Below are 56,269 nucleotides of genomic sequence, written 5' to 3' on the forward strand. Positions count from 1 at the left end.
AGAGTGCGGAGGGAAAAAAACTTGCCGCAGCGAAGTCACATCGATGTCGGGCACGGAAGTCTCCAACGTCAACCGCGTAAGGCGGGGAAATTCGCCGAGCCACTCCCAAGAGCAACGCAGATCCGCTGCGATGCACAGCTGAAGTTCTCGACTGCTTGAAACTACGAAATAGAGGTCGTCCTCCCGTAAATGGGCAATGACTTCTCCAGGCCGGACAGTCGGCAACACCCAACGAGAATCATCAGGGAGGAGCCCCACTCAAGGGGCAGTACCTCTCGATATCCGTTAGCTCTGAGCAGGCCGGCACCCTACGCTCGGCCTATGAACAGGCCTCTCATCGCCATCCTCAGCGGCGCAGGTATCTCCACCGATTCCGGGATCCCTGATTATCGCGGCCCCAACGGACTGTGGCGCAAGGATCCCGAAGCCGAGAAGCTCGTGACGTACGAGTACTACATGGGCGATCCCGAGATCCGGCGGCGCTCGTGGCAGATGCGGCGGAAGAACCGGACGCTGAAGGCCGAGCCGAACGCGGCGCACCTCGCCGTCGCCGAGCTGGAGCGGTCCGGCGTGCCGGTGCGGGTGATCACGCAGAACGTGGACGGGCTGCACCAGCTCGCCGGGATGCCCGCCCGTAAGGTGCTCGAACTGCACGGCACCGCACGGCAGGTGGTGTGCACGAAGTGCCATGCGCGCGGGCCGATGGAGGACGCCCTCGCCCGGGTCGGGGCCGGTGAGGAGGATCCGCCGTGTCTGGAGTGCGGCGGGATCCTGAAGTCGGCGACGGTGATGTTCGGCGAGCGGCTCGACCCGGTGGTCCTCGGTGAGGCAGTCGCGATCACCAAGGCGTGCCAGGTCTTCATCGCAGTCGGCACCAGCCTCCAGGTGCAGCCCGCCGCAGGGCTCGCCGGAGTGGCCGCCGATCGCGGAGCACGGCTGATCATCGTCAACGCCGAGCCGACACCGTACGACGAACTCGCCGACGAGGTGGTGCGGGAGCCCATCGGCACCGCGCTGCCGAAGCTGCTGCGGGAGCTCGCCGGCTAGGCAGAGCTAGGGGCGAATCCCGTCGCAGGCGATGTGCAGGTGCCTCGGGCCACGCAGCACGGCGTTCTCCCGGTACGGGGGCGGGTCCTCGAGGAGACGTGGGTTCTCCAGTCTCCGGGCCAGCTCCGACAGGGCGAACTGGGTCTCCAGGCGGGCGAGCGGTGCGCCGAAGCAGCTGTGGATGCCGCTGCCGAGGCCGAGGTGCTGGATGTCGGGGCGGTCGGGGTCGAAGCGGTCGGGGTCCTCGAAGCGCTGGGGATCTCGGTTGCCCGCCGCGAGGACCAGCCAGAGGGAGGCGCCCTTGGGGATGGTGACTCCGCGGACCTCGATGTCGGCGAGGGGGGTGCGCTGCGGCACCAGCTGGACCGGCGGCTCGAAGCGCAGCAGCTCCTCGACGATGGGCACGGCCAGCCGGGGATCGTCGCGCAGCCGCTGGAGGACGTCGGGATGGCGCAGCAGGGTCAGCATTCCGTTGGTGATGAGGTTGACCGTGGTCTCGTGGCCCGCGATCAGCAGCAACGCGGCGGTGCTGAGCAGTTCCATCGTGGTCATCGGCCCGTCCCCGCCCTTGGCCGTCGCCAGCTGGGAGAGCATGTCCTCCCCGGGGTTCTTGCGGCGCTCCTCGATCAGGCCCGCCAGGTACATGCCCAGTTGCATGCGGGCGTCGTGCGCACCCTTGCCCCGCTCGGTGGGATCCGCGTCCGGGTCGGGGTCCAGGCTCGCGGCGAGGGTGTCCGCCCAGGTGTGGAAGCGCGCCTCGTCCTCGCGCGGCACGCCGAGCAGCCGGCAGATCACGGTCACCGGGAAGGGGTACGAGAACTGTTCGACCAGGTCGATCCGGCCCGGGTCTGCGATGCCGTCGATGAGGCCGGAGACGATGCCGTGAAGCTCCCCGCGCATCCCGTCGACCCGGTGGGGCGAGTGCGGTGGGCCGAAGGGCCGGTTCGTCATGCGGCGCATCCGGTCGTGTTCGGGAGGGTCGAGCCGCAGGAAGCCGGGCGGCAGAGCACTCTCCTCCGGGGCCGGCTCGGCGAGCGGGTCGTGTGCGGTCGAGGCCAGGTTGCGGGCGTCGGAGCTGATGCGGGGATCGTGCAGGAGGCTGCGGATCTCGTAGTAGGTGCTGACGACGTACGGCCCGTCGGCCTCGTGGTGGACCGGCGTCTTGCGCAGCTCTTCGTAGAGCGGGTAGGGATTGGCTCGGTTGGCGTGGTCCAGGATCTGGTGCAGCAGGGATTGCGTCATGGCGAGTCCTAGGGTCCTCGTGGCCGTGCGGGTCAGTGCGCCGGGGTGAAGGTCATCCGGCGTTCGGCCGGCGAGTATCCGCTGACGGTGACGGTGGGGCCGTGGGTGGGGACCGACGGGTCGGGGAAGTCCGCGTCGAGCGGCCGCTGTCCATCGGGGCGCCGGTCGACCGTGGCGAACGGTGGCGGGAACGGCGCGGTGGCCTCGATCAGCTCCTGGTAGAACGGCAGCCACCGGCCCTGGTCGAAGGCGACGGCACCGATGACGCGCCCCTGGTATCCGTAGACGCCGACGAACCGGTGCTCCTTGAGCGAGCCCTGCGCGACGAGGATCTCCGTGCCGAGCGACGGCACCCCGACCGACTTGATGTTGACGCCGAACTGCGAGGACCAGAAGGCCGGCACCTCCATGTGGGGAACGCGGTCGGTGCTCTCGCTGAGCATGTTGTGCGCGGCGATCCGGGCCTGGGTGACGGCGTTGCCCCAGTGCTCCAGGGACAGGAACTGGTAGCCGAACAGGGGGTGCGGGCAGCGGGCGACATCGCCGGCCGCGTAGATGTCGTCGGTGACGATGCCGCGGATGTCGAAAGCACGGCAGCCCGCGTCGCAGGCGATGCCGCGGGGGCCGGCCCCAAGTCCGGAACCCGCGAGCCATTCGGTGTTGCGGGTGGCGCCGAGCGAGACGATCACCACGTCGGTCTCCACGGTGGAGCCGTCGGACAGCTGCGCGGCGCGCACCCGCCCGGCGGCGTCGCCCTCCAGAGCGGTCACCATGACCCCGCACCGCAGGTCCACCCCGTGCTCGCGCTGTATCTCGGCGGCGACCGCGCCGACCACTCCGCCGAGTGCGCCGACCAAGGGTGCCGCGCCGCGTTCGGCGACGGTGACGGGGATGCCGCGTTCGCGGCAGGCGGAGGCGATCTCCGAGCCGGTGAACCCGGCACCGATGACGAGGACCCGCCTGGGGCCGGCGTCGAGCCGACGTGCGAGCGCGGCACTGTCGTCGCGGCCCCGCAGCACGAAGACGCCGTCGAGTTCCGCCTCGGCCTCGTGCGGCCACGGGCGCGCCCGCACGCCGGTGGTGATCAGCAGCCGGTCGTACGGCACCTCGTCGCCGTCGGCCAGCCGCACCCGTCTGGCGGCCATGTCCAGGCCGGTGGCCGCGACGCCGAGACGCCACGTCGCGTCGACGGCGCGGAGCCTGGGCAGCGCGGTGTGCTCGGCCCTGGCCCTGCCCAGCAGCACCTGCTTGGACAGCGGGGGCCGGTCGTACGGCGCGTGCGGCTCGTCGCCGATCACCGTCAGGTCGCCCGCGAAGCCCTTCTCCCGCAGGGTTTCCGCGGCTCGCAGACCCGCCAGCGAGGCGCCGACGACGACGAGGCGGCCATCGCGCCTGAGCCGTTCCAGGGATCCGTCACCGAGCATCGGAGACCGCCTCGGCCGGTACGTCCACGGCATCGACCAGGATGGCCTGGACGGGGCACGCCGCGGCGGCCCGGGCCAGCTGCTCACGCTGTGCCTCGTCGACGTCCGGGTCGTACAGCAGCGCCTCCTCACCGTGCATGGCGAAGACCTCGGGGGCGAGGAACGCGCACTGCATGTACCCCTGACAGCGGTTCAGATCCACGGCAATCCTTACCACGGGATCGGTCCTCTCCAATGGCCCGGTGAACCCCCTTCGACCACTCTGGGTGGCCGGACGGGAAGCGACGACGAGGAGAAGACCGTTCGGGTGAGTGGTGCGGCCCGATCAGGTCCGAGCGGCGGGCCGTGCCGCGGCGGGACGTCGGCCCCGCAGGATGTTCAGGCTGAGGATCAGCGCCCAGGCCGGGAAGACCAGTTCGGACCAGGCCACGTTCGATCCCACCACGAGCAGTGTCAGGCCCGCCAGGTAGCCGAGGACGACGAGCGGGCGCGGGAGGACGCCGAGCCGACGGCCGAGGGTCGAGGTCGTGAGGACGAAGACCGCGGCCATCCGCATGGCGTACGTGGTGAGCAGGGCGTACGCGAAGTCGCGGCCGAAGGGAGAGCCTTGCTGCCCGCTCTCGTCGAGCACGGTCCCGGCCGCCGCGGCGGCGCCGAACAGGGTGGCGACGAAGACCAGGCCGCTGCCCAGGAACACGGTGGACACGAACCGGTCCTCGCCCTCTCCGGCCTGCTCCCGCAGGGCGCCCATGAACCACAGGAACGCGATCCCGGCGAACGGGAGCAGCTCCAGGGCCGTCCGCACGGCACCGCGCCGTCCGGCGTCGACGCTCACGTCGTCCCCGCCGTCGGGCAGAGCGATGCGCACCAGGACGATCGCCGTGGCCATCAGGACCGCGAAGACCACGCCGGCCACCCCGGCGGCCCAGGGGGTCGCGAGGCGCTTGTCCTTCGGTTCCATGGTTTCTCGCTTTCTGCCTGCTGCTCCTTCGTACAGACACCGGCGATCGCGGACCTCGCGCCACCGGGGTCACTCGGGAGGGAGACCGCAGTGCGCCATACAGATGCTTGATCAGGCAGGACGCGGCCGCGGGCCGAAAAGCCACTGCGCGGGCCCGGTGAACGGATCAGAATCCGTGGCATGACTTCTGCCATCCGCCACACGACCATCGACTCCGCCGACGCCTACCGCCTCGCCGGCTTCTGGTCGCAGGTCCTGGGTCTGCCCGTGCACGAGGACGACAGGCCGGGCGACGAGGACGTGCTGATCGAGGGTGCGGGGCTGCTGTTCGTGACCGTCCCCGAGCCGAAGACCGTCAAGAACCGGGTGCACCTGGATCTCCAGCCGCAGGACCGCACCCGGGACGAAGAGGTCGAGCGACTCCTCGCCCTCGGCGCCACCCTGGTCGACGACCGCAGGGCCCCGGACGGCAGGGGCTGGGCGGTCCTGGCCGACCCGGAGGGCAACGAGTTCTGCATGGAGCGGGGTGCGGCGGAGCGGGCGGCCGGCTGAGGCGCCGACGCGCTCGGCACCCGGCGCACTGTTTCGGACCAGGTTCAGAACAGCGCCGTACCGCCCTCGAGGTCCAGCAGGCGCTGCTTGCGGTCCAGGCCGCCGCCGTATCCGGTGAGGCCGCCGTTCGCGCCGACGACGCGGTGGCAGGGGACGATGATGCCGATCGGGTTCCTGCCGTTGGCGAGGCCCACGGCTCGGGAGGCGCCGGAGTTGCCGAGGGCGTCGGCGAGTTGGCCGTAGGAGCGGGTCTCGCCGTAGGGGATCCGGCGGAGCTGGTCCCACACGCGGCGTTGGAACTCGGTGCCGCTCAGGTGCAGTTCGAGGGTGAATTCCTTCAACTCGCCCGCGAAATAAGCGTGCAGTTGGTCGATCACCGCGCCGAAGGGTGTCTCGTCGCGCTCCCCGAAGGTGTCCTCGGGCGGGCGGTGGCGTTGGCCGGTCATGTAGAGGCCGCACAGGACGCCGTCCTCGGCGACGAGGGTGAGCGGGCCGTACGGGCTGTCGATGACGGTGTGCTGTCTCACTGGCTTTTCCTTATACGGGAAGGAAGTTGATCGGGTGGCTGTCCGTCGCCCACAGGTACTGGACGGCGTACGCCCGCCAGGGGCGCCAGGCGGCCGCCCGGGCCGTGAGGGCCGCCGGTGTCGAGGGGAGGCCCAGCTCCTGGGCGGCGCGGCGGATTCCGAGGTCGGTGGGGAGGAAGGCGTCGGGGTCGCCGAGGGCGCGCATCGCGATGACGTCGACCGTCCAGGGGCCGAAGCCGGGGAGGGTCAGGAGCCGGGCACGGGTCTGCGGCCAGTCGCTGTCCGGACCCAGGCGCACTTCGCCGTCGGCGAGTTGGCCGACCAGCGTGGTGAAGGTCGTCCGGCGGGTGCGGGGCATCGCCAGTGACTCCGGGTCCACGGAGGCCAGCGCCTCGGGCGCCGGGAAGAGGTGGGTGAGGCCGCCCTCGGGGTCGTCGATCCGTTCGCCGTGGGCGGTGACCAGGCGGGCGGCGTGCGTGCGGGCCGCCGCTGTGGAGACCTGCTGGCCGAGGACCGCCCGTACGGCGAACTCGGCCTCGTCGACCGTGCGCGGGACCCGGCGGCCGGGTGCCTTGTCGACCAGGGGTGCGAGGAGGGGATCCGTGCGCAGCTGGTCGTCGATCGCGACCGGGTCGGCGTCCAGGTCGAGCATCCGGCGGCACCGGCTGATCGCGACGGTCAGATCGCGCAGGTCGCTGAGGGTGAGGCGGCAGGCGATGTGGTCGGAGCGCGGGGTGAGGGCCACGATGCCGTGGCCGTACGGCAGCCGGAGCGTGCGCCGGTAGGCGCCGTCCCGCCACTCCTCGACCCCGGGGACGGCGGTCGCCGCGAGGTGGCCGAAGAGGTTGTCGGGGTTGAGGGGGGCGCGGAACGGCAGGCGCAGGGTCAGGGCGCCGGCGGTGTTCGCCGAGGTGCCCGGGCGGGGTGCTCGGGCGCGCAGGTCGGTGGGCGACAAGGCGAAGACTTCGCGGACCGTGTCGTTGAAGGCACGGATGGAGGCGAAACCGGCCGCGAAGGCGATGTCCGCCATCGGCAGGGGTGTCGTCTCGATGAGGAGGCGGGCCGCCTGGGCGCGCTGGGCGCGGGCCAGGGCGAGCGGGCCCGCGCCGAGTTCGGCGAGGAGCTGGCGTTCGACCTGCCGGGTGCTGTAGCCGAGCCGGGCGGCGAGGCCCGGCACACCCTCGCGATCCACGACGCCGTCGGCGATCAGCCGCATGGCGCGGGCCACGAGGTCGGCGCGCTGGTTCCACTGCGGGGAGCCGGGGCTGGTGTCCGGGCGGCAGCGCTTGCAGGCCCGGAACCCGGCCTGCTGGCAGGCGGCGGCGCTCGGATAGAACCGCATGTTCCGCGGCTTGGGCGCGACCACCGGACAGCTGGGCCGGCAGTAGATCCCGGTCGTGACGACCGCCGTGAAGAACCAGCCGTCGAAGCGGGCGTCCTTGGACTGGACGGCGCGCACGCAGCGCTCGGTGTCGGTGTGCATCCCCTTCTGCATGCGTCCAGCTTCGACCACGTGCGGGGCGAGGGCTGGCGAGAATCCGACATCAACCTCGGCTGTCCTGGGATCGGGCGGATCACGATCACCGGAAGGTGCCGCACCCCTGCGGGACGCGCAGGCCGCGTATACATGAAGAACCATTCATGTGTTCATGCGCGACGGGTAGGTGACGGCTCATGGGTCATGGAGCCGTCACCGCCGCGCAGGACGCCACCGAGCGCGTACGCCTGGACACGGCCAATGTCGCCAAGGTGGCCACCACCCTCCAGGCCCTCTCCACCCCGTCCCGGCTGCTGATCCTGGCGCGCCTGCGCGAGGGGTCACTGCCGGCCACCGAGTTGGCGGCGGAGGTGGGCATGGAGCAGTCCGCGTGCTCGCACCAGCTGCGGCTGCTGCGCAACCTCGGCCTGGTGGTGGGTGAGCGGCGCGGCCGGTCGGTCGTGTACGCGCTGCACGACCACCATGTCGCCGAGCTGCTCGACCAGGCCGTGTACCACGTCGAGCATCTGCGCCTGGGGGTCAGCGACGCGGCCGAGTGACCGTCCCCGTCAGGACGTTCCCTTCAACTCCTGGACGGTTCCGCCCAGTCGGGGACGGAGTTGCTCCAGCAGCTCGGGTTTCGCGCTGACCACCCAGCGGGTGCCGACGAGGTACTTGCCGCCGTACACGGCCGCCGCGTCCAACCAGGTCAGCTTGTACTTCTCCTGCGGGAACGTGGTGATGAGCCAGTCGCCCTTCTCCGAGTGACAGACGCCCTCGCGCAGTTCGTCCGCCTCGGTCCGGATCTTGACCTTGCAGCCCGCCAGGTCGGCGATGACCTCGACCTTCGCCGGAGCCACGACACCGGCCCGGGTGGCGGACACATGCGTCGGACCGCTCTTCGCGGCGGATCCCTTGTCCTCACCCCCGCCGCACGCCGTGACCAGGAGCAGGAGAACCAGACTGCCTGCCGTCGCGGTGCTTGCCGCGATTCCTCGGTGTGACTGCACGAAGAGTGGTACGGATCGACATCAGCGCCCGTTCACCGGACCGTCGTCGGCAGCCAGCGATCCACGTAGGCCCGCAGCCCCGCCGGCTCGGCACCGCGCGCGACGTAACCGAGGTGGCCGTCGGGGCGTACGAGTCCCTGGGCGACGCCCGGCCAGGGACCACGGTCGTCGAGGCGGTGGACGGTGATCAGTTCGGCCCGTCCCTCCAGGACGGGGGCGAGCCGCTGGTCCGGCCAGAGGTGGGGCGGGCCGGTCAGGAGCAGATGCCAGCCGGGGGCGGCGATCCGCTCCTGGAGCCCGCGCGGCCGGTCGGGCAGCCGGTCACCGGCCCGGGGGCCGCGCCGGGGCGGCCGGGTGCCCGTCGCCGAGACGGGACTGCGGCGGTAGTGGATGCCGAGTTCGGAGACGGCGCGGAAGACCCACCCGCGGGGTGCCGTGGCACGTACCGCCAACGGGGCCAGACGCGGAACGAGTCGGGCGCGGGCGAACCGCAGGACAGGGTTCGGGCTGGTGCCGATGACGAACGCGCGGTCGGTGAACCGCCGTACGTGCCGGCCGACCGGGGCGCGTTCGATGCCGTACGTGTCCAGCAGGTCCTCCGGTGCGGCGCCCCGGCACACCAGGGCCAGCTTCCAGCCCAGGTTGAGGGCGTCCTGGATGCCGGTGTTCATGCCCTGCGCCCCGGCCGGACTGTGGATGTGGGCCGCGTCGCCCGCGAGGAAGAAGGGCCCGGACCGGTATCGGGCGGCACCGCGGTTGTGGAGCCGGAAGTCGGTCATCCAGACGGGATCACGCAGGAGCAGCCCCTTGGCACCGTACCGATCGGCGATCCGCTGCAGCAGCGGCAGGGTCACCTCGCCGTCGGGGGCGTCGGAGGGCCGCATGGCGAGCATCCGCCAAGGCGCCGGCGAACCCAGCGGGAAGAAGAACAGCATGCCGGCACCGGTCATGTACGAGTGCACGGCGCCCGGCTCCAGCCCTTCCACCTCCAGGTCGGCGAGCAGGTACGTCTGCGGGTAGGCATAGCCCTCGAAGCCGATGCCCGCCCGGGCGCGCACCGTGCTGTGGGCGCCGTCGCAGCCGACGACGTAGCGCGCCGCCACCGATTCCTCCGCGCCGTCGCGGCCCCGCAGCCGGCAGACGACGTGCGGCCCCTGCCGCTCCAGCCCGACCAGCTCGATGCCGCGTTCGACCGACACGTCCCGCGCGGTCAGGTGCTCGCCCAGGATGCTCTCCGTCTCGGCCTGCGCGAGGAACAGCAGGAAGGGGTACGGGGTGTCGGGCAGCCCGATGTCGAAGAGCGGTAGCGACACCGTGCGCCGGGCCAGGTGCAGGCGCAGCTGCATCGCGGGATTGCCGCGGGCCACGAGCCGGTCGGTCACGCCGAGGCCCGCCAGCGCCTCCAGAGTGCGGGGCTGGATGCCCAGCGCCCGGGACTCGCGCACGCGGTCGAGGGAACGGTCGACGATGCGGAACTCGCTGCCGTGGGCGCGCAGTTGCGCGGCCAGGGCGAGCCCCGTGGGCCCCGCGCCGACCACCAGCACATCCAGGGGTGCGGTCATGTGTCCACGGTAACCAGCTGCCCGTCCGCTACCGGAGTCGCGCGGCGAACGCCTCGTACGCCCGCTCGTCGAAGAGCACGAACCGCACCTCCTCGACGGCCGTGTCCGCCGCCCGCACCGTCTCCACCGCGATCCGGGCGCCGTCGTCCATGGGCCAGCCGTAGATTCCGGTGGAGATCGCCGGGAAGGCGACCGTCTTCGCGCCCAGCTCGTCGGCCACCCGCAGCGACTCCCGGTAGCAGGAGGCCAGCAGCTCCGAGCGGTCCTCGGTGGCCGACCAGACCGGGCCCACCGTGTGGATCACCCACCGCGCGTCCAGCTTCCCCGCCGTGGTGGCGACCGCCTGGCCGGTGGGCAGGCCCTTGCCGTACCGGGAGGCGCGCAGGGTGCGGCACTCGTCGAGGATCGCGGGGCCGCCGCGGCGGTGGATGGCGCCGTCGACTCCTCCCCCGCCGAGGAGGGAGGAGTTCGCCGCGTTCACGATCGCGTCCGCGCTCTCGCGTGTGATGTCGCCCTGAACGAGTCTGATGGTGGTCATGTCTGCCTCTATAACAGGCATGACCACCGACGACAGCCTCATTCCCAGGCGACGGGCAGTGACCGCACCCCGTGGACCGTGCTCGTCGAGAGGGCGAGCGAGTCGGGCTCGGCCGTCAGGCGCAGGGTGGGGAGCCTGCGGAAGAGGGTGGACAGGCCGAGGCGGAGTTCGGTGCGGGCCAGCGACTGGCCGAGGCACTGATGCAGACCGTGCCCGAAGGCGACGTGGCCGCTCGCGTCGCGGCCGACGTCGAGGGCGTCGGGGTGGGGGTACGCGGCGGGGTCGCGGTTGGCGGCCTGGAGTGCCACGATCACGCCCTCGCCCGCGCGGATGCGGACCCCCGACAGCTCCACGTCCTCCGTGGCGATCCGTCGTATCCCGGAGTGGATGACGGTCAGATGGCGCAGGAGTTCCTCCACGGCATCCGGCCACCGCGACTCGTCGGCGCGCAGGGCGTCGAGCTGGGCGGGGTTCTCCAGCAGGGCCACCACGGCCAGCGGGAACATGTTCGCCGTCGTCTCGTGGCCCGCGATGAGCAGGAGCGAGACCATGCCGGTGGCCTCGTCGAGGGTGGCCTCGCCGGTCGCCACGCGCTCCGTCGCCAGCCGGGAGACGAGGTCGTCGGCGGGCTCGTGCGCCCGCCGCTCGATGAGCGCGCGCAGATAGCCGTAGAGCGCCATGCGGGCGGCCATCGCCTGGGCCGGGTCGCCGGCGACGCTGGTGAGGGCGTTGGACTTGTCACGGAAGAAGCCGTGGTCCTCGTAGGGAACGCCGAGCAGCTCGCAGACGGCGAGCGTGGGCAGGGGCAGTGCGTACGACGCGACCAGGTCCGCCTGTGTCGCTCCGCCGTCCGTCATCGCGTCCAGCAGGTCGTCGCAGATCCGCTGGATCGTGCCCTCCAGCTGCTCGATGCGGCGGAAGGTGAAGTCGGGGATCAGCATGCGGCGCAGCCGGGTGTGGTCCGGCGGGTCCATCTGGTGGAACAGGCCGGGCGCCTGCGGCGGTGCTCCGGGGCGGGTGTGGGGGAAGCCGGGGTGGTTCGCGTCGGCGCTGAACCGCTGGTCGGCGAGAACGGCGCAGGCGTCGGCGTGGCGGGTGATCAGCCACGGGGTGCGGTCGCCCCAGATCGCCACCCGCCTGATCGGCTGCTCGGCCTGCCACTTGGCGTACTCGGGGGCGGGGTCGAGGAGGGGGCGGACCGTGGGGAGGGGCGGGTGGGTCGTCATGGCGCAGTTCCTTCGGTGGACAGGCCCGCTAGGCCGAGCAGCAGGGACTTGACCTCGGTGGCGGCGTAGGCCTCGCGCGCCCGGTCCGGCTCCGAGCACAGCAGTACGGGGCCGTGGTCGGGGTCGGTGGGCAGGCGGCCGTGGCTGCCGCGGACGCCGGACGGGTCGAGGGGGACGGTCTTGAGGCGGTAGCGGAAGCCGAGCTTCTTGCGGGCGACCTGGCCGACGGCGCGCAGCTTCACCGCCGGGACGGTCTCGTCGTAGAGGAGCTCGGCGGGGTCGTAGCCGGGCTTGCGGTGGATCTCCACCTGGCGGGCGAAGTCGGGGGCGCGGTCGTCGTCCAGCCAGTAGTAGTAGGTGAACCAGGCGTCGGGGTCGGCGAGGGCGACGAGTTCGCCGGAGCGCTCGTGGTCCAGGCCGTGGGCCGCCTTGCCTTCGGCGTCCAGCACCTGCTGCACGCCATCGAGTTCACCGATGATCTTCGCGACCGTCGCCGTGTCGGCCGGGTCGCGGACGTAGACGTGGGCGATCTGGTGGTCGGCGACCGCGAAGGCGCGTGAGGTCCACGGGTCGAGGTACTCCATGCCGTCCTGGGTGTACACCTCCAGCAGTCCGGCCCGGCGCAGGGCCCGGTTGATGTCGACGGGGCGGGAGGCGGGCGTGATGCCGTACTCGCTGAGCGCGACGACGGTGGCGCCCTCGCGCAGGAAGTGGTCGATCAACGGGCGCAGCGCGTCGTCCAGCCGGCGGGCGGCGCGGAGGGTCTCCGGTGAGTCGGGGCCGGAGCGCTGGGGCTCGTAGTCCATCTGCGGGATGTAGACGAGCGTGAGGTCGGGGCGGTGCTCGTCGAAGACCTGGCGGGCGGCGGCAAGGATCCACCGGGTGGAGGGCATGCCCGCGTTCGGGCCCCAGTAGGTGAACAGGGGGAACGGGCCGATACGGTCGGTGAGTTCGTCGTGCAGGGACGGCGGCCAGGTGTAGCAGTCGGGTTCCTTGCGGCCGTCGGAGTAGTAGACGGGGCGCGGGGTGACCGTCCAGTCGACGTCGGCGCCCATCGCGTACCACCAGCAGATGTTGGCGACCTTGTAGTCGGGGTGGGTCCTGCGGGCCGTCTCCCAGATCTTCTCGCCGCCGACGAGCGCGTTGTGCTGGCGCCAGAGCAGCACCTCGCCGAGGTCGCGGAAGTACCAGCCGTTCGCCACCGCGCCGTGCGTGGAGGGGGGTTCGCCGGTGAGGAGGGTGGACTGGACGGTGCAGGTGACGGCGGGGAGCACGGTGTCGAGCCGGGCCTGGAAGCCGCGTTCGCCGAGGGCGGCGACGGCGGGCATGTGCTTGAGGAGCTTCGGGGTCAGGCCGACGATGTCGAGTACGACCACGCGGCCGGCTGGAGCGGTCATGAGGGGTCCTCCTTGAGGCCGAGGCCGGTCAACCGGCCGCGGGCCCAGGCGAGTTCGGCGGCGATGCCGCCGGGCAGGTCGGCGGGCGGTTCGGGGAGGACGGACCAGGTGTAGGTCTCGACCTCGATGTGGCCGCAGGCGGCCGAGGTCCCGCCCAGCAGTCCGGCCAGGACCTGGTCGAGCTGTCCGGCGGTCGTACGCAGCGGGGGTTCGGGCGCGGTGTGCAGCGGGGCGTGGAAGTGGACGCGCCAGGGGCCGCCGTCGGCGGGAAGGCCGCCGTCGAGGGCGTCGGGGAGGTCGTCGACGCCGAGGACGTCGCCGTCGGCCGTCGTACGGGTCTGGTGCAGGAACCGGGGTTCGGCGAGCCGGTGCAGCGCCGCGCGGGCGGCGGGGTCGGCCGGGTGCTCGGCCTCCACGGCGCAGGACGCCTGGAGTTTGACGACCGGCAGCCCGGCCTCCGCGAGCCGCCGCAGCGCCTCGGCCGGCCGCTCGAACTGGACGGCGAGATGGCAGGCGTCGAGGCAGATGCCGAGCCGGTCGGGGTCCAGTCCGCCCAGTTCCCGTACCGCCTGGGTGGTGGTCTCGACGACGCACCCCGGTTCCGGTTCGAAGCCGACGCGGATACGGCGGCCCGTCCACGCCTCCAGCGCGGCGAGCCCGGTGGTCAGCCGCTCCAGGGCGTGCCGGGCCTCTTCGGCACAGGCGGGCGTCCACGGGGTGCGCCACGCGAGCGGCAGGGTGGAGACACTGCCGTGGTCGACGTCGTCCGGGAGGAGCGCGGCGAGGACGCGGGCGCAGTCCAGGGTGTACTTCAGCCGGGCCTCGTCGGCCCAGTCGGGTACGTACACGTCCTTCTTGACGATCTCGCGGTGGAACCCGGCGTACGGGAAGGCGTTGAGGGTGACGGTCTCCAGCCCGCGTGCCCGCAGCTCGCTCTTCAGCCGCCCCAACGCGCCTTCGTCCTCGGCGAGTTCGGTGACGACGCCCCGGGCCAGCCACAACCCGATGCCGAGCCGGCCGGCCCCGAGCCGCTCGCGCACGGGCTCGGCGTACTCGGCGAGCTGGGCGATGACACCCTCCAGGTCCTCCGCCTGGTGAACGTTGCTGCAGTAGCCGAGGTGGACGGTCGTTCCGTCCGGATGCAGGAACCGCACGGGACGCTCACGCTCCCCCGCGACGTATGGAGTTGCCCTGGAAGGTGGCTTCCTCGTCCGGCTTGGGTTCCTCCAGGTCCAGCCGCCCGCTCTGGCCGTAGAAGGCGACCGGGTTGCGCCACAGCACCTCGTCGACGGCGTCGTCGCCGAACCCGGCGGCGAGCATCGCGTCAGCCGTCTTCCGGGTCTTGAGCGGGTCCGAACGCCCCCAGTCGGCGGCGGAGTTGACGAGCATCCGGGCCGTCCCGTGCTCCTTGAGGATCTCGACCATCCGGTCCTCGCTCATCTTGGTCTTCGGGTAGACCGAGAACCCGGCCCAGCAGCCGCTGTCGAGCACCATGCCGACGGTGAGCTCGTTGAGGTGGTCGAGGACGACGAGCTCGGGGGCGATGCCGGACTCCCGTACGACGTCCAGGGTGCGCCGGGTGCCGGCCGCCTTGTCGCGGTGCGGGGTGTGCACCAGGGCGGGCAGCTCGTGCTCGACGGCGAGCTGGAGCTGGCGGGCGAGCGCCTCGTCCTCCTGAGGGGTCATCGAGTCGTAGCCGATCTCGCCGACGGCGACGACCCGGTCCTTGGCGAGGTAGCGGTCCAGTTCGTCCAGGACCGGGACGCAGCGCGGGTCGTTCGCCTCCTTCGGGTTGAGCGCGATGGTGCAGAAGTGCTGGATGCCGAACTGGGCGGCGCGGTGCGGCTCCCAGCCCAGCAGCCCGTCGAAGTAGTCGTAGAAGCTCTCCGGCGAGGTGCGGGGCTGGCCCAGCCAGAAGGCGGGCTCGACGACGGCGCGCACTCCGGCGGCGTACATCGCCTCGTAGTCGTCGGTCGTGCGGGAGGTCATGTGGATGTGGGGGTCGAAGATGCGCACGGTCAGCCCTCTTCCTTGAGTACGTCCGTGAGTCGGTCCGTGAGTGCGTGCTGGAGTTCCGGGCCGATGACGTCCGGGAAGGCGCGGACGACCGGCAGGATGTCGTGGGGTACGTCCCGTCCCGCGGCGATCCGCTCGTGGGCGAAGTCGGCGAGCATACGGGCCAGTTCGTGGTCGGCGCGGGTGTCGAGGCCGGTGACGCGGTCGAGCGGGATCTCGCAGAAGACGCACTTCAGTACGGCCTGGCGGTACTCGGCGTCCGGGAGGTGCGCGGCGGCGTACGGACCGAGGGCGGCCTCGATCAGGGTGGTGTCGTTGCCGCGCAGGGTTTCCCGTACGAGGGGCAGCGCGAGGTCGCCCAGGTCAAGCAGCGGCAGGGTGCGCAGGACGGCGCGCTGTTCCGCCGGGTCGCCGTGGCGGTGGAGGCGGACGACCTCGTCGGCGAGGGACGGGCCACGCAGGGGCAGCGCGGTGAGCAGGACGGCGCGGGCCGCCTCGTCGACGGTCCAGTACGCGTCGAGGCGGGCGTGCCCGCAGCGCCTGCGGGCGGCGGGGAAGAGCCGTCGTACGGCGACGGGTTCGGCCGCCACCTCGGCGGCGCTCTCGTCCAGCCAGGTGCGGGCCGTGTCGTCCAGGGCGGCGATCAGGGCGGGGTACGGGTGGAGGGGATCTGCCGGGGCCGTGGGGGACGCGATCATGGCAGCCATGAGGACAACCTCTTGGATGGTGGGCGGAGTTGAGCAGTTGGGGGGACGCGGGCCGGGCCTATGCCGCCGCGGCAGCGCGCAGGAACTCGATCGAGCGGCGGGCGACATCAGGCGCGTCGAGCGAGCCGCCCTGGATCTCCACGGAGACCAGGCCGCGGTGTCCGAGCCCGCGCAGGGCGGCGAGCACGGGCGGGAAGTCGATCTCGCCGGCCCCGAATTCGAGGTGCTGGTGGATGCCGCGCCGCATGTCCTCGATCTGCACGTTGCGCAGCAGCGGGGCGGCTCGACCCACGCAGTCGAGCAGCGGACGTTCCTCCACGCAGTGCGCGTGGCCGACGTCCAGGGTGATCCCGAACAGGGGATGTCCGTCGACCAGTTCGGCGAGGCGCAGGCAGCGCTCCACCGTGTCGACGAACATGTACGGCTCCGGCTCGAAGGCCAGCGCCACCCCGTACTCCTGCGCCGTCTCCAGCGCGGCCTCGACTCCGGCCCCGAGCCGCTTCCACGCGTCCTGCTCCGGCAGCCCGTCCGGCGCGGGGCCGCTGCACAGGTGGACGGTGGGCGAGCCGAGGTCGGCCGCGATCCGCAGCGCGCGGCGCAGCAGGTCGATCCTGACCTCGGAGCCGTCCGACATCAGCGTCGGCAGGTGCTTGCCCCAGGGATCGAGGAGGTAGGGCGCGCCCGTCTCCACCGTGACGTCCAGGCCGTGCCGCGCGAGCTGCCGGGCGAGGGCGCCGACGCGCCGTGGCAGGTCGTCGGCGTACGGGTCGAGGTGGTTGTGGTCGAGGGTGAGGGCGACGCCGTCGTACCCGAGGTCGGCGAGGACGGCGAGGACGTCCGTCAGCCGGTGGTTCGTGAAGCCGTTGGTGCCGTAGCCGAACTTGAGGGGGGTGGGGGGAGGTCTCATGGTGCCAGTTCCTCACACGGAGGTGGGTAGGTCTCAGGTGGGCGATATGCGCCGGGCCAGCCGCCGCGCGAGGGGATGGACGACACCGAGCGCCGCGGCAACGACGGGCGCCCCACCGCGCGCGGTCAACGCCGCCTGAAGGGGCATCAGCCCGAGAATTCCGGCGCCGACGGCACGTCGTACGTTCTCCCCCGAGGGCTCGCGGAGGGCACGGACCTGGGCGGTGCCGTAGGTGCCGAGGTAGGCGACAGCACCGGCGACGGTGACGGCGGTACGGAACTTTCCGGAGGGGGTGATGCGGAGCATTGCGGAGGGAGCGGTGCGGAGCATTGCGGAGGGAGCGGTGCGGAGCATTGCGGAGGGGATGGTGCGGAGCATTGCGGAGGGGATGGTGCGGAGCATTGCGGAGGGGATGGTGCGGAGCATTGCGGAGGGGGTGGTGCCGAGGTTTCCGGAGGGCGTGATGCGGGGCTTCCTGAGGGGGGCGGCGCCGGCAACGCCCCTAAGGGGCGCGGGGAACTGCGCGACCAGCCACGACGGCGCAGCGGCCGCCCGACGAGGCGGCGCGGCACTTCCTGAGGCGTCTCGGGCAACCGGAACGGCGGCCGTCGCAATCGCCGTCGCCGTAGACACGGCCAAAGTCGCCGCAGGCACCCGCACCGGCGCCCCACCGACCTCGTGCCGACTGAGAGCCATCAACGTCCCGGTATGCACACCGACCAGCGCAGCAGGCACAACGGCACGCCGCACCGCACCGCCGACCGACCCGGCGCCCCCGCCGGAGGCCACCGCTCCGGCCAGAACGTCCAGCGTGCGAGCCCCCGCCATCGCGACCGCACCCGCAGGCGTGTCCTTGAGCTTGAGGTCGTACGCCCAGATCAGTCCCGCCAGCGGAACCGCTCCGAGAAGACTCCGGCGCCCACCCGCAGCCGCGGCCAGACCGAGCCCCGCCGCAGTGAGCCCCCCGGCCACGGCGAGCGCGGTACGCCGGGGAACGCGCCCCGACGGCACAGGTCGTTCCGGCCGCTCGACGGAGTCCACCGCGGCGTCGGCGTAGTCGTTGAGGGCCATACCGGCCCAGTAGAGGCACACGGAGGAACCGATCACTCCGATGGTGCGGGCGCCCAGCGGGCGTCCGGCGGCGGCCGCTCCCGCGATCACGTCACCGGGAACACTCAGCGCGGCCGGTGCCCTGACGAGCAGGGCGAGGTCGGTGAGGCGCACGGCAGACCGGGATCCGAAGCGGGCAACCGCTTTCCGATCTTTCATGGCCGCACCTTACTCGCGGCCGTTAAACGTTCAGGTACCTACCCCCCGGTAAGAGAAGTGACAAAGAAGACACGGCTTTCCCTTACCGTGAGCCACCAACTACCGGTAAACGTGGGTCATTTGAGCAAACTCACGGCGCCTGCCGGAGCCTCCGCCACACCGCCTTGGCCGCGTTGTGCCCCGACATGCCGTGCACGCCCGGTCCGGGCGGAGTCGCCGACGAGCAGATGAAGACCGCCGGGTGCGGGGTGCGGTAGGGGAAGAGCGACAGCCTTGGCCGCAGCAGGAGTTGGAGGCCGGAGGCCGCGCCGGAGGCGATGTCCCCGCCGACGTAGTTGGCGTTGCGGGCGGCGAGTTCGGCGGGGCCGGCCGTGGCGCGGGCGAGGACGCGGTCGCGGAACCCCGGGGCGAAGCGCTCCAGTTGGCGCTCGATGGCGTCCGTGAGGTCTCCGGTCCAGCCGTTCGGCACATGACCGTACGCCCAGAAGACCTGCTTGCCCTCGGGGGCCCGGGTGGGGTCGACGACGCTCGGCTGCACCGTGATCATGAACGGTTTGTCGGGCGCCCGGCCCTCTCGGGACGCGGCCCGCAGTGCCGTGCCGATCTCCGCGCTGTCCGCGCCGATCTGCACGGTGCCGGCCCGCCGGGCCTGAGGAGCGGTCCACGGCACCGGGCCGTCCAGTGCGTAGTCGATCTTGAACGCGGCGGGGCCGTAACGGTAACCCTCGTAGTACCGGCCGAAGCCCGCGATGCGGGCCAGGGCGGTGGGTGAGGTGTCGAAGACGTACGCGCGCGCGGGCGGCAGGTCGTCGAGCCGCTTGACCTCGTAGTCGGTGTGGACGGTGCCGCCGAGGTCTTCCAGATACGCGGTGAGCGCGTCGGAGATCGACTGGGAGCCGCCCCGGGCCACGGGCCAGCCGCGCGCGTGGGCGGAGAGCGCGAAGACCAGGCCGATGGCGCCGGTGGCGAAGCCGCCGAGCGGCGCCATCACGTGCGCGACGAGGCCGGAGAACAAAGTCCTCGCCCGCTCGTCCCGGAAGAGGCGCATCAGCCAGGTCGACGGGGGCAGCCCGACGAGCCCGAAGCGGGCGAGGGTGACCGGGTCGCGCGGGAGCGCGGTGAGGGGCAGGGACATGAAGTCACGGGCCAGCGTGTCCCATTTCGCCAGGAACGGCTCGACCAGTCGGCGGTACGTCCCCGCGTCGCGCGGGCCGAAGGAGGCGGCGGTCTCGGCGACGGACCGGGACAGCACGGCGGCCGTGCCGTCGGTGAAGGGGTGCGCCATGGGCAGGTCCGCGTGCAGCCACTGAAGGCCGTAGCGGTCGAGCGGCATGGTCCGGAACACGGGCGAGTTGATGCCGAGCGGGTGCGCGGCGGAGCACGGGTCGTGCCGGAAGCCCGGCAGGGTGAGCTCCTCCGTGCGGGCACCGCCGCCGACGGTGTCACGCGCCTCGAACACGGCCACGGAGAAGCCGCGGCGGGCCAGCTCCACGGCAGCGGTCAGTCCGTTCGGTCCCGCACCCACCACGACCGCATCGAGCATCGACGGCACCTTCGGACTCCTTTGTCAGCCGACGGCCATTGAAGGTCAGGATATGCCCGGGTGCTGGAGCATCGCCCAAGAGCTCGGGTCGGTCGGTTGGATCGCGGCTGCGGGTGCGTGGGGGCTTGTCGCGCAGCTCCCCACGCCCCTGGGCAGGCACAGCGTAGGTGGGTCGTCACGCTCCGCCGGACAACAACCCCGCCACCCGCCGAGCCGTCGCCGCATCCCGCGCCGTCGTGAACGGCAGCGCGTTGCCGCCCGTGATGCGGAACGGCTCCCCCGTGCGGGTCAGGTGGGCGCCGCCCGCCTCCTCGACCAGAAGGATGCCCGCCGCATGGTCCCACGCGGCCTCCCAGCTGAACGCTGTGGCGTCCAACTCGCCCCGAGCCACGGCGAGATACTCCAGCCCGGCCGAGCCGCACGCGCGCGGCGCAACGCCGTCGGTCCACAGCCCCGTCAGGGCCCGCTTCTGCTCGTCGGTCGTGTAGTCCGGGTGGGAGGTGGCGACTTCGAGGTCCCGGCCGGGTTCCGGGGATCCGGAGTGCAGCCGCTCGCCGTCGAGGAAAGCGCCCTGGCCCCGTATCGCCGTGGCCAGTTGGTCGCGGGCCGGGGCGTACGTCCAGGAGGCGAGCAGGACGCCGCGCCGGGCGAGGGCGACCAGCGTGCAGAAGCCGTCGTCTCCGTGCACGAACTGGCGGGTGCCGTCGACGGGGTCGATGATCCAGACGGGCGCGTCGCCCTGTAGCGCGTCGTACGTCACCGGGTTGGCGTGCACCGCCTCCTCGCCGACCACGACCGAGCCGGGCAGGAGCTCGCCGAGTACCTCGGTGAGGTACTGCTCGGCGAGCCGGTCGGCGTCCGTCACCAGGTCGTGCGGTCCGCTCTTCTGGACGATCTCGTGCGCGGCGAGCTGCCGGAAGCGCGGCATGATCTCGGCCGCGGCGGCCTTGCGGACCGCTTCCTCCACGTCGACCGAGCGCTGTGCGAGAAACTCTTCGATGGTTTCGTTGTATCCGATCACCCCTCAATGAGAGCACGCCGCACTGACAAACCCGGCCCGCACGGTGGACGGGGGATGGCATCGGCGTGAACACCAGGGGCCTGCATCGGCGGCGAACCGGCAGGTCAGAGGGGCATCCGGCCGGTCAGGGGCGCACCCGGCCGGCCGCCGCCGTCCTCGCCGCTCTCAGCGCCCGACCGCGTACCCCTGCATTCCCCGCGGGTTCGCCGCCGCGGACAGCACACCGGTCTGCGGGTCCCTCGCGACCGCGCACAGCCGGCCCTCCGACCAGGCGTCACCGACCGTCACCTCATGACCGCGCCGCCGCAGCTCCTCGACGACGCCGGCGTCCGTCCGGGACTCCACGGTGACGCTTCCCGGTCGCATCCCGCGCGGGTAGAAGGAACCGGGGAAGCTGTCGTTGTGCCAGTTCGGGGCGTCGATCGCGCCCTGGAGGTCGAGGCCGCCGCGGACCCGGTCGCGCAGCGCCACGGCCAGGAAGAAGTGCAGCTGCCACTGGTCCTGCTGGTCCCCGCCGGGCGTGCCGAAGGCCATGACGGGCACTCCGTCGCGCAGGGCGATGGAGGGCGTGAGGGTGGTGCGGGGGCGGCGGCCCGGCGTCAGCGAGTTCGGCAGGCCCTCCTCCAGCCAGGTCATCTGCAGCCGGGTGCCGAGCGGGAAGCCCAGTTCGGGCACGACGGGGTTGGACTGCAGCCAGCCGCCGCTGGGGGTGGCCGCGATCATGTTGCCCCAGCGGTCGACGACGTCCAGGTGGCAGGTGTCGCCACGGGTGCCCCCGTCGGCGGCGACGTCGGGCTCGCCCGGCACCGGGGAGGTCGGCCGCTTGGCCACCGTCGGTTCGCCGACGCCCAGTACGTCGAAGCCGGGCTCGTCGGAGGCCACCACGCGCGCGTGCCTGCACAACCGCGGGGCGCGTCCGCCCGGGCTGCCGGGTCGCAGTTCGTGGGAGGCCTTCTCGCCGACCAGCTCGCGCCGGGCCGCGTTGTACCGCTCCGACAGCAGCTCGGTGAGCGGCACCTCGGCCGCATCCCCGTACCAGGCCTCCCGGTCGGCCATGGCCAGCTTGCAGCCCTCGATCAGCAGATGGACGTACTCGGCGGACCCGTACCGGGGCAGCTCGGGCGGGAGCAGCGCGAGCTGCTGGAGGAGGACCGGGCCCTGGCTCCAGGGACCGGCCTTGCACACGGTCCAGCCGTTCCAGTCGTACGTCGCCGGTGCCTCGTAGGTCGCTGACCAGCCGGCGAGGTCGGCGGCCGTGAGCGTGCCGGAGTGCCGCTCACCGCTGGTGTCCATGGTGGGCCGCCCGGCCTGCCGTACCAGCGCCTCGGCGATGAAGCCGCTGCGCCACACCTCCCGCGCCGCCTCGATCTGCGCGACCCGGTCGCCGGTTCCGGCGACCTCGTCGAGCAGCCGCTTCCAGGTGGCGGCGAGAGCGGGATTGCGCAGCAGCTCCCCGGGCTGCGGCGCCTTGCCGCCCGGCAGGTACACCTCCGCCGACGACGTCCACTCCGTCTCGAACAGCTCCCGCACGGTCTCGACGGTCTCGCCGACGCGCTCCACGGGCGCGTGCCCGTGTTCGGCGTACCCGATGGCGTACTTCAGGACGTCGGCGAGGGGCTTGGTGCCGTGGTCGCGCAGGAGCAGCATCCAGGCGTCGAAGGCGCCGGGGACGGCGGCGGCGAGCGGCCCGGTCCCGGGGACGAGCTCCAGGCCGAGCTCCCTGTAGTGCGCGACCGTCGCCCCGGCCGGTGCGACGCCCTGCCCGCACAGCACCCGCACCTCGCCGCCCGCGGGCGCGAGCAGGATCGGCACCTCCCCGGCGGGACCGTTGAGGTGCGGCTCGACGACGTGCAGCACGAAGGCCCCCGCCACGGCCGCGTCGTAGGCGTTGCCGCCGTCCTCCAGCACGGCCATCGCCGACTGGGAGGCCAGCCAGTGCGTGGAGGACACCATGCCGAAGGTGCCCTGGAGGGTGGGTCGGGTGGTGAACACGGGCGGACTCCTCACTCGACGGCAGCCGATCTTGCGATCGTACGCACTTACGGCAACCGTCTGCCCGCGGTCAGCAGATGCCCACTGGTACCGAGGAGACTCGGCTCGGACTCGATGTGCCGGCACGCCGCCAGCACGGCTTCGCGGCGCTCAGGGTCGTCCAGCCAGTCCTCGACACCGCCCATGAGCCAGGCGACACCCTCCACGCCGTACTGGCCCTCGACGGTGAGTCCGGCGTCGGTGAACTCCGTCGGGACTTCGTCGGGTTGGGCGAAGTGGGCGACGGTGAAGAAGCCGTCCTCCTGGTAGGGATGGCTGCCGTCGCCCGCCAGGACGGCGTCGGTCCGCTCGCGGTGCCGCGGGATGAAGTAGCGCTCCTCGCGGAGCAGGTCGTGCAGCTGCGCGAAGCGGTTGATGGTGGCCGCGACCACCAGCCCGCCCGGCCGGACCGCCCGGTGCGCCTCGGCCAACGCCCGCACCCGGTCGGCCCGTTCGGGGAGGTGGTACAGCGGGCCCAGCATCATCACCACGTCGTACGCGGCATCGGAGGCGGGCAGCTCGCGCGCGTCCCCGGCACGGGCGGTGACGCCGGGAATCCGGGCGGCCTGCTCGACGTGGAGCGGCACCGGATCGACGAGCTCCACCTCGTACCCGTCCTCCGCGAGCCACTCCGCATGCACGCCGCTACCTCCTCCGACGTCCAGCACGCGGCCGGGCGCCGCGGGCAGCAACCGCCGCAGCACGTCCTGCGTACGCCAGAACTCCAGCCGCCCGGCCGGGGCCCCGCCCTCTCTGAGCCGGGCGTCCTCCTTGCCCTGCGCGTAGTAGGCGAGGATCTCCCCACGCACGGCGGGCCGCGTCTCGTCCGTCGTCTCGGTCATCGCCTCAGGGTGCTGATCGCCGTCCGCCGGGCGCAACGGGTTATGCCCCGCGGGCCGTCACCAGCCCCGACTCGTAGGCGAACACCACCAGCTGCGCCCGATCCCGCGCCCCCAGCTTCGTCATCGCCCTGCTGATGTGCGTCTTCGCCGTGAACGGGCTGATCACCATGTGCTCGGCGATCTCCTCGTTGGTCAGGCCCCGCGCCGCCAGCGCCGTCACCTCGCGTTCGCGGCGCGTCAGGCACTCCAGGCCGGGTGGGGTGGCGCGGTCGGGTGGCCGGGAAACGAACTCGCCGATCAGGGTGCGGGTGACCGACGGGGACAGCAGTGCCTCCCCGCGTGCCACCACCTCGATCGCCTGGAGCAGGTCGGCCGGTTCGGTGTCCTTCAGGAGGAAGCCGCTCGCCCCGGCGCGCAGGGCCTCGAAGACGTACTCGTCGTGGCCGTAGTTCGTCAGGATCACCACGCGGACGGCTGCCAGCGCCGGGTCCGCGGCGATGCGCCGGGTCGCCTCGATGCCTGTCATCACGGGCATCTGTACGTCGATCAGCGCGATGTCGGGAACCCGGGCGCGGATCAGCTCCAGACCCCGCTCACCGTCCGCCGCCTCGCCGACCACCTCGATGCCGTCCTCGGCGTCCAGCAGCGCCCGGAAGCCCGCCCGCATCAGCGCCTGGTCGTCGACGAGCGCCACCCTGATCACGCCGTCCGGCATCCCGTCCGTCACCCCGCCTCCCCCAGCGGCAGCCGCGCCCGCACTGCGAACCCGCCCTCCGCGCGCGGGGCGGCGTCCAGGGTGCCGCCGAGGGCCGTGACGCGTTCGCGCATGCCGGTCAGACCGATGCCGGGGGTGGGCGGGCTGGACGGGTCGGCGGTGCCGTCGTCCTCGACCGATATCAGCAACTCGCCCTCAGCATAGGTCAGTTGAACGACCACCTTCGCCGGTCCCGCATGCCGCGCCGCGTTCGTCAAGGCCTCCTGGACGATCCGGTACGCCGCCCGCTCGACCGTCGCCGGCAGCGGCCGCTCCTCCCCCGTCACCGTCAGCTCGACCGCGAGCCCGGCCGCCCTCGCCCGCTCCACGAGCAGCGCCGGGGTGCCGGTCGGCTCGTCCGTGCGCAGCACCTCCAGCGTGGCGCGCAGCTCGCGCATCGCCTCGCCGCTCGCCTCCTGGATGGCGAGCAGTGCGGGCGGTACCTCATCGCCCCGCTTGCGGGCCAGGTGCACGGCGACGCCCGCCTGGAGCTTGACGATCGAGATGCTGTGGGTGAGGGAGTCGTGCAACTCGCGGGCGATACGCAGGCGTTCCTCGCCCGCCCGGCGCAACGCCGCTTCCTCCCGGGTGCGTTCGGCCTCCAGGGCGCGCTGTTCGGTCTGGCGCAGATACGCCTGCCAGTTGCTGTCGGCCAGCCCCGTGACGACCGCGCACAGGAACCAGCCGGCGAGCAGCAGCGCCTCACGCGCGACCTCCGCGCTCGCCGAGCCCGCCGCGACATATCCCCCGAGGAAGACGGCGGCGGCCGCCGCGGCCGTGCCCCGGTGTCCGCTCCGCCCCGCCGTGTGCACCGCGCCCACGACGGGGAGGGCCATGATGGTCGACGGCCCCGCGACGCCGACTTCGGCGAGCAGGCCGACCGTGGTGACCGCGAGCACGACGCGCGGAGCCGTGCGGTGCGCCGCCAGGGCCAGCGACCCGATCGCGATCAGCGCGAGGTCGACGGGCCCGTCACGGCCGTTGCCCAGGGCGACGAGCACGACGATCGCGCCGACCACGACCGCCACGGCCGCGTCGACGAGCCGCTCGCGTGTGATCCGGCTCCCGCTCATGCCCGCACAGTAGACCGCCCCACCGACAGCGGCGTCACCCCTGTGGACGGCTCCCGGACTACTCCCCACGCAGTAGTGCCGGGCACCGCCCCGCCCGGGCGTCGCAGCCCCAACTGCCTTCGGCGGTACGACGACCCGGACCGCCCCGTAGGCGCACGCTGCTGCCCATGACCACACCCTTCCGTTACACCGAACCCCTCCCGCCCAGGTCTGCCGCCGGCACCGTCGCCGAGGTGTACGCGCAGATCGCCCTCGACTTCGGCATCGCCGCACCCTCGACCTTCGTCGTCCTGTCCTCGGCGCCCGAACTCCTCGCCCCCACCTGGGCGTTGATGCGCGAGTCGCTCATCGCCGGACCGGGCGGCCGCACCGGGAAGGAGCTGGTGGCCCTCGGGGTGTCGCTCGCCAACAAGTGCCCGTTCTGCGTGGACGCGCACACCGTGCTGCTGCACGCCACCGGCGACCATGCGCTGGCGGAGCGGCTGGCGCGCGGAGAGGCCCCGCACAACGAGGACCACGCGCGCGTGCTCGCCTGGGGACAGCACACGCGCGTGCCCGGCGCCACCCTGGTGCCGTACCCCTTCCCCCGTGCGCACGCCCCCGCCTACCTCGGCACCGCGCTCACCTTCCATTTCATCAACCGGATCGCGTCGGCCCTGCTGACCGAGAACCTGCTCCCGGCGGGCGCCCAGCGGTTCCGGGCGGTACGCAGCCTCGCGGGCCGCTCGCTCGCCCGGACCGTACGCCGCCCCGCCCGGCCCGGCCGGTCACTCGCCCTGCTGGAGACCATCGACCCCGGCGAGGCGCCCGCGTGGGCGGCCGGCACACCCGTCGGTCTCGCGTACGCGGCGTTGCTCAGGACCGCCATGAGGGGCGCGGGCCTCCTCGGTGCCGACGACCACGACGTCCTGGAGGCGGCCCTGCAGGACTGGGACGGCACCCATCCGCCGCTCGCGCTGGACGGCTTCCCGGACCGACGGGAGCGTCCGGGGGCGCGCCTCACGCTGCTGGCCGCACTCGCGCCGTACCGCATCACCGACGAGGACGTGGCGGCGTGGCGCAGGCCGGAGCACACCGACCACTGTTTGGTGCGCCTCGTCGCATACGGCGCCTTTCTCGCCGTGGACCGAATCGAAAGCACTATCTCCGCCCAAATCATCCAGGAAGCCCTGTAACTCCCCCAGGTCGCCCCGTCATTGCGGCCCGTCCGTAATGGCGTCAGCACGGAGCGAGTTGGCACTTCCGCCTCACAGTCAGTCATGTGACACTGTCGTCCCGTCCGCAGTGCGGACTCCCTCCGCACCGTCCCCCACGAAAAGTGCGCCGTGCGTTCTCTGCCTCTGCCGCTCGCCCTCACCGCGCGTCTGTCGCCCGTCGTCGTGCTTGCCGCGGCGGGCTGGGCGCTGTCGTCCGGACCCGCCGCGACGCCGGCCGCCGACGACCGGACGGCGACGCAGAAGACCGAGGACGAGTCGCCCACGGCTCCCGCCACGGCGGCGGCGTCGAAGACGTACGCCAGCGCTCCCTCACCGTGCGACAGCCTGGGCTCGAAGACGATAAAGGACCTCGTACCCGGTGCGAAGACGGCCGGCAAGGAGATCCCGTCGACCGACTCGAAGCTGCGCCGCACCTGCTCGTGGAACGCGCTCAAGGGGTACGACTACCGCTGGCTGGACGTGTCCTTCGAGATCACGCAGTCGGACGAGGCCGCGGAGAAGTCCTACAAGGAGCGCATCGCGGCCCGGAGCGGCGGAGGCGATGTCCCCGGGGTCGGGGACGCGGGCTACTCGGTCGTGAACCTCACCACCGAGGACAAGCAGCAGACCCGCGAGGGCGTGGTGATGATCCGCGCGTCCAACGCGCTGATATCCGTCACGTACAGCGGAAGCGACTTCGAGTCGAAGAAGGCGCCCGGCACGGACGAGATCAACAAGGGCGCGATCAAGGCGGCGAAGGAGGCCGCGGCCGCGCTGGAGGACGGCCAGAAGGGCTGACCGTCCTCCGCGGCGGGCGTCAGGCCTCGACGCGTTCCCTGCGGCCGCCCATGAGCACCACGTACAGCACCAGCGAGGCGCCCAGGCCCACCGCCCAGCCGTAGTCGGCGAGCGGCTTGAGGAACGGGATCAGCCCGTCGGCGGGGAACGGTCCGGTCTTCGAACCGTCGGCGCCGACGCCCGAGTACGAACCGCCGACCGCGAGCACGCCGCCGACCAGGAAGGCGACGATGGCCCGCCAGTTCCAGCCGGACGAGTACCAGTACCGGCCGCCGGGCGTGTACAGGTCCGCGAGGTGCAGGACCGTACGCCGCACGATCCAGTAGTCGGCGATCAGGATGCCCGCGACCGTGCCGAGCAGGCCGCCGACCACGCCGAGCCAGGTGAAGATGTAGAACTCCGGCGTGGAGATCAGCTTCCACGGGAAGATCAGGATGCCGACGACACCGGTGATCAGCGCGCCCGTACGGAAGTTGATGAGCTTCGGGGCCAGGTTCGCCAGGTCGTACGCCGGGGAGACCACGTTCGCCGCGATGTTCACGGAGACGGTGGCGACCAGCACGATGACGAGCGCGAAGAGCAGGCCGAAGGCGTTGTCGGTCTTGGCGGCGAGGGCGACCGGGTCCCAGATCGCCTCGCCGTAGACGACCTCGGAACCGGAGGTGACCAGCACGGCGAGGACCGCGAAGAGGGTCATCGTGGTGGGCAGGCCGAGGGACTGGCCCCAGGTCTGGGCCTTCTGGCTGGCGCCGAAGCGCGTGAAGTCAGGGATATTGAGGGACAAAGTCGCCCAAAAGCCGATCATTCCCATGAGGGACGGGAAGAAGACCGGCCAGAAGTCGGCACCCCAGCCCAGCTTCGAGGGCTGGTCGAGCAGTGCGCCGAAGCCGTCCGCCTTGACCGCGATCCAGATCAGCAGCACCAGGGCGCCGACGATCACGAAGGGTGCGGCCCAGTTCTCGAAGTGCCGCAGGAAGTCCATGCCGCGGTAGATGATGGCGATCTGCACGGCCCAGAAGAGCAGGAAGCAGAGCCACAGGGGCCAGGGGTTGCCGGCGATCTTCCCGGCGTTCTCCCAGTGCCCTCCGGTGAGCTTGGAGCCCAGCGCGAAGATGCCGCTGCCGCCGATCCACGTCTGGATGCCGAACCAGCCGCAGGCCACGGCCGCCCGGATCAGCGCCGGGATGTTGGCGCCGCGCAGCCCGAAGGAGGCTCGCGCCAGCACCGGGAACGGAATGCCGTACTTGGGTCCGGCGTGCCCGGTGGCCAGCATCGGCAGCAGCACGATGACGTTGGCCAGGGCGATGGTGAAGACGGCCTGCTTCCAGTCCATGCCGAGGGCGACCAGGCCGGAGGCCAGGGTCCAGCTGGGGATGCAGTGGGCCATGGAGATCCACAGGGCCGCGAAGTTGTACGTCGTCCACTTGCGCTCGGCGACCGGGACGGGCCGCAGGTCCTCGTTGGCGAAGGGGCTGTGGGCGGGGAATGCCTCGGGGGCGAGTTCTATGCGGCCGCCGGCGTGGGCGGTCTGCGATATCGGTGACCCCGTGGGGACTGTTTCGGTCATGAGCAGGCCAATCGACAAGCGGGACGGGATGGATAGGCCGTGCGGGCCTTGGGCCCCTCCCCGGGGGCGGGTGGCGGGGAGGCCTGGACCGCGGGGAGGGAGACAAGGGGTGGGGGGTCGGGTGGAGCGGTGGTGTTGCGGGTCCGGACTCGACGACGACGGTCAGGAGTTGACCGCGGGGATGACCTCCGAGCCGTACGCGTCGATGACGGCTTCCTGCGCGTCGTGCATGTCGTAGACGGCGAACTGGTCGACGCCCAGCTCACGCAGTGCGTGCAGCTTCTCGATGTGCTTCTCGACGGGTCCGATGACGCAGAACCGGTCGACGATCTCGTCGGGCACGAACTGGGTGTCCGGGTTGTCGGCGCGGCCGTGGTGGGAGTAGTCGTAGCCTTCGCGCGCCTTGATGTAGTCGGTGAGTTCGTCCGGTACGGCCGCGGAGTGCTCGCCGTACTTGGCGACCAGGTCGGCGACGTGGTTGCCTACCATCCCGCCGAACCACCGGCACTGCTCGCGCGCGTGGGCGAGCGCCTCGGGCGAGTCGTCCTCGGTGACGTACGCGGGGGCGGCGACGCAGATCTTCACCTCGGACGGGTCGCGGCCGACGGCGACCGCGGCGTCCTTGACGGCCTTGACCATGTACTCGGTCAGGTACAGGTCGGAGAGCTGCAGGATGAACCCGTCGGCCTCCTCGCCGGTCATCTTCAGCGCCTTGGGCCCGTACGCCGCCATCCATACGGGGAGTTCCGCGTCCGGCTTGATCCACGGGAACCTGACGACCGTACCGCCACCGAGGTCGGCCTCGTCACCCCGGCCCAGCGCCCGGATGACCTTCATCGCGTCGCTGATGCGGGCGAGCGTGTTGGGCTTGCGGCCCGCGACGCGCATCGCCGAGTCGCCGCGGCCGATGCCGCACACCGTGCGGTTGCCGAACATGTCGTTGAGGGTGGCGAACGTGGAGGCGGTGACCTCCCAGGTGCGGGTGCCCGGGTTGGTCACCATCGTGCCGACCTTCAGCTTCTGGGTGTTGGCCAGGATCTGGCTGTAGATCACGAACGGTTCCTGCCAGAGCACGGCGGAGTCGAAGGTCCAGCCGTAGGTGAAGCCGTTGCGCTCGGCGCGCTTCATCAGGCTGACGACCTTCGAGGCCGGCGGGTCGGTCTGCAGGACGAGTCCGAAGTCCATGTACTCCGCTCCTAGTTGAGGTACTGACAGGTGGAGCGGGGTGTGTAGACGCCGTGCCCGGCGTGACCGGTGTACTCCCGCTCGGTGATGACGGGTTCGCCGCGCGAGAGGACCGTCTCGACCCGGCCGGTGGTGCGCTTGCCCTCGTACGCCGAGTAGTCGACGTTCATGTGGTGCGTGACCGCGGACATGACCTGCTCGGCCTGCGGGTCGTAGACGACGATGTCGGCGTCCGCGCCCGGCGCGATCGTGCCCTTCTTCGGGTACAGGCCGAACATCCGGGCCGGGGTCGCGCAGGCGATCTCGATCCAGCGGCGGCGCGAGATGTGGCCGTCGACGACGGCCTGGTGGAGCAGGTCCATCCGGTTCTCGACGCCGGGAAGACCGTTGGGGATCTTCGAGAAGTCCCCGCGCCCCAGCTCCTTCTGGCCGACGAAGCAGAAGGGGCAGTGGTCGGTGGAGACGACCTGGAGGTCGTTGGTGCGCAGGCCCTTCCAGAGCTGGGCCTGGTGCTCCTTGGGCCGCAGCGGCGTCGAGCACACGTACTTCGCGCCCTCGAAGTCCGGCTCGGCGAGGTTGTCGGTGGACAGGAACAGGTACTGCGGGCAGGTCTCGCCGAAGACGTTCAGCCCCTCGTCGCGCGCCTTGGCCAGCTCGGCGACTGCCTCCATCGCCGAGACGTGCACGACATACAGGGGGGCGCCCGCGACCTGGGCGAGCCTGATGGCGCGGTGGGTGGCCTCGGCCTCCAGCAGCGCCTTGCGCACCTCCCCGTGGAAGCGGGGGTCGGTCTCGCCGCGCGCCAGCGCCTGCTCGACCAGCACGTCGATCGCGATGCCGTTCTCGGCGTGCATCATGATCAGGCCGCCGTTCTCGGCGGAGCGCTGCATGGCGCGCAGGATCTGGCCGTCGTCGGAGTAGAAGACGCCCGGATAGGCCATGAACTGCTTGAAGGAGGTGACACCTTCCTCCACCAGCAGGTCCATCTCCTTGAGCGTCTCCTGGTTCACATCGGAGACGATCATGTGGAAGCCGTAGTCGATGGCGCAGTTGCCCTCGGCCTTGGCGTGCCAGGCGTCCAGGCCCTCGCGCAGCGAGTGGCCCACGCCCTGCACGGCGAAGTCGACGATCGTGGTGGTGCCGCCCCAGGCGGCGGCCCGGGTGCCGGTCTCGAAGGTGTCGGAGGCGTGCGTGCCGCCGAACGGCAGCTCCATGTGGGTGTGGACGTCGACGCCACCGGGGATGACGTACTTCCCGGTGGCGTCGACGACCCGCTCGGCGGTCCAGGCCTCGGCGGCCGGGGTGCCGGAGGCGGCGAGGGCGGCGATGCGGCCGTCCTCGATCAGCACGTCGGCGTGGATCTCGTCGGACGCGGTGATGACGAGACCACCGCGGATGACGGTACGGCTGCTCATGGTCCCTCTCCTCCCGGAGTGAACGGTTCGGTCAGGGTGCGGTCAGCGGGGGGTATGCGTCGGGACGGCGGTCGCGGTAGAACTGCCAGCGGTCGCGGACCTCCCGCAGCTTGGCCATGTCCAGGTCGCGGACGACCAGTTCGGTCTCCTTGTCGCTCGCCACCTCGCCCACGAACTGGGCCTCCGGGTCGACGAAGTAGGTCGTGCCGTAGAAGTCGTTGTCGCCCAGCTCCTCGACACCGACCCGGTTGATCGCGCCGACGAAGTACTCGTTGGCGACGGCCGCCGCCGGCTGCTCCAGCTGCCACAGGTAGGCGGACAGGCCGCGCGAGGTGGCCGACGGGTTGAAGACGATCTCGGCACCCGCGAGTCCCAGCGCCCGCCAGCCCTCCGGGAAGTGGCGGTCGTAGCAGATGTAGACGCCGATCCTCCCGACCTTGGTGTCGAAGACGGGCCAGCCGAGGTTGCCGGGGCGGAAGTAGAACTTCTCCCAGAATCCCGGGACTTGAGGGATGTGGTGCTTGCGGTACTTGCCGAGGTACGAGCCGTCCGCGTCGATCATGGCCGCGGTGTTGTAGAGGACGCCGGGCTGCTCCTCCTCGTACATCGGGAGGATCAGGACGATGCCCAACTCCTTGGCCAGCGCCTGGAATCGCTTGACGATCGGGCCCTCGGGGATCTGTTCGGCGTACTCGTAGAACGCCTTGTCCTGGACCTGGCAGAAGTACGGCCCGTAGAACAGCTCCTGGAAGCACAGGACCTGGGCACCCTGCGCGGCCGCGTCGCGGGCCGCCTGCTCGTGCACCTGGATCATCGATTCCTTGTCGCCGGTCCAGGCGGTCTGGAAGAGGGCGGCACGGATCACTCTGCTCATCGGGACCTCCGGTCGCTCGGTGTGCAGCGAGAGTAGGAGCGTCGAAGATCCGGTTTGAGTTGCACCGTGTCACGTCTGCGGACGTGCGGCGTGCCACGGTGTCACCCTGTCGTGGACCCATGTTTCACCGCCGTTTTCCCAGGTCGTTGCGTGTTTCAGCCCTGTTGCGCGTCGTGCGCGAGGAGCGCGATGTGCACCGAGGCGGCCTGCTCGAAGTCGTCGAGGTCCACACCGAGCCGGGTCTGTATCGCCTCCAGGCGACGGTAGAGCGCGGGCCGGGACACGTGGTGGAGCTGGGCGGTACGGGACTTGTTGCGGCCTGTGGCGAGGTAGGTGCGCAGCACGGCCAGCAGGGCCCCCGCCTCGTCGTCCCGCCCGCACAGCAGCCCGTCCAGCTCCCGCTCCGCGAACGACTGCACCTGCGGATCGTCCCTCAGCAGCCGGATCAGGCCGCGCAGATGAACGTCCCTCAGGCGTACGACGGCCGGGAGGTCGAGGGCGGCCGAGGAGTCGGTGACGGCATCGGCGACGTGCTGCGCCTCGCGCACCCCGGCGGGTACGTCGTCCCAGGCGGTCCGGGCGTCGGCGGCCGCCACGACGGTCCGGGCGGCCCCCGACTCCGAGCGCACCCGGGCGGCGAAGTTCCCGGTGAGCACGGCGGCGTCCTGGTCCCGGGCGAGGCTGAGCAGCACGGCGGTGGCCCCGTCGGCGAGCTCGGCGACGATCCCGGACAGCCCCAGCATCCGCAGGACGCGCTCCAGTTGGGCCGGTTCGGCGTCCCGCACGACCAGCGGCACGAAGGTGCGCCGGTTGACCGGCAGCCCGGCCGCACGCGCGCGGGGCAGCAGTTGCCGCGCCGGTACGACCCCGCTGACGAGGTCGGTCAGCAGGCTCTGCGCGGACTGTTCCTCCCAGGTGTGCGCGGAGTTGCCGCCGAGCATCCGGTGCAGGACGAGCGCCTCGGCCGCGCGGTCGGCGAGCAGCCGCCCGGTGGCGGTGTCGCCGCGGTACCCGCACAGCACGATCTGCCCCCACCGCTCCCCCCGGCCGCCGAGTTCGGCGCGGATCCAGCCGTCGCCCTCGGTGCCGCCGGCCTGGCGGGCGATGCGCTCCCAGTCGCGCAGCACGTCGTCCACCGCCGGCCGTTCCCCCGCCGTGGCGAGGACGCGGTGGGCGAGGTTGGTGACGACGACGGGGCAGGCGCTGTGCGCGGCGACCTCGTCGAGGAGGCGCTGGAGGGGGGCGTCCGCGGTGATCAGTCCGGTGAGCGCGGTCCGTACGGCCTCCGAGAGGCTGACGGCGGCGAACTTCCGGCGCACCAGCCGGGACTGGACCTCTTCGGTCAGCTCGGCGAAGGGGAAGGGCCGGTGCAGGACGACCATGGGCAGGCCGCACCGCTCGGCCGCCCGGCGCATCACCTCCGGCGGGGCGGGAAACGCCCGGCCGAGGCCCAGGACGACGGCAGCCGCCTCGGCCCGGTGCAGGGAGCGGATGTACTCGGCCTGCTTGTCCTCGTCCCCGGCGAGCAGCACCCCGGTGGTGAGCACCATCTCGCCGCCGCTGAGCATCACCCCGACGTCCGGCGCCTCGGCGACATGCACCCAGCGCACGGGCCGGTCCAGCTGACCGGCACCGGCCACCACCTCGGGCTCCCCGGCGAGCACCCGCTCCAGGGTGAGGACCTGCCGGACCGACAGGGCGGGTTCCAGGGGTTCGACGGGTTCCAGGGGCTCCAGGGTGGTGGTCATGGCGGCGTTCCCTTGCTCAAGTGCCCACGGTGGGTCCGGTCCTGCTAGATGCTCCTCAGAGCGCTCTCGAGGATCGCGGCGCCCTCCTCGGCCTCCGCGACGGTGAGGGACAGGGGCGGGGCGATGCGCAGCGAACTGGTGCTGTGGCCGCCGCCCTTGCCGATGAGGAGGCCGCCGTCGCGGGCCGCTTCCAGCACGGCGGACGCGGCGGCGAGGTCGGCCTCGTCCGTGCCGGGACGGGTGATCTCGATGCCCAGCATCAGGCCCCGGCCGCGCACCTCCCGTACGTGCGGCACGTGCGCCGCGACGGCCCGCAACCGTTCGAGGAGCAGCCCGCCGACGCGCCGGGCGTTGCCCTGGAGGTCGTGTTCCAGCAGGTAGTTGAGGTTGGCGAGGCCGGCCGCCATGGTGATCTGCGTGCCGCCGAAGGTCGAGATGCTGTTGGCGTCCAGGCAGTTCATGATCTCGGCGCGGGCGACGACCCCGCCGATGGACATGCCGTTGCCGATGCCCTTGGCGAAGGTCAGGATGTCCGGCGGCCCGGACCGCCCGTGCGCCTGCCAGCCCCAGAAGTGGTCGCCGGTGCGGCCCCAGCCGGTCTGCACCTCGTCGGCGATCCACAGGATGCCGCGCTCGGCGAGCACCTCACGGAAGGCGGCGTACAGGCCGTCGGGGCCCGAGGTGAAGCCGCCGACGCCCTGGATGGGCTCGGCGATGAGGGCCGCGGGCGGACGGGTGTGGCCGAGGAGGTCCTTCAGGTCGTCGACGCAGGCGGCGATGAAGTCCTCGTCGCTGAGCCGGGCGTACGGCCCACGGGTGCGGACGCCTCCATGGACGTACAGCGTCTGCAGCGGCGACAGCGAGGTCGGCGACCAGCCGCGGTTGCCGGTGATGCCGATCGCGCTGAACGAGCGGCCGTGGTAGCTGTTGCGCATCGCGAGGATCGTGTTGCTCTGCCGGTACGTCGTCGCGAGGAGCAGGGCGGTGTCGTTGGCCTCGGTGCCGGAGGTGGTGAAGAAGACGCGGGCGTCCGGGATGCCGCTCAGCTGGGCGATGCGCTCGGCGAGTTCGACCATGGGCCGGTTGAGGTACAGGGTCGACGAGTGGATGATCCGCCCGGCCTGCTCGCTCACCGCCTTCGTCACCTCGGGCAGCGCGTGCGCGGTCATCGTCGTGAGGATGCCGCCGAAGAAGTCGAGGTAGCGGTTGCCCTCGGCGTCCCAGACGTGGCGGCCCTCGCCGTGGGTGATCTCCAGCGGGTCCTCGTAGTACAGGGCGAGCCAGTCCGGCATGACGGAGCGGTGGCGTCCCAGCAGGTCCTTGGTCACGGCTGTACCAGTCCTTCGTAGGCGTCGGGTCGGCGGTCGCGGTAGAAGGCCCACTGCTGCCGCACTTCTTCGATGAGGTCGAAGTCGAGGTCGCGGACGATCAGCTCCTCGGTCTTGTCGCTCGCCACCTCCCCGACGAACTGCCCGCGGGGGTCGACGAAGTAGCTCGTCCCGTAGAAGTCGTTGTCGCCGTACGGCTCCTGCCCGACCCGGTTGATCGCCGCGACGAAGTACTCGTTGGCGACGGCCGCCGCGGGCTGCTCCAGCTGCCAGAGGTAGGCCGACAGACCGCGTGAGGTGGCCGACGGGTTGTACACCAACTGGGCGCCGTTGAGGCCGAGTTGGCGCCAGCCCTCCGGGAAGTGGCGGTCGTAGCAGATGTAGACGCCGACCTTGCCGACGGCGGTGTCGAAGACGGGCCAGCCGATGTTGCCGGGCTTGAAGTAGTACTTCTCCCAGAAGCCCTTGACCTGCGGAATGTGGTGCTTGCGGTACTTGCCGAGGAAGGTGCCGTCGGCGTCGATCACGGCCGCGGTGTTGTAGTAGAAGCCCGACTGCTCGACCTCGAAGACCGGTACGACGATCACCATGCCGGTGTCGCGGGCGAGCTCCTGCATACGGCGCACGGTCGGCCCGTCGGGGACCGGCTCGGCCCACTGGTAGTGCTCCGGCTCCTGGACCTGGCAGAAGTAGGGAGCGTTGAAGACCTCCTGGAACCCGATGATCTTCGCGCCCTGCCGGGCCGCCTCCCGGGCGTGCTCCTCGTGTTTCGCCACCATGGACTCGGTGTCGCCGGTCCAGGTGGCCTGGACCAGGGCGGCACGTACGACGTTGGCCATGAGCTGCTCCTTCGACGGGACGTCAGAGCCTCTACGCCCGTAGAGGGGGGCCGTAGAGGCTTGAAAGTAAGCCCCCGGAACAGCCTTGCCAAGACCATCGTCGTTAACCCGCTGAGTCGATCACGTTTCACACTCCAGTGGGTGACGGGTGGGGCCGCTGGGACGTGTGCAGCGCTCTGTGGGGAGGTGTCGCACCACTGCGGTGATCACGCCGTGAACCCCGCCACGCGCAGGGCGTGGACGAGATCCCAGTGGCGCTCGTCCGAGACACCCCGGGCGGCCTCCAGCAGAAGCGGTACGAGCGTCTTCGGGTCTGGCGCGGCGCTGCGGGCGGCCTCCTCCGGGGTGCGGACGCGGACGTAGGCGTCGAGCAGTGCGCGGACCTCGCGGTGCCGTCCCTCGCCGGCCAGGCCGACCACGGCCTGCCCGATCTCGTTCGCGGGCCGGGCCACGCCCTGGCGCAGGATCTGCTCCCCGTCGCCGGCCCGGCCCGCCGCGGTCAGGGCGTCGGCGGCGGCGACGAGCCGCTCGGCCGGCAACGAGGCGGCCTCCCACAGCAGGGTCGCCCAGTCGGCACCGAGCCCGGCACGCTCCATCTCGGCCGCGAGCGCCGGGAAGCGGAGGGCGGGCCAGTACGCGGCCTCCACGAGCAGTACGTGCGCCTCGCCGCTGCGGCCCTCGGCGCGCAGTCGCACAATCGTCTCCACGGTCCGGGCGACCTCCCCCCGGTCCGCCGTGTCCATCGGCTCGGCCTGCGGCTCCGCCGGGCTCATGGGCGCCTCGTCGGTGGCCCCGGCGAACCGTGCCCCGCGCGGAGTGCGGCGCCCGGTGGCGGGCTGGGCGGGGAGGGTGGGTGCGGCGGTCGGCGGTACGACGACGGGGGCGGCCTCCTCCTCGACCATCCCGGCGAAGCGTGCGCTGCCTCGGCGGCGCTTGCGCTGCTTGGCGGTGGGGGCGGGGTCGGCCGGTTGAGCCTGCGGGTGGCCGCCGGGGTGCGTGTCGGCGGGAGCTCCGGCCGGGGTCGGCCGGTCGTCGGGGTGTCCCACGGCGGCGTGCTCCGCTTGCGGCCAGTCGAAGGCCGCGGCGGCTCCGGCCGGGGCGGGCCGGTCCCTGTGAAACCCGCTGGGTCGACCCGCACCGGCGTCGGCACCGTGCGCTCCCGCCCACTCGGCTGTTTCAGCGGCGCCTCCCCCGCCGTAGGAACCCGCAGCCCCCTCCGGGCGAGCGTCGCGACGTCCCGCCGCGCGCCACTGGGTTGCCTCGGCTTCCGACTGCTCGTCGCGCTGATGCGGCACGCCCGGGAATCCGCCGCCGTGGGAGCCGGCCTCACGCGGCTGCATACGGTCCGCTCCGGGTCGGGGGCCCTCGAAGCCGACGCCCTGGGGGCCGACGACCTCGGCCCCGGTTCCTCCGAGCCGACCGTGCCTGAGCCGGTCGCCACCGACCTGCTCGCCCCGGAACCCCTCATCCCCGACCTCGTCGCGCCGGACCCCCTCGACCCCGAACCCGACATCCTCGGAGCCGACGGCTTCGGCCCCGGCACCCCCGAGCCGCCCCTGCCGGACCCCGCGCTCCGCGACCGGCTCGCTCCGGAACTCCTCGACCCCGACCTCGTCGCGCCGAAACCCCTGGCCCGCGCCCCGATCGCGCCGGAACCCGTCCCCGCCGCCCCGCTCGCCCCGGAACCCGTCACTCCCGCCCCGCCCATCCAGGCGGAACGAAGCTCCCTCCCCCACCCGGTCCCGCCGTATCGCCTGGCCGTGTTCCCGTGCCATCCGTCGGTCCAGGTCGGTCATCCGGGCCCGGAGTTCGGCGCACCGGGCGGTCGCGCGGTCGTGGTCGTCGCGGGCCCAGGCGAGGTCGAGGCGGATGGTGTCGGCCTGCTCCTGGGTGGTGGCGGAGGCGAGGGCGTGGCCCAGTTCGGCTTGGCGTTCGGCGGCGTACCGCTGTTCGCGGAGCATGACGTCGAGCCGGTCCCCGAGGGCGTCGCGCCCGCCGGGACGGGCGTCGTACGCGGCGAGGGCGGCGGAGTGCAGGGCTCGGGCACGCTCCGTCTCCGGGCCGGCGCCGCCGGGACCGTACTGGGCGGCGAGGTCGTGCAGGAGCGACTCCACCACGTCCCAGGGCGGCACTTCACGTCCGTCGAGGCAGGCCTGCATGCCCTCGGGGTCACGCTGCCAGAACACCCCGCACCAGCCGCCGCCCTGATCCAGGCGCGCCACGAGGCCGTCCAGGTAGTCCACGAACTCCCGTATCCGAGCCGGGAGTTGTTCCACTGACATCGCCCAACTCCCGCCAGACCGGAGTACTCCGGTCCGTTAGGCAACACCAGCCATGTTACGAACGCGCTACGGGAAGTTTTCGGACTGAACGCAGAGTACGCCGCAGCTGCCGGAACGTGACGTGCGAACCCGTCAGGCGACGGCCTCGACGATCGGCGTGCAGCGCCCGGCCAGCTCGTCCATCGACAGCCCGAGGGCCTGCGCGAGCGCGGCCACCGTGAAGAAGGCCGGAGTCGGGGCGCGCCCCGTCTCGATCTTGCGCAGGGTCTCGGCGGAGATGCCGGCGCTCGCGGCGACCTCCGTCATGCTGCGGCCGCCGCGAGCCTCGCGGAGGAACCGGCCGAGCCGCTCGCCGCGTTCGCGCTCTTCGGGGGTGAGGGGGGTGCGCACCATGGCGCCCATTCTAATACCGCCCCCACCCCGGCCCCCCCATTCAAATACCGGTATAGTAATTGGCATGGTGGAGCTGAAGACGGACACGTCGATCGATGAGATGTACGCGGCCGGGCAGGTCGTGGCCCAGGCCCTCACGGCCGCACAGAAGGCCGCTGACGCAGGGGTCTCCCTGTTGGAGCTGGACGAGGTGGCGCGCGAGGTGCTGCGCGCGGCGGGCGCGACCTCCCCCTTCCTCGGCTACCGGCCCTCCTTCGCGCCCGTTCCCTTCCCCGCCGTCATCTGCGCCTCGGTGAACGACGCGATCGTGCACGGCATCCCGACCGGCTACCGTCTGCGCGACGGCGACCTCGTCTCCATCGACTGCGGTGCCGAACTGGACGGCTGGGCGGGCGACTCGGCGATCAGCTTCACGGTCGGCACGCCGCACCCGGCCGACGTCCGCCTGATCGAGACGGCGGAACGGGCACTGGCGGCGGGCATCGGGGCGGCGGTGGTCGGCAACCGCATCGGCGACATCGCGCACGCGATCGGCACGGTGTGCCGGGGGGCCGGGTACGGCATCCCGGACGGTTTCGGCGGGCACGGCATCGGCCGCAAGATGCACGAGGACCCGGGGGTGCCGAACGAGGGCCGTCCCGGCCGGGGCCTTCCACTGCGGCACGGCATGGTCCTCGCCATCGAGCCGATGCTCATCGCAAGCGGCAAGGACGGCTACCACGCGGCGCCGGACGGCTGGACGCTCCGTACGAACGACGGGTCCCGGGCGGCGCACGTGGAGCACACGGTGGCGATCACCGAGGCGGGACCGCGCATTCTCACCGCCCGGTAAGCCCGGTGACCACACCGCCCGCCGGGCCCCGCACCCACCGGACATGGTGCGCGCCGACAGCTGCACAGTGCGCCCCGGCGCCTCCCCTCCCGGTTCTCCTGCACGGCGCGCGCGACCACGATGCGGCCACACGTGGGAACGATTCTTCGCACGCGTGCACGGCAAATCACGACCGGTGCGGCACCTCTTGCCAGGTACGCGTGCGCCGGCGACAGACCAGAGGCATCCGCCTTTTCATACCGTCATACTTTCGCGTCGCTCCTTGCCGCACCCTCACATTTCGCAGCTAGCTGGTGCCGCGCCCCCGCCCCATCCGGGGACGGGGACCACAACCGCAGTGAGGAGAAGTCATGAAGAAGGCATACGAAGCGCCGACGCTCGTCAAGCTCGGTACGTTCCGCAAGGAGACGGGGCTCCTTCAGCGCTCCGGCAACGACCGGCTGATCTTCAGCAAGAACTGACGGGCGACGGCACTGACCCGACGTCATGACTGAACTGCACGAAAGTGCGGGGACGGGCCCCGGCGACGCGCACTTCGCGGTCTTCCCAGACCGTGCGGACGCGGCCGCCGTGGCCCGCTCCTTCTCCCGCCCCGGTAGCCGGACCCTCGCCCATGCGTCGGGCCGGCCCTGGCTGGCCGGCCACTGGCACGACGACGAGATCGTCACCGCGAGCGCCGGCAGTGCCACCCTCGCCGTCATCGGCTGCTGCCCCGTCGAGGCGGACCAACTGCGGCGTACGGCCGCACGGCTGAGGGATCTGGCGGAACTCGACGCGCTCGCCCGTACCCTCCCCGGCAGCTTCCACCTCGTCGCCGCCCTCGACGGGCAGGTCCGGGTGCAGGGCACCGCCTCCGGCCTGCGGCTGGTCTTCCACACGGAGATCGACGGCGTCCGGGTGGCCGCCAGCCGCGCCGACACGCTCGCCGCCGCGCTCGGCCTCGACCCCGATCCGCAGGAGCTGGCCGTCCGGCTGCTGTGGCCCGCCCCCTACCCCCTGTTCGAGACCTCCCTGTGGCGCCCGGTCACCGCCGTGCCCCCGCAGGACGCCGTGATCGTCGCCGCGGACGGGCGCACCGTACGGCACACCCGGTGGTGGACGCCACCGGAGCCGGTGCGGCCGCTCGCCGAGGCGGCGCCCCTGATCCGGACGGCGCTGGAGGAGGCCGTGGGCGCGCGGACCCGGCAGGGCGGCGTGGTGAGCTGCGATCTGTCCGGCGGCCTGGACTCGACCTCCATCTGCTTCCTGGCCGACCGTTCCCCCGCCCACGTGGTGGCCAGTACCTGGCCGGGCCGCGATCCGGCGGACACCGACCTGGAGTGGGCCCAGCGGGCCATGGCGCACCTCCCGGACGTCGAGCACGTCGTGTGGGACGCCGACGCCTCGCCGCTGGTCTACGAGGATCTGCTCGGCATCGACGACCTCCTCGACGAGCCCACCATCGGCGTCATGGACCGCTCCCGGGTCCTGCACCACCTGCCGGGCCTGGCCGCACGCGGCAGCCGGGTGCACCTGACCGGAATCGGCGGCGACCACGTGGCATGGTGCTCCGACGCGTACTACCACCGGCTGCTGCGCACCCGTCCGCTGTTCGCCCTGCGCCAGTTGCGCGGGTACCGGGCGCTGTGGCAGTGGCCCCTGGGCGACACGGCCCGCGCCCTCGCCGACTCCCGGCCGTACGGGAAGTGGCTCGCCGACGGAGCCGGCCGGCTGCGTGGCCCGTTGCCCCCGTCCGTCGCGACGAGTCTCGGCTGGGGCATGGCCCCGCGCCTGTTCGACTGGGTGACCCCCGAGGCCGAGCGGATGGCCCGCCGGGCACTGCTCGACGCGGCGGCCACGGCCTCGCCACTGCATCCGGACCGTGGACTGCACGCCGACCTGGAGCAGATCCGCTCGTGCACCCGCGTCATCCGGCAGTGGGACCGGATGGCGGCGCGCGCGGGCCTGCCGATGGCCTCCCCCTTCTTCGACGACCGCGTCATCGAGGCGTTTCTCGCCGTCCGCCCGAGCGAGCGCGTCACTCCCTGGCAGTACAAGCCCGTCCTGAGCGCCGCGATGCGCTCAGTCGTGCCCGATGACTGCCTGCGGCGGGCCAACAAGGCGACGGCCGCCATGGACGCCGCCAACGGACTGCGCCAACACCGCGGCGACCTGCTGACCCTGTGGGAGGGCTCACGGCTGGAGGCACTGGGCCTGGTGGACGGCGCCGAGCTGCGCCGCCTCGCCCAGCGCCCCACCTCACCGGGCCTGTCCGACGCCATCCTCTACTCCACCATCGCCGCCGAGGTGTGGCTGCGGGGGCTGTCCCACAGCCATGCCCGCACTCCCTGAGAACCCCGTCAGAAAGGCGAGCGCATGCCCTTGCGGTTCGACGCACACATCTCGACCGCCGAGACCGACTACGGCACCGTACTGCTGGACGAACGAGCCGGCACATACTGGGAGTTGAACCCGACCGCCACCCTTGTGGTCCGGACCCTGCTCGACGGCGGCGAGGAGGCGGACGCGACGGCCGCTCTGATCCGCGAGTTCGACATCGACCGGGCACAGGCCCAGCGGGACGTCGAGGCGCTCGTCGGTCATCTGCGCGAGGCGGGACTGGCCTCATGACGACACCCAGCGCGCTGGAACGCCCCACCGGTGTGCCCCTCGGCCACCGCCTGGCCGCCCTCCTCGTCCTGCTCCCCGCCGTCGCCCTCGCCCTCCTGCCACCCCGCCGTATCCGCACCGTGCTGGGCGTGCTGCGGCGCGGTGCCGCACCCGCCACCGCCGCGCAGGCCCAGGACGCGCGCGACGCCATGTGCGCCGCCAGCCTGCGCTGCGCCGGCCCGAAGGGGTGCCTGCCGCGCACCCTGGGGGCCGCGCTGCTGTGCCGGCTGAGGGGGACGTGGCCGACCTGGTGCACCGGAGTCCGCGTGGTCCCGCCCTTCACCGCGCACGCCTGGATCGAGGCGGAGGGACGCCCCGTGGGCGAGGGCGTACCCGACGGCTATTTCGCCCGGCTGGTGGCCGTCGAGCCGGCCGACCGATGAGCGCCGGGGCGGCTGCGGACGCCGGCCCGGCGGCGGACGGCACGGTCGCGGACCACAGCCCCCACGAGCCCGCCGACGAGGACCGGTCGACCCGCGCGGCCGTGGCCACGCTGTACGGGCTCACCGCCGGTCACCGGACCGCCGTCGCCGTGGCCACCGCGCTGACGCTGGCCGGTTCCGCGCTGGGGCTGGCCCAGCCGCTGGTGGCCCGGCACGCCGTGGACGCGAGCGGCCGCGGCCAGGTCGTCTGGCCGCTGCTGGCGCTCCTCGGCGCACTGTTCCTCGTGGAGGCGGCGATCGGGTCGGCGGGGCGCTTCCTGCTGGAGCGGATGGGCGAGGGCGTCGTACGGGAGCTCCGGCTCGGCCTGGTGGGGCGGCTGCTCCGGCTGGAGATGCGGGAGTACGACCGCCACCGCAACGGCGACCTCATCTCCCGGGTCACCGCCGACACCACCCTGCTGCGCGAGGTCGTCTCGCAGGCCCTGGTCGACCTGGTGACCGGAAGCCTCGTCGCCGCCGGAGCGGTGATCCTGATGGCGTGGCTCGACCCGCTGCTGCTGCTTCTGGTCGCGCTCACCGTGGCCGTCGCCGCGGCCGTGGTCACCTCGCTGCTCCAGGGCCTGCGGAAAGCGTCCGAGCGTATGCAGGACTCGGTCGGTGCCGTCGCCGCGGACCTGGAACGCGCCCTGGGCGCCCTGCCCATGGTCCGGGTGCACCGCGCCGAGGACCGCGAGGCCGCCCGCATCGGGAACCGGGTCCAGGAGGCCTACGACGCGGGGGTCCGCACCGCGAAGCTCGCCTCCGTCATGAGTCCCGCCGTCGAACTCGCCGTCCAGGGCTCCTTCCTCCTCGTGCTCGTCGTCGGTGGCCTGCGGGTCAGCGGTCACGCCGGCTCCCTCGGGGACCTCGTCGCGTTCCTGCTGTACGCCTCGTACCTCGTCCTGCCGCTGTCCTGTGTCTTCCACGCGGTGGGTCTGGTCCAGCGCGGCATGGGCGCCTACCGGCGCGTCGACCAGGCGCTGCGCCTCCCCGTGGAGCACACGGGCCCGTCGGCCGGGCGAACCCGCCACCGGCCGCCGCCGTCCGTCCCCGTCGGCCGGCCGGCGCTCGCCCTGCACGACGTCCGCTTCGCTTACGCCCCGGGCCGGCCCGTGCTGTCGGGCGTGTCCTTCACCGTCCCGCACCACCGGCACGTGGCCCTGGTGGGGCCCTCGGGGGCGGGCAAGAGCACCGTCTTCGCACTGGTCGCCGGGTTCTACGAACCGGACGCGGGGACCGTGCTGTTCGACGGGCGCCCCGCCGCCGAGCTGGGCCGCGACGCCTGCCGACGACGCATCGCCGTGGTGGACCAGAACACCCATGTCGTCCACGGCACCCTGCGGGAGAACATCACCTACGCCGTGCCCGACGCGCCGGACGCCGAGATCCGGCGGGTCCTCGCACTGACCCGCCTGGAGGAGCTCGTCGACCGGCTGCCCGGCGGTCTGGACGCCGTCGTCGGGGAACGCGGCAGCACGCTCTCGGGCGGCGAACGCCAACGCGTCGCCCTGGCCCGGGCCCTGCTCGCCCGCCCCGCGCTGCTCCTGCTGGACGAGCCCACCTCCCACCTCGACGCGATCAACGAGGCGGCGCTGACCACGGTGATGAAGGACGTCGCCCAGGAATGCGCCCTGCTGGTCATCGCCCACCGCCTGTCCACCGTGCAGCACGCCGACCACATCATCGTGCTCCACCAGGGCCGCACCACCGCCCTCGGACGCCACGAGGAGCTGCTGGCGCGCGACCCCCTCTACCGTGACCTGGCCACGAGCCAGATGCTGCGCCCCGGCGGGACGCCGGCGGACCACGACGGAGGCCGGGCCCACGGCTGAGGCGGACACCGCCGAGCGGGCCCTGCCCGCGCACCGGACCGCCGCGGGCGGCGGGCGGCGCCCGGGACCCGCGTTCCTGCACATGCCCGCTGAGCCAGAACGTGCCATCGTGGCATGAGCGTGCCCGAACCCGGTTACCCGGCCTCGGCACGTCGATCAGCGAGGGCGTCCCTGCCCGCGCAGGGACGCCGGATGGGAACGCCATGACCAGCGGCTTCAGTGGTCCGGAGGACTACGACCCCTTCGGAGAATTCCTCGCCCGCTTCTTCGGCGGACCGCGCCCCGGTCCCCGGCAGATCGACATCGGCCGACTGCTCAGTCAGCCGGCCCGGGAGCTGGTGCGCGGCGCCGCCCAGTACGCCGCCGAGCACGGCAGCCGCGACCTGGACACCCAGCATCTGCTGCGCGCCGCCCTGTCCGCCGAGCCGACGCGGTCGCTGCTCAGCCGGGCCGGCGCGGATCCCGACTCACTGGCGACGGAGATCGACGAGCGGTCGGGCCCGGTCCAGCACCCGCCGGGCGAGGCCCCGCCGCCGACGTCGCTCTCCCTCACTCCGGCCGCCAAGCGCGCCCTGCTGGACGCGCACGACCTGGCCCGGGCGCGCGGCGCCGGTTACATCGGCCCCGAGCATGTGCTCAGCGCCCTCGCCGCGAACCCCGACTCGGCCGCCGGTCACATCCTCAACGCGGCTCGTTTCGCACCGTCCGGCATGCCGCCCGAGGTCCCCGAGGCCCCCCAGGCCCGCCCTCGCGTCGATCAGCGGCCGCGCGTCGACACCGGCACCCCGACCCTCGACAAGTACGGCCGCGATCTCACCGACCTCGCCCGCCAGGGCCGTATCGACCCGGTGATCGGCCGGGAGGAGGAGATCGAGCAGACGGTCGAGGTGCTGTCCCGGCGCGGCAAGAACAACCCGGTGCTCATCGGTGACGCGGGCGTAGGCAAGACCGCGATCGTGGAGGGCCTGGCCCAGCGGATCGCCGACGGTGACGTGCCGGACGTGCTCAGCGGCCGCCGGGTGATCGCCCTCGACCTGACGGGCGTGGTCGCGGGCACCCGCTACCGCGGTGACTTCGAGGAGCGGCTCAACAACATCGTGGGCGAGATCCGCTCGCACTCCGACCAACTGATCGTGTTCATCGACGAGTTGCACACCGTCGTGGGCGCCGGAGGCGGCGGCGAGGGCGGTTCCATGGACGCCGGGAACATCCTCAAGCCGGCCCTGGCGCGCGGCGAGCTGCACATCGTGGGCGCGACGACCCTGGAGGAGTACCGCAGGATCGAGAAGGACGCCGCGCTCTCCCGCCGCTTCCAGCCGATCCTCGTCCCCGAGCCGACCACAGCGGACGCGATCGAGATCCTGCGCGGCCTGCGCGACCGCTACGAGGCCCACCACCAGGTCCGCTACACCGACGAGGCGCTCGTCGCCGCCGTGGAGCTGTCCGACCGCTATCTCACCGACCGCCGCCTGCCGGACAAGGCCATCGACCTGATCGACCAGGCGGGCGCCCGGGTACGGCTGCGCGCGCGGACCAAGGGCACGGACGTACGGGCCATGGAGCGCGAGGTCGAGCAGCTGTACCGGGACAAGGACCAGGCGGTCGCCGACGAGCAGTACGAGCAGGCGACACAACTGCGCGACCGTATCGTCGAGTTGAAGCAGCGCATCGCGGACGTGGGCGGCGACGACGAGGTCGACGAGGGCATGAACCTGGAGGTCACCGCCGAGGCGATCGCGGAGGTCGTCTCCCGGCAGACCGGCATCCCGGTGAGCAGCCTCACCGAGGAGGAGAAGGACAAGCTGCTCGGCCTGGAGGAGCATCTGCACGAGCGGGTCGTCGGCCAGGACGAGGCGGTGCGCGTGGTCTCCGACGCGGTGCTGCGCTCCCGGGCCGGGCTCGCCAGCCCCGACCGCCCGATCGGCAGCTTCCTCTTCCTCGGCCCGACCGGGGTCGGCAAGACCGAGCTGGCCCGGGCCCTGGCGGAGGCCCTGTTCGGCAGCGAGGAGCGCATGGTCCGCCTGGACATGAGCGAGTACCAGGAGCGGCACACCGTCAGCCGCCTGATCGGCGCCCCGCCCGGCTATGTCGGCCACGAGGAGGCCGGTCAGCTCACCGAGGTCGTGCGCCGGCACCCGTACTCGCTGCTCCTGCTCGACGAGGTGGAGAAGGCGCACCCGGACGTCTTCAACATCCTGCTCCAGGTGCTGGACGACGGACGGCTGACCGACGCGCAGGGCCGGACCGTCGACTTCACCAACACGGTCATCGTGATGACCAGCAACCTGGGCTCGGAGGCGATCACCCGGGGCGGTACCGGAATCGGGTTCGGCGCGGGCGACACGGAGGCCGACGAGGAGGCGCGGCGCGAACGGATCCTGCGGCCGCTGCGCGAGCACTTCCGGCCCGAGTTCCTCAACCGCATCGACGAGGTCGTCGTCTTCCGCCAGCTGACCCACGAGCAGCTGGAGCGGATCACCAACCTGCTGCTGGACAAGACCCGCCGCCTGCTGCACGCCCAGGGCGTCTCGGTCGACTTCACCGACACGGCCGTCGGCTGGCTCTCCGAGCGCGGCTACCAGCCCGAGTACGGCGCCCGCCCGCTGCGCCGCACCATCCAGAAGGAGGTCGACAACCAGCTCTCCCGGCTCCTCCTGGACGGCCGGATCGGCGAGGGCGGACGAGTGACGGTGGACGTGGAGGACGGACGGCTCGCCTTCCGTACGGAGGAGCTGCCGCCCGCCCCCGAGTTGTGACGGTTACGAGGCAGGCCGTACGACCATCGCCGAGCCGCCGCCCCGGCGTACCGTCTCGGCTGCCGCCAGCCACTTCCCGTTCGGCAGCCGCTGCACACCGGTAGCCGCACCGATCTCGGGGTTCTGTCGGAAGCCGTGCCCGATCGCTTCGAGCTGGGCCTTCAGCGGGCTGTTCCACAGGCCCGGTTCGAGTTCGGTGGTGGTCTGGTTGCGCTGGCTGGCGCGCGGCGCGGCGATCGCGTCGACCAGCGGCAGACCGCGGTCGAGGAAGCCGGTCAGGGTCTGCAGCACGGTGGTGATGATGGTCGCGCCACCGGGCGAACCGAGCGCCACGACGGGCTTGTTGTGCCCGTCGAGCACGATCGTCGGGGACATCGAGGAGCGCGGCCGCTTGCCGGGCCCCGGCAGGTTCGGGTCGTGGACGGACGGGCTGGCCGGGGTGAAGGAGAAGTCGGTCAGCTCGTTGTTGAGGATGAAGCCACGGCCCGGGACCGTGATGCCGCTGCCGCCGGTCTGCTCGATGGTGAGCGTGTACGACACGACGTTGCCCCACTTGTCGGCCACCGTCAGGTGCGTCGTGCTGTCGCCCTCGTACGTGGTCGGGGCCGCCGTGCCGCTCGCGTCGCAGGCGGCCGGGTTGCGCGGGTCGCCCGGCGCGACCGGGCTCGTCAGCACCGCGTCGTCCTTGATCAGGCACTCCCGCGAGTCGGCGTACCGCTGCGAGAGCAGCTCAGTCGTCGGTACGTCCTCGAAGGCGGGGTCGCCGACCCAGCGCCCGCGGTCGGCGAAGGCGATACGGCTGGCCTCGATGTACCGGTGCAGGTACTGGGCCTCGCTCGCCTTCGACAGGTCGGTGTTCTCCAGGATGTTCAGCGCCTCGCCGACGGTCGTGCCGCCGGAGGAGGAGGGCGCCATGGAGTAGACGCCGAGTCCGCGGTACGAAGTCCTGGTGGGCGCCTGGGACTTGACGCGGTAGGCGGCCAGGTCCTCGGCGGTCAGGTCGCCGGGGCGGGCCCTCCAGCCGGAACCGGGGTCCACGGGCGGGTGGTTGACCGTGTCGACGATGTCCTCGGCGAGGTCGCCGCGGTAGAGCGCGCCGACGCCCTTCCGCGCCAGCTGGGCGTAGGTGCGGGCGAGGTCGGGGTTCTTGAAGGTGGAGCCGACGACCGGAAGTCGGCCGCCCGGAAGGAACAGCTTCGCGGTGTCCGGGAAGTAGCGGAACCGGGTCTCGTTGGCGGCGGTCTGCGCGCGGAAGGTGTCGTCGACGGTGAAGCCGTCCCGGGCGAGCCGCTCGGCGGGCTTCAACAGGGTGCCGAGCCCCCTGCTCCCCCACTTGTCCAGCGCCTTCTGCCAGGTGGCGGGCGTGCCCGGGGTTCCGACGCTCAGGCCGCTGCTGACGGCCTCGGCGAACGGGATCGCCGTGCCGTTCTCCGTGAACAGGCCGGAGTCGGCGGTCAGCGGCGCCGTCTCGCGGCCGTCGAGGGTCTGCACCGTACGGGACTTGGCGTCGTAGTAGACGAAGTAGCCGCCTCCGCCGATGCCGGCGGAGTAGGGCTCGGTCACGCCGAGCGCGGCGGCCGTGGCCACGGCGGCGTCGACGGCGTTGCCGCCCTTGCGCAGGACCTCGATGCCGGCCGCGGAGGCGTCCGCGTCGACGCTCGACACCGCGCCGCCGTAGCCGACGGCGACCGGGACCTTCTCAACTGCCGTGGCCCCGGCACCGGGTGGCGCTGCCGCCCCCACCGAGACCACCGCGGCCGAGACCGCCAGGACCGACAGTTTTCGTGCGACAGGGCGACGCATCCGCACCTCCAGTCAGGGACCGTTCGCGCAGCCTATTCGATCGCCATGCCCCCGTCAGCCCGCCCACACCGGGCTCCGCTCGAACACGGGTTTGCGTTGGCCCGCTAGCATGCGCGCCCATGAATGACGACGTACGCAACATCGTCCTCGGCGTGGTCGCGGCCGGCATCAGCGCCGCCCTCGGCTGGATCGCCCGCACTTATCTGTGGCGGCGCAAGCTCCGCCGCAAGCAGGCGTTCTTCGGGCTGCCCGACCACTCCGAGTCGCTGCTCGTCGTCAACCGGGACGCGGGCAGCTCCGATCTCGCGGTGCACCGTTACGACGTGTTCGCGTTGCTCGAACTCTCCGCCCTCATCAAGGACTGCGGTGCGCACGCCGAGGTGATCACCCAGGACATGGCGCGGCAGGGCTTCGGGGAGCGCACGGAGTTCTGCGTCGGCGGCCCGGGGTCCAACCGGCGGATGGCGGCCCACATGCACGCCATGCTGCCCGGGGTGCGGGTGAACACCGACCCGGAACCCGGCCCGGACCGGCTGGCGTTCCAGATCGGCAGCGAGCGCTACCGCATGGAGAAGGGCCTGTCCGAACACGTCCTGCTGGCCCGTCTCACCGCCGGACAACCCGGCCTGAACCGGCCCGTCTTCCTGTTCTGCGGCCAGACCGCGATCACCAACCAGGCCGCGACCCGCTACCTGGCCCGCAATCACGAACGGCTGGCCCGCAAGTACGGCAACAACGCGTTCGTCCTCCTGCTGAAGGTGGTCAACTCGCAGGCGTACGGCCCCGATGTCGCCGAACTGGTCGCGGACGTCACTCGGGCCGCGCAGGCACCCCTGCCGACGCCGGCGGCTCCCCGCAACAGCCACCGCGCCTCCTGAGGTCCGTTACATTCCGGTAATCGTTACTGCCACGTAACTTACCGACGGGTTACTTGCGGTAAGGGGCCGCGGTTACCGTTCGGTCACTTTGCACTGACACGAGTGAGGAGTGACCCGTGGGACACCACCATCGCAAGGCCCTGCGTACGACCGCCGTGGGCGCCGTCTCCGCGACTCTGGTCGCCGGTAGCGCCCTCGGGCTCGCCCCCGCCGCCCAAGCCACCGGCAACGACGTCCGCTTCGTCGACATCACCGGCGACGGCGGCACCACCCTCAAGGCGAACGTCGTCACGCCGGCCGGGGCCGACGGCACCCACCACTACCCCCTGCTCGTGCTGCCCACGAGCTGGGGCCTGCCCCAGGTCGAGTACTTCGCGCAGGCCCAGAAACTCGCGAACTCGGGCTATGTCGTGGTCAGTTACAACGTGCGCGGCTTCTGGCAGTCGGGCGGCGAGATAGAAGTGGCAGGACCGCCGGACATAGCCGACGCGTCCAAGGTCATCGACTGGGCGCTCGCCAACACCCCGGCCGACGCGGGCCACATCGGCATGGCGGGCGTGTCGTACGGCGCCGGCATCAGCCTGCTGACCGCCGCCCACGACAAGCGGGTCAGGGCGGTCGCCGCCCTCAGCGGCTGGGCCGACCTCATCGACTCGATCTACTCCGGCCGCACCCAGCACGTGCAGGCCGCCGCGGTGCTGGACGGCGCGAGCCTCGTCACCGGCCGCCAGAGCGCCGAGATCCGGCAGATCTTCGACGCCTTCTACGCCTCCAACCTGTCCAAGGAACAGGACATGATCAACTGGGGGAAGAAACGTTCTGTCGCTACATACGTGGATCAACTCAACAAGAGCGGCGCCGCGGTCATGATGGCCAACGCCTGGGGCGACACGGTCTTCCCGCCCAACCAGTACGCGGACTTCTACGAGAAGCTGACCGGCCCCAAGCGGCTGGAGTTCCGGCCCGGCGACCACGCCACCGCCGAGCTGACCGGGCTGTTCGGCCTGCCCAACGACGTCTGGACGGACACCGAGCGCTGGTTCGACCACCACCTCAAGGGCGAGGACAACGGCATCGACCGCGAGCTGCCGGTCCGGCTCAAGTCCCGCTCCACGGGCGGCTACGAGGGCTACCCGGACTGGAAGTCGGTCGGCGCGACGAACAGGAAGCTCGCCCTCGCGGGCACGACCACCATCCACACCAACGTCAACTCGGGCGCGGACGGCGGAGTCGTCTTCCTCTCCAGCATCCTCGACCAGGTGGCCCAGCTGCCCCCGATGGCCTCGATCCCGCTGATCCCCCGGTACTGGGCGGGCGTATGGCAGTCGGAGAAGTACGCCACGGCGCAACGCGTGCGCGGCACCGCGAAGTTGCACACCACCCTCACCCCGACCAAGGAGAGCGGCACCCTCGTCGCCTACCTCTACGACGTGGGCCCGCTCGGCCTCGGCAAGCTGGTCAGCAACGCGCCGTACACCTTCCACGGACGTACGCCCGGACAGCCGTTCACCGTCGACCTGGAGCTGTACTCCACGGCCTACGACGTACCGGCAGGGCACCGGCTCGCCCTGGTCGTCGACACGGTCGACCCGCTCTACATCGAGCACAACCCGTCCGGCGCGCGGCTGACCTTCTCCTCACCGGCGAACGACCCGTCGTACGTGTCGGTTCCCCTGCGCGAGCAGTGATCTCCGGCCGGCGCCGGCCGGGTATGGCTCTATGACTGCTGCCCCCTGCTGCCCCTGGGTCCAGGGGCGGTGGGGGGATCCCCACCCGGCAGCAGCGTCCCTGGTCGTGGCCGGGGCCACCGCCACGGCCTTGGGGACGGACGGACCATCGTAGTCGAGGTCGGACACGGCGAGGATTCCGGTGGGGAAAACGCCGTTGGTCTCGGCATGGTCGTGTTTCCCGCTCAGTGATGGAGGATCTTCGACAGGAAGTCCCGGGCGCGCTCGCTGCTGGGGTTGGTGAAGAACTCGTCGGGGCTGCGGTCCTCGACGATGCGGCCGTCGGCCATGAACACGACGCGGTTGGCGGCCGAGCGGGCGAAGCCCATCTCATGGGTGACCACGATCATCGTCATTCCGTCGCGGGCGAGTTGACGCATCACCTCCAGAACCTCGTTGATCATCTCTGGGTCGAGCGCGGAGGTGGGCTCGTCGAACAGCATCGCCTTGGGACCCATGGCGAGGGCGCGGGCGATGGCGACGCGCTGCTGCTGACCGCCGGAGAGCTGTGCCGGGTATTTGTCGGCCTGGTCGGCCACGCCGACGCGGTCGAGGAGTTCGCGGGAGTGCTTGTCGGCCTCCTCCTTCCCGCGCCGCCTGACCTTGACCTGGCCGAGCGAGACGTTCTGCAGGACCGTCTTGTGGGCGAAGAGGTTGAAGGACTGGAAGACCATGCCGACTTCGGCGCGCAGCCGGGCGAGCGCCTTGCCCTCGTCGGGCAGTGGCTGTCCGTCGAGCAGGATCGTCCCGGACTGGATGGTCTCCAGCCGGTTGATGGCCCGGCACAGCGTCGACTTCCCCGAACCCGACGGGCCGATGACCACGACCACCTCGCCCTTGGCGACGGTGAGGTTGATGTCCTGCAGTACATGCAGGTCCCCGAAGTACTTGTTGACGTCACGCAGCTCGATCAGTGGATCGCCAGCCATGCCCAGCCCCAGTCATGTTCAGCTGTGTAGCGGTGGCCGCAAACTATCCGGGCAAGAGTGGACTTAATACACGACACGCACTTTTCGGGCATAAGCCGTATTTACACCGCTCTTATGTCGAGGTGCGGGCCCGGGTCTCACGCCTCCGCGACCTCCGCGTACAGCTGCGAAAGCTCCGGCACCCCGTTCGCGGCCCAGTCCTGCCCCGAGGTCACGACATCGAACTCACGGCCGGAGGCGAGCCGGACCACCGGCTGGCCGTCCGGCCAGATCTCCCAGGCGGCTCCCGGCACGGTGCGCACGATGACGGTGCCGAGATACAGACCGGCGTCGTTGCCCAGCCACGGCAGGATCTCCTCGTCGTCCCGCCAGCGCGGCAGCAACTGGTCGAGCGCCTCCAACGAGGCCGCCGTGTCATCGAGTTGGATCCCCGCCCGGGACGCATGGGAGCGCAGGAGTTCGCACTCGGAAAGGAGTTCGGCGAGGCCCTCGGGGTCGGGGGCCCCGCGCTTCTCGGGCCGGTGGCCCAGAAAAGGGATCTTCATACACCCAAGCGTGTCATTCGTACCGGCGTACGCACCACAGGCGCGCGGAAGGCCGATTCGGGTCGAGTTCACGCCGACTTCGGGCATGGCTCGTTGACGGACCCCAGGCGCCTCTCTACCTTCGCGATGCGTCTTTCGTCTCGTTGTGAACGGTCGTGCGCTGCGTGTACGAGAGGAGTCGGCCGTGCGCCGATGTGTGTGGGGTTCCACCGTCGTCCTCGCCCTGTTCGCCACCCTGGTGCCGACCGGCTCGGCACAAGCCGCCCCCGCGAGAGCCGAGCCGCTCCCGCTGGAGCGGCTCTTCGACAACACCGCGGTGAGCCGGGACGCCCGGCCGGGCGAGGCCGACTTCGACGGCTCGGGCGGCTCCCTGTCGGCCCAGGACCTGTCGGCCGCGGGCTGGACGCCGGGCCGCACACTCACCGTCCAGGGCGCCCGGCTGACCTGGCCGAAGCGGCGGCCGGGCGAGCCGGACAACGTCCTCGCCGACGGACAGAATGTGCGGGTGCGCGGCCACGGCGACGCGCTCGCGTTCCTGGTGGCCGGCACGGGCGGCATCGGCGTCGGCGGCCCGGGGACGGTGTCGTACGCCGACGGGACGCGGACGTCCTACAGCCTGACCGCGCCCGACTGGCGCACCGGCCCGCTCGCCACCAAGGCCGTGGCGCTGCCGCACGTCAACACGTCGGGCGGCCAACTCGCCGAGCGCGCGCGGCTGTACGTCGTGACGGTGCCGCTCGCCCCGGGTCGCGCGGTCGTCTCGGTACGGCTGCCGCGCGCGGCGGGGCTGCATGTGTTCGCGGTGGCGGTGCGGGCCGCGTCCCCGGGCTGGACGGGGAGCTGGTCGGCCGCGACGGGCGGCTATCCGGCCGTGGGGCCGTGGAGCGACCGGACGGTGCGGCTGGTGGTGCACACCTCGGCGGGCGGGCCACGGGTGCGGCTGCGGTTCGACAACACGTTCGCGGCGGTGCCGGTGCGGATCGCAAGCGCCACGGTGGCGGTGCAGAAGGCGGGCGCGGCGGCGCGGGGGAAGCCGGTCGCGGTGTCCTTCCGAGGCGCGGCGGGCGTCGGGATCCCGGCGGGAGCGCAGGCCTACAGCGATCCGCTCGGCTTCGCGGTGCCCGCGGACGCCAATCTGCTGGTCAGCTTCCATCTGCCCGGGACGGTGCCGGCGGCCCCGGTGCACCGGCTCGCGCAGCAGCGCTCGTATGTGAGCGAGCCGGGCGACCATACGGCGGACGCCTCCGCGGCGCCGTACGGCACCGTCCTGACCAGCTGGCCGCTGCTGACCGGGGTCGACGTGGGCGGTGGGCCGGGGTCGGTGGTGCTGCTCGGGGACTCGATCACCGACGGGGACAAGTCCACGGTGGATGCCAACCGGCGGTGGCCCAATGTGCTGGCCACACGGCTGCTGAACCAGAGTGTGGTCCCGCGCTATGGGGTGCTCAACCAGGGGATTTCGGGCAACCGTGTGGTCAGCGACCGCTATGCCGGTGACGGGGTGTCGACGGACACGGCCGGCGTGAGCGCCTTGTACCGGTTCGACCGGGATGTTCTGGCCCAGACGTCGGTGCGGACAGTCGTGGTGTTCGAGGGCGTCAACGACGTGCGGTGGGGCACGACCGCGGAGCAGGTGATCGCCGGGCTGCGCTGGATCGCGGACCGGGGGCATGCGCGCGGGCTGCGGATGCTGGCTGCGACCATCCTGCCCTGCGAGGGGGAGGCGCGGTGCACGGCGGCCGTCGATGCGGAGCGGGTCAAGGTGAACCAGTGGATCCGCTCCGGCGCCGCCGGGTTCGACGGCGTGCTCGACTTCGACGCGGTGGTGCGGGATCCGGCGCGGCCTTCGCGGATGCTTCCCGCGTACGACAGCGGGGACCATCTGCATCCCGGCGATGCGGGGCTCGCTGCGCTGGCTGGGTCGGTGGATCTGCGGGGGCTGGTGCGGTAGTCCTCGGCGTGGCGGCGGGCGACTGGGGGCTGCCGCCCCCAGACCCCCGCTTCGGCCCTGAAGGGGCCTTGCCCTCAAACGCCGGACGGGCTGGGGGCCGCTTCTCTACACGTCGAGATCCACGACCACCGGCGCATGATCCGACGCGCCCTTGCCCTTGCGCTCCTCGCGGTCCACGTAGGCGTCGGTGACGGCCTTGGTGAACGGCTCGTTGCCGTACACCAGGTCGATGCGCATGCCGCGGTTCTTGGGGAAACAGAGCTGGCGGTAGTCCCAGTAGGTGTACGGGTGGTCGTACTTGAGGGGACGCGGGACCACGTCGGACAGGCCGGACTCGCGCAGGGCGGTGAGGGCGGCGCGCTCGGCGGGGGTGACGTGGGTGAGGCCCTCGAAGGCGGCCACGTCGTAGACGTCGTCGTCCGTCGGGGCCACGTTGTAGTCGCCCAGCACCGCGAAGGGGCGGCTGCCGCCCGCGTCGCCGGCGACGGCGGCCCTGAGGGCCTCGAACCACTGGAGCTTGTAGGCGTAGTGGGGGTGGTCCACCTCACGGCCGTTCGGCACGTACACCGACCAGACGCGGATCGGGCCGCAGGTCGCGGAGATGGCGCGGGGCTCCACGGCGCCGTCGTAACCGGGATCGCCGGGCAGGCCCTTGACGACCTCCTTGAGGCCGACGCGGGAGAGCACCGCCACGCCGTTCCACCGGCCGGTGGCGTGGACCGCCGCCTCGTAGCCGAGGTCGCGCAGCGGGTCGAACGGGAACTGGTCCTCGGCGACCTTGGCCTCCTGGAGGCACAGCACGTCGGTGCCGCTGCTCTCCAGCCAGGCCAGGAGCCTCGGCAGGCGGGCGGTGATCGAGTTCACGTTCCAGGTCGCGATGCGCATGTCCAACAACCTACCGGGCGGGTACGACAATGCGGTCCCGTCCGGGGTGGGGCCGCTCACACCTCGGCCGAGTCTCCCGGGGTCAGGCGCAGGTGCTCCGCGCCGCCCAGGCCGCCGATCTGGCGGTCGTAGATCGGCCGGGCCAGGTCGGTGAGCAGGGCGTCGTGGATGTCGTAGGCGCGCTGCGGCTGGACCTCGCGGACGTAGTCGATGACTTCCGCGATCTTGTTCCAGGGGGCCATGACCGGGAGCATCAGTGTCTCGACCGGGCGGTCGGGGACGGTGAGGGCGTCGCCGGGGTGGAAGACC

Annotated in this window: 51 protein-coding genes (1 of these 51 cut by a window edge); 15 read left to right on the forward strand and 36 right to left on the reverse strand. The window is 71.9% G+C overall.

Features of this window, described 5'->3' with window-relative positions:
• Positions 1-321: 321 nt before the first annotated feature.
• Complete coding sequence (locus tag ACIBU0_RS25340; RefSeq protein ID WP_398822115.1) at positions 322-1,047, forward strand: SIR2 family NAD-dependent protein deacylase; 726 nt, start codon at positions 322-324, stop codon at positions 1,045-1,047.
• Between the two features lie 6 nt (positions 1,048-1,053).
• Here ACIBU0_RS25340 and ACIBU0_RS25345 read toward each other — a convergent pair whose 3' ends face one another.
• The 4 genes from ACIBU0_RS25345 to ACIBU0_RS25360 all read right to left on the reverse strand — a co-directional run bounded on the left by ACIBU0_RS25345 (position 1,054) and on the right by ACIBU0_RS25360 (position 4,674).
• Complete coding sequence (locus tag ACIBU0_RS25345) at positions 1,054-2,289, reverse strand: cytochrome P450 (RefSeq protein ID WP_398822118.1); 1,236 nt, start codon at positions 2,287-2,289, stop codon at positions 1,054-1,056.
• A 32-nt stretch (positions 2,290-2,321) separates the two neighbouring features.
• On the reverse strand, positions 2,322-3,713 hold the full coding sequence (locus tag ACIBU0_RS25350; RefSeq protein ID WP_398822121.1) for an NAD(P)/FAD-dependent oxidoreductase: 1,392 nt from the start codon (positions 3,711-3,713) through the stop codon (positions 2,322-2,324).
• Positions 3,703-3,915, reverse strand: a complete 213-nt coding sequence (locus ACIBU0_RS25355; protein WP_398822124.1) for a ferredoxin — start codon at positions 3,913-3,915, stop codon at positions 3,703-3,705. The genes ACIBU0_RS25350 and ACIBU0_RS25355 overlap by 11 nt, the downstream gene beginning before the upstream one ends.
• A 123-nt stretch (positions 3,916-4,038) precedes the next feature.
• Entirely contained in the window at positions 4,039-4,674 is a 636-nt protein-coding gene (locus ACIBU0_RS25360; protein WP_398822127.1) for a hypothetical protein, read from the reverse strand.
• Positions 4,675-4,854: 180 nt separating this feature from the next.
• Between ACIBU0_RS25360 and ACIBU0_RS25365 the strand changes: the two genes are divergently transcribed.
• Positions 4,855-5,226 carry a VOC family protein gene (locus tag ACIBU0_RS25365; RefSeq protein ID WP_398822130.1) on the forward strand — a complete coding sequence of 124 codons (372 nt, stop codon included), beginning with the start codon at positions 4,855-4,857 and terminating at the stop codon, positions 5,224-5,226.
• 44 nt (positions 5,227-5,270) lie between these two features.
• Here ACIBU0_RS25365 and ACIBU0_RS25370 read toward each other — a convergent pair whose 3' ends face one another.
• Together ACIBU0_RS25370 and ACIBU0_RS25375 are read right to left on the reverse strand one after the other, a co-directional pair.
• Positions 5,271-5,753 (reverse strand): methylated-DNA--[protein]-cysteine S-methyltransferase, encoded by a 483-nt coding sequence (locus tag ACIBU0_RS25370; RefSeq protein WP_398822133.1) that lies wholly within the window; start codon positions 5,751-5,753, stop codon positions 5,271-5,273.
• 10 nt (positions 5,754-5,763) lie between these two features.
• Positions 5,764-7,236: an AlkA N-terminal domain-containing protein gene (locus tag ACIBU0_RS25375; protein ID WP_398822779.1), complete on the reverse strand. Its 1,473-nt coding sequence runs from the start codon at positions 7,234-7,236 to the stop codon at positions 5,764-5,766.
• A gap of 191 nt (positions 7,237-7,427) precedes the next feature.
• Here ACIBU0_RS25375 and ACIBU0_RS25380 point away from each other — a divergent pair, with 191 nt between their 5' ends.
• Positions 7,428-7,790 (forward strand): ArsR/SmtB family transcription factor, encoded by a 363-nt coding sequence (locus ACIBU0_RS25380; RefSeq protein WP_398822136.1) that lies wholly within the window; start codon positions 7,428-7,430, stop codon positions 7,788-7,790.
• Between the two features lie 9 nt (positions 7,791-7,799).
• Here the strand turns inward: ACIBU0_RS25380 and ACIBU0_RS25385 are convergent, their stop codons facing one another.
• The 16 genes from ACIBU0_RS25385 to ACIBU0_RS25460 all read right to left on the reverse strand — a co-directional run bounded on the left by ACIBU0_RS25385 (position 7,800) and on the right by ACIBU0_RS25460 (position 25,126).
• Positions 7,800-8,240 (reverse strand): hypothetical protein, encoded by a 441-nt coding sequence (locus ACIBU0_RS25385; RefSeq protein WP_398822145.1) that lies wholly within the window; start codon positions 8,238-8,240, stop codon positions 7,800-7,802.
• Between the two features lie 32 nt (positions 8,241-8,272).
• Positions 8,273-9,802 (reverse strand): FAD-dependent monooxygenase, encoded by a 1,530-nt coding sequence (locus ACIBU0_RS25390; RefSeq protein WP_398822148.1) that lies wholly within the window; start codon positions 9,800-9,802, stop codon positions 8,273-8,275.
• Positions 9,803-9,830: 28 nt separating this feature from the next.
• Positions 9,831-10,340: an O-acetyl-ADP-ribose deacetylase gene (locus ACIBU0_RS25395; RefSeq protein WP_398822151.1), complete on the reverse strand. Its 510-nt coding sequence runs from the start codon at positions 10,338-10,340 to the stop codon at positions 9,831-9,833.
• 38 nt (positions 10,341-10,378) lie between these two features.
• Entirely contained in the window at positions 10,379-11,566 is a 1,188-nt protein-coding gene (locus tag ACIBU0_RS25400) for a cytochrome P450 (protein WP_398822154.1), read from the reverse strand.
• Positions 11,563-12,963, reverse strand: coding sequence for an alkaline phosphatase family protein (locus ACIBU0_RS25405; RefSeq protein ID WP_398822158.1), 1,401 nt, complete (start codon positions 12,961-12,963; stop codon positions 11,563-11,565). The genes ACIBU0_RS25400 and ACIBU0_RS25405 overlap by 4 nt, the downstream gene beginning before the upstream one ends.
• A complete protein-coding gene (gene eboE / locus ACIBU0_RS25410; protein WP_398822161.1) occupies positions 12,960-14,117 on the reverse strand; it encodes a metabolite traffic protein EboE in 1,158 nt (385 codons plus the stop codon). Before eboE ends, ACIBU0_RS25405 begins: the two co-directional genes overlap by 4 nt.
• A gap of 7 nt (positions 14,118-14,124) precedes the next feature.
• On the reverse strand, positions 14,125-14,979 hold the full coding sequence (locus tag ACIBU0_RS25415; protein WP_398822164.1) for a TatD family hydrolase: 855 nt from the start codon (positions 14,977-14,979) through the stop codon (positions 14,125-14,127).
• 2 nt (positions 14,980-14,981) lie between these two features.
• Positions 14,982-15,686, reverse strand: coding sequence for an EboA domain-containing protein (locus tag ACIBU0_RS25420; protein WP_398822167.1), 705 nt, complete (start codon positions 15,684-15,686; stop codon positions 14,982-14,984).
• A 58-nt stretch (positions 15,687-15,744) separates the two neighbouring features.
• Complete coding sequence (locus ACIBU0_RS25425) at positions 15,745-16,593, reverse strand: sugar phosphate isomerase/epimerase family protein (protein WP_398822170.1); 849 nt, start codon at positions 16,591-16,593, stop codon at positions 15,745-15,747.
• Between the two features lie 33 nt (positions 16,594-16,626).
• Positions 16,627-17,862 (reverse strand): SCO3242 family prenyltransferase, encoded by a 1,236-nt coding sequence (locus tag ACIBU0_RS25430; protein ID WP_398822173.1) that lies wholly within the window; start codon positions 17,860-17,862, stop codon positions 16,627-16,629.
• A 130-nt stretch (positions 17,863-17,992) separates the two neighbouring features.
• Complete coding sequence (locus ACIBU0_RS25435) at positions 17,993-19,405, reverse strand: phytoene desaturase family protein (RefSeq protein WP_398822782.1); 1,413 nt, start codon at positions 19,403-19,405, stop codon at positions 17,993-17,995.
• A 175-nt stretch (positions 19,406-19,580) separates the two neighbouring features.
• Entirely contained in the window at positions 19,581-20,426 is an 846-nt protein-coding gene (locus ACIBU0_RS25440; RefSeq protein ID WP_398822176.1) for an inositol monophosphatase family protein, read from the reverse strand.
• Between the two features lie 165 nt (positions 20,427-20,591).
• Positions 20,592-22,418 (reverse strand): gamma-glutamyltransferase family protein, encoded by a 1,827-nt coding sequence (locus tag ACIBU0_RS25445; protein WP_398822179.1) that lies wholly within the window; start codon positions 22,416-22,418, stop codon positions 20,592-20,594.
• Between the two features lie 47 nt (positions 22,419-22,465).
• Positions 22,466-23,299, reverse strand: a complete 834-nt coding sequence (locus ACIBU0_RS25450; protein WP_398822181.1) for a class I SAM-dependent methyltransferase — start codon at positions 23,297-23,299, stop codon at positions 22,466-22,468.
• A gap of 40 nt (positions 23,300-23,339) precedes the next feature.
• Positions 23,340-24,014: a response regulator gene (locus ACIBU0_RS25455; RefSeq protein WP_398822785.1), complete on the reverse strand. Its 675-nt coding sequence runs from the start codon at positions 24,012-24,014 to the stop codon at positions 23,340-23,342.
• A gap of 8 nt (positions 24,015-24,022) precedes the next feature.
• Positions 24,023-25,126, reverse strand: coding sequence for a sensor histidine kinase (locus tag ACIBU0_RS25460; RefSeq protein WP_398822184.1), 1,104 nt, complete (start codon positions 25,124-25,126; stop codon positions 24,023-24,025).
• Positions 25,127-25,293: 167 nt separating this feature from the next.
• Here ACIBU0_RS25460 and ACIBU0_RS25465 point away from each other — a divergent pair, with 167 nt between their 5' ends.
• Both ACIBU0_RS25465 and ACIBU0_RS25470 read left to right on the forward strand, forming a co-directional pair.
• Complete coding sequence (locus ACIBU0_RS25465) at positions 25,294-26,301, forward strand: carboxymuconolactone decarboxylase family protein (RefSeq protein ID WP_398822187.1); 1,008 nt, start codon at positions 25,294-25,296, stop codon at positions 26,299-26,301.
• 150 nt (positions 26,302-26,451) lie between these two features.
• A complete protein-coding gene (locus ACIBU0_RS25470; protein ID WP_398822190.1) occupies positions 26,452-27,120 on the forward strand; it encodes a hypothetical protein in 669 nt (222 codons plus the stop codon).
• Between the two features lie 19 nt (positions 27,121-27,139).
• Here ACIBU0_RS25470 and ACIBU0_RS25475 read toward each other — a convergent pair whose 3' ends face one another.
• The 9 genes from ACIBU0_RS25475 to ACIBU0_RS25515 all read right to left on the reverse strand — a co-directional run bounded on the left by ACIBU0_RS25475 (position 27,140) and on the right by ACIBU0_RS25515 (position 38,751).
• Positions 27,140-28,687 (reverse strand): NCS1 family nucleobase:cation symporter-1, encoded by a 1,548-nt coding sequence (locus tag ACIBU0_RS25475; RefSeq protein WP_398822193.1) that lies wholly within the window; start codon positions 28,685-28,687, stop codon positions 27,140-27,142.
• Between the two features lie 162 nt (positions 28,688-28,849).
• Entirely contained in the window at positions 28,850-29,872 is a 1,023-nt protein-coding gene (locus ACIBU0_RS25480) for a TIGR03842 family LLM class F420-dependent oxidoreductase (protein ID WP_398822196.1), read from the reverse strand.
• A gap of 11 nt (positions 29,873-29,883) precedes the next feature.
• A complete protein-coding gene (gene hydA, locus ACIBU0_RS25485) occupies positions 29,884-31,287 on the reverse strand; it encodes a dihydropyrimidinase (RefSeq protein WP_398822199.1) in 1,404 nt (467 codons plus the stop codon).
• A gap of 31 nt (positions 31,288-31,318) precedes the next feature.
• The gene (locus ACIBU0_RS25490; RefSeq protein WP_398822202.1) at positions 31,319-32,161 is read right to left on the reverse strand and encodes a nitrilase-related carbon-nitrogen hydrolase; all 843 of its coding nucleotides are present in this window, start codon (positions 32,159-32,161) and stop codon (positions 31,319-31,321) included.
• A gap of 155 nt (positions 32,162-32,316) precedes the next feature.
• On the reverse strand, positions 32,317-33,909 hold the full coding sequence (locus tag ACIBU0_RS25495; RefSeq protein WP_398822205.1) for a PucR family transcriptional regulator: 1,593 nt from the start codon (positions 33,907-33,909) through the stop codon (positions 32,317-32,319).
• Positions 33,910-33,953: 44 nt separating this feature from the next.
• Positions 33,954-35,237 (reverse strand): aspartate aminotransferase family protein, encoded by a 1,284-nt coding sequence (locus tag ACIBU0_RS25500; protein WP_398822208.1) that lies wholly within the window; start codon positions 35,235-35,237, stop codon positions 33,954-33,956.
• Positions 35,234-36,076 (reverse strand): nitrilase-related carbon-nitrogen hydrolase, encoded by an 843-nt coding sequence (locus ACIBU0_RS25505; protein WP_398822211.1) that lies wholly within the window; start codon positions 36,074-36,076, stop codon positions 35,234-35,236. The genes ACIBU0_RS25500 and ACIBU0_RS25505 overlap by 4 nt, the downstream gene beginning before the upstream one ends.
• A gap of 206 nt (positions 36,077-36,282) precedes the next feature.
• Complete coding sequence (locus ACIBU0_RS25510) at positions 36,283-38,358, reverse strand: hypothetical protein (RefSeq protein WP_398822214.1); 2,076 nt, start codon at positions 38,356-38,358, stop codon at positions 36,283-36,285.
• Between the two features lie 132 nt (positions 38,359-38,490).
• Positions 38,491-38,751 carry a helix-turn-helix domain-containing protein gene (locus tag ACIBU0_RS25515; RefSeq protein WP_398822217.1) on the reverse strand — a complete coding sequence of 87 codons (261 nt, stop codon included), beginning with the start codon at positions 38,749-38,751 and terminating at the stop codon, positions 38,491-38,493.
• A gap of 64 nt (positions 38,752-38,815) precedes the next feature.
• On the opposite strand from ACIBU0_RS25515, the gene map reads away from it, so the two are divergent.
• From map to ACIBU0_RS25550, 7 genes are all read left to right on the forward strand, one after another.
• Complete coding sequence (map, locus tag ACIBU0_RS25520; protein WP_398822220.1) at positions 38,816-39,583, forward strand: type I methionyl aminopeptidase; 768 nt, start codon at positions 38,816-38,818, stop codon at positions 39,581-39,583.
• 350 nt (positions 39,584-39,933) lie between these two features.
• Positions 39,934-40,044, forward strand: a complete 111-nt coding sequence (locus tag ACIBU0_RS25525; RefSeq protein ID WP_398822226.1) for a keywimysin-related RiPP — start codon at positions 39,934-39,936, stop codon at positions 40,042-40,044.
• Positions 40,045-40,069: 25 nt separating this feature from the next.
• Entirely contained in the window at positions 40,070-41,914 is a 1,845-nt protein-coding gene (locus ACIBU0_RS25530) for a lasso peptide isopeptide bond-forming cyclase (RefSeq protein WP_398822229.1), read from the forward strand.
• Positions 41,915-41,938: 24 nt separating this feature from the next.
• Entirely contained in the window at positions 41,939-42,193 is a 255-nt protein-coding gene (locus tag ACIBU0_RS25535) for a lasso peptide biosynthesis PqqD family chaperone (protein ID WP_398822232.1), read from the forward strand.
• Positions 42,190-42,615 carry a lasso peptide biosynthesis B2 protein gene (locus ACIBU0_RS25540; RefSeq protein ID WP_398822235.1) on the forward strand — a complete coding sequence of 142 codons (426 nt, stop codon included), beginning with the start codon at positions 42,190-42,192 and terminating at the stop codon, positions 42,613-42,615. Before ACIBU0_RS25535 ends, ACIBU0_RS25540 begins: the two co-directional genes overlap by 4 nt.
• Positions 42,612-44,486: an ABC transporter ATP-binding protein gene (locus tag ACIBU0_RS25545; protein WP_398822238.1), complete on the forward strand. Its 1,875-nt coding sequence runs from the start codon at positions 42,612-42,614 to the stop codon at positions 44,484-44,486. The genes ACIBU0_RS25540 and ACIBU0_RS25545 overlap by 4 nt, the downstream gene beginning before the upstream one ends.
• A gap of 203 nt (positions 44,487-44,689) precedes the next feature.
• Entirely contained in the window at positions 44,690-47,242 is a 2,553-nt protein-coding gene (locus ACIBU0_RS25550) for an ATP-dependent Clp protease ATP-binding subunit (protein ID WP_398822241.1), read from the forward strand.
• A gap of 3 nt (positions 47,243-47,245) precedes the next feature.
• Here ACIBU0_RS25550 and ggt read toward each other — a convergent pair whose 3' ends face one another.
• Positions 47,246-49,045 (reverse strand): gamma-glutamyltransferase, encoded by a 1,800-nt coding sequence (gene ggt, locus ACIBU0_RS25555; RefSeq protein ID WP_398822244.1) that lies wholly within the window; start codon positions 49,043-49,045, stop codon positions 47,246-47,248.
• A 119-nt stretch (positions 49,046-49,164) separates the two neighbouring features.
• Between ggt and ACIBU0_RS25560 the strand changes: the two genes are divergently transcribed.
• The gene (locus tag ACIBU0_RS25560) at positions 49,165-49,923 is read left to right on the forward strand and encodes a hypothetical protein (RefSeq protein ID WP_398822247.1); all 759 of its coding nucleotides are present in this window, start codon (positions 49,165-49,167) and stop codon (positions 49,921-49,923) included.
• Positions 49,924-50,039: 116 nt separating this feature from the next.
• Positions 50,040-51,611, forward strand: a complete 1,572-nt coding sequence (locus tag ACIBU0_RS25565) for a CocE/NonD family hydrolase (protein ID WP_398822250.1) — start codon at positions 50,040-50,042, stop codon at positions 51,609-51,611.
• Positions 51,612-51,835: 224 nt separating this feature from the next.
• Here ACIBU0_RS25565 and ACIBU0_RS25570 read toward each other — a convergent pair whose 3' ends face one another.
• Together ACIBU0_RS25570 and ACIBU0_RS25575 are read right to left on the reverse strand one after the other, a co-directional pair.
• A complete protein-coding gene (locus tag ACIBU0_RS25570) occupies positions 51,836-52,579 on the reverse strand; it encodes an amino acid ABC transporter ATP-binding protein (RefSeq protein WP_398822253.1) in 744 nt (247 codons plus the stop codon).
• 137 nt (positions 52,580-52,716) lie between these two features.
• A complete protein-coding gene (locus tag ACIBU0_RS25575; protein WP_398822256.1) occupies positions 52,717-53,124 on the reverse strand; it encodes a DUF6278 family protein in 408 nt (135 codons plus the stop codon).
• 184 nt (positions 53,125-53,308) lie between these two features.
• On the opposite strand from ACIBU0_RS25575, the gene ACIBU0_RS25580 reads away from it, so the two are divergent.
• The gene (locus ACIBU0_RS25580) at positions 53,309-55,075 is read left to right on the forward strand and encodes a GDSL-type esterase/lipase family protein (RefSeq protein ID WP_398822259.1); all 1,767 of its coding nucleotides are present in this window, start codon (positions 53,309-53,311) and stop codon (positions 55,073-55,075) included.
• A 105-nt stretch (positions 55,076-55,180) separates the two neighbouring features.
• Here the strand turns inward: ACIBU0_RS25580 and ACIBU0_RS25585 are convergent, their stop codons facing one another.
• Positions 55,181-55,960, reverse strand: a complete 780-nt coding sequence (locus ACIBU0_RS25585; protein WP_398822263.1) for an exodeoxyribonuclease III — start codon at positions 55,958-55,960, stop codon at positions 55,181-55,183.
• Between the two features lie 56 nt (positions 55,961-56,016).
• On the reverse strand, positions 56,017-56,269 hold the 3' end of the coding sequence (locus ACIBU0_RS25590) for an MBL fold metallo-hydrolase (protein ID WP_398822265.1). The gene runs 383 nt beyond the window's last position; the window shows 253 of its 636 coding nt (coding positions 384-636); the start codon falls outside the window, past its right edge — the gene reads right to left on this strand; its stop codon occupies positions 56,017-56,019.

This window comes from Streptomyces sp. NPDC049627 (genome assembly GCF_044465645.1).
Classification (GTDB): Bacteria; Actinomycetota; Actinomycetes; order Streptomycetales; family Streptomycetaceae; genus Streptomyces.

Bases quoted from the DNA above. Each gene is read 5' to 3' on its own strand.
- ACIBU0_RS25535 (WP_398822232.1), top strand. From the start codon at position 41,939: ATGCCCTTGCGGTTCGACGCACACATCTCGACCGCCGAGACCGACTAC.
- ACIBU0_RS25585 (WP_398822263.1), bottom strand. From the start codon at position 55,960: ATGCGCATCGCGACCTGGAACGTGAACTCGATCACCGCCCGCCTGCCG.
- ACIBU0_RS25540 (WP_398822235.1), top strand. From the start codon at position 42,190: ATGACGACACCCAGCGCGCTGGAACGCCCCACCGGTGTGCCCCTCGGC.
- ACIBU0_RS25505 (WP_398822211.1), bottom strand. From the start codon at position 36,076: ATGGCCAACGTCGTACGTGCCGCCCTGGTCCAGGCCACCTGGACCGGC.
- ACIBU0_RS25430 (WP_398822173.1), bottom strand. From the start codon at position 17,862: ATGAAAGATCGGAAAGCGGTTGCCCGCTTCGGATCCCGGTCTGCCGTG.
- ACIBU0_RS25510 (WP_398822214.1), bottom strand. From the start codon at position 38,358: ATGTCAGTGGAACAACTCCCGGCTCGGATACGGGAGTTCGTGGACTAC.
- ACIBU0_RS25550 (WP_398822241.1), top strand. From the start codon at position 44,690: ATGACCAGCGGCTTCAGTGGTCCGGAGGACTACGACCCCTTCGGAGAA.
- ACIBU0_RS25530 (WP_398822229.1), top strand. From the start codon at position 40,070: ATGACTGAACTGCACGAAAGTGCGGGGACGGGCCCCGGCGACGCGCAC.
- ACIBU0_RS25340 (WP_398822115.1), top strand. From the start codon at position 322: ATGAACAGGCCTCTCATCGCCATCCTCAGCGGCGCAGGTATCTCCACC.
- ACIBU0_RS25360 (WP_398822127.1), bottom strand. From the start codon at position 4,674: ATGGAACCGAAGGACAAGCGCCTCGCGACCCCCTGGGCCGCCGGGGTG.
- ACIBU0_RS25490 (WP_398822202.1), bottom strand. From the start codon at position 32,161: ATGAGCAGAGTGATCCGTGCCGCCCTCTTCCAGACCGCCTGGACCGGC.
- ACIBU0_RS25380 (WP_398822136.1), top strand. From the start codon at position 7,428: ATGGGTCATGGAGCCGTCACCGCCGCGCAGGACGCCACCGAGCGCGTA.
- ACIBU0_RS25365 (WP_398822130.1), top strand. From the start codon at position 4,855: ATGACTTCTGCCATCCGCCACACGACCATCGACTCCGCCGACGCCTAC.
- ACIBU0_RS25515 (WP_398822217.1), bottom strand. From the start codon at position 38,751: ATGGTGCGCACCCCCCTCACCCCCGAAGAGCGCGAACGCGGCGAGCGG.
- ACIBU0_RS25425 (WP_398822170.1), bottom strand. From the start codon at position 16,593: ATGAGACCTCCCCCCACCCCCCTCAAGTTCGGCTACGGCACCAACGGC.
- ACIBU0_RS25455 (WP_398822785.1), bottom strand. From the start codon at position 24,014: ATGCCGGACGGCGTGATCAGGGTGGCGCTCGTCGACGACCAGGCGCTG.
- map (WP_398822220.1), top strand. From the start codon at position 38,816: ATGGTGGAGCTGAAGACGGACACGTCGATCGATGAGATGTACGCGGCC.
- ACIBU0_RS25395 (WP_398822151.1), bottom strand. From the start codon at position 10,340: ATGACCACCATCAGACTCGTTCAGGGCGACATCACACGCGAGAGCGCG.
- ACIBU0_RS25435 (WP_398822782.1), bottom strand. From the start codon at position 19,405: ATGCTCGATGCGGTCGTGGTGGGTGCGGGACCGAACGGACTGACCGCT.
- ACIBU0_RS25575 (WP_398822256.1), bottom strand. From the start codon at position 53,124: ATGAAGATCCCTTTTCTGGGCCACCGGCCCGAGAAGCGCGGGGCCCCC.
- ggt (WP_398822244.1), bottom strand. From the start codon at position 49,045: ATGCGTCGCCCTGTCGCACGAAAACTGTCGGTCCTGGCGGTCTCGGCC.
- ACIBU0_RS25545 (WP_398822238.1), top strand. From the start codon at position 42,612: ATGAGCGCCGGGGCGGCTGCGGACGCCGGCCCGGCGGCGGACGGCACG.
- ACIBU0_RS25405 (WP_398822158.1), bottom strand. From the start codon at position 12,963: ATGACCGCTCCAGCCGGCCGCGTGGTCGTACTCGACATCGTCGGCCTG.
- ACIBU0_RS25560 (WP_398822247.1), top strand. From the start codon at position 49,165: ATGAATGACGACGTACGCAACATCGTCCTCGGCGTGGTCGCGGCCGGC.
- ACIBU0_RS25465 (WP_398822187.1), top strand. From the start codon at position 25,294: ATGACCACACCCTTCCGTTACACCGAACCCCTCCCGCCCAGGTCTGCC.
- ACIBU0_RS25460 (WP_398822184.1), bottom strand. From the start codon at position 25,126: ATGAGCGGGAGCCGGATCACACGCGAGCGGCTCGTCGACGCGGCCGTG.
- ACIBU0_RS25400 (WP_398822154.1), bottom strand. From the start codon at position 11,566: ATGACGACCCACCCGCCCCTCCCCACGGTCCGCCCCCTCCTCGACCCC.
- hydA (WP_398822199.1), bottom strand. From the start codon at position 31,287: ATGAGCAGCCGTACCGTCATCCGCGGTGGTCTCGTCATCACCGCGTCC.
- ACIBU0_RS25390 (WP_398822148.1), bottom strand. From the start codon at position 9,802: ATGACCGCACCCCTGGATGTGCTGGTGGTCGGCGCGGGGCCCACGGGG.
- ACIBU0_RS25480 (WP_398822196.1), bottom strand. From the start codon at position 29,872: ATGGACTTCGGACTCGTCCTGCAGACCGACCCGCCGGCCTCGAAGGTC.
- ACIBU0_RS25495 (WP_398822205.1), bottom strand. From the start codon at position 33,909: ATGACCACCACCCTGGAGCCCCTGGAACCCGTCGAACCCCTGGAACCC.
- ACIBU0_RS25450 (WP_398822181.1), bottom strand. From the start codon at position 23,299: ATGACCGAGACGACGGACGAGACGCGGCCCGCCGTGCGTGGGGAGATC.
- ACIBU0_RS25420 (WP_398822167.1), bottom strand. From the start codon at position 15,686: ATGGCTGCCATGATCGCGTCCCCCACGGCCCCGGCAGATCCCCTCCAC.
- ACIBU0_RS25570 (WP_398822253.1), bottom strand. From the start codon at position 52,579: ATGGCTGGCGATCCACTGATCGAGCTGCGTGACGTCAACAAGTACTTC.
- ACIBU0_RS25525 (WP_398822226.1), top strand. From the start codon at position 39,934: ATGAAGAAGGCATACGAAGCGCCGACGCTCGTCAAGCTCGGTACGTTC.
- ACIBU0_RS25350 (WP_398822121.1), bottom strand. From the start codon at position 3,713: ATGCTCGGTGACGGATCCCTGGAACGGCTCAGGCGCGATGGCCGCCTC.
- ACIBU0_RS25345 (WP_398822118.1), bottom strand. From the start codon at position 2,289: ATGACGCAATCCCTGCTGCACCAGATCCTGGACCACGCCAACCGAGCC.
- ACIBU0_RS25475 (WP_398822193.1), bottom strand. From the start codon at position 28,687: ATGACCGAAACAGTCCCCACGGGGTCACCGATATCGCAGACCGCCCAC.
- ACIBU0_RS25375 (WP_398822779.1), bottom strand. From the start codon at position 7,236: ATGCACACCGACACCGAGCGCTGCGTGCGCGCCGTCCAGTCCAAGGAC.